General features: G+C 41.2%; 48 protein-coding genes, 1 tRNA gene and 2 pseudogenes (2 of these 51 running past the window's edge). 26 read left to right on the top strand and 25 right to left on the bottom strand.

Annotation, left to right across the window (positions count from 1 at the left end):
- The 3 genes from ACR5KR_RS32985 to ACR5KR_RS32975 all read right to left on the bottom strand — a co-directional run.
- Window positions 1-274: the 5' end (the start) of a hypothetical protein gene (locus ACR5KR_RS32985; RefSeq protein ID WP_445629383.1), read on the bottom strand. It extends 449 nt beyond the left edge of the window; only the first 274 of its 723 coding nucleotides appear in the window; it begins with the start codon at window positions 272-274; its stop codon lies beyond the left edge, outside the window.
- A 433-nt stretch (window positions 275-707) separates the two neighbouring features.
- Window positions 708-1,046: a hypothetical protein gene (locus ACR5KR_RS32980; RefSeq protein ID WP_445629382.1), complete on the bottom strand. Its 339-nt coding sequence runs from the start codon at window positions 1,044-1,046 to the stop codon at window positions 708-710.
- A 601-nt stretch (window positions 1,047-1,647) separates the two neighbouring features.
- Window positions 1,648-1,809, bottom strand: a complete 162-nt coding sequence (locus ACR5KR_RS32975; RefSeq protein WP_448269521.1) for a hypothetical protein — start codon at window positions 1,807-1,809, stop codon at window positions 1,648-1,650.
- Between the two features lie 57 nt (window positions 1,810-1,866).
- On the opposite strand from ACR5KR_RS32975, the gene ACR5KR_RS32970 reads away from it, so the two are divergent.
- Window positions 1,867-2,130, top strand: a complete 264-nt coding sequence (locus ACR5KR_RS32970; RefSeq protein ID WP_448269520.1) for a hypothetical protein — start codon at window positions 1,867-1,869, stop codon at window positions 2,128-2,130.
- A gap of 151 nt (window positions 2,131-2,281) precedes the next feature.
- On the opposite strand, the gene ACR5KR_RS32965 is transcribed toward ACR5KR_RS32970, so the two are convergent.
- Window positions 2,282-2,647: a Lin0512 family protein gene (locus tag ACR5KR_RS32965; protein WP_099101269.1), complete on the bottom strand. Its 366-nt coding sequence runs from the start codon at window positions 2,645-2,647 to the stop codon at window positions 2,282-2,284.
- 104 nt (window positions 2,648-2,751) lie between these two features.
- Entirely contained in the window at window positions 2,752-3,120 is a 369-nt protein-coding gene (locus ACR5KR_RS32960; RefSeq protein WP_445629380.1) for a Crp/Fnr family transcriptional regulator, read from the bottom strand.
- A 317-nt stretch (window positions 3,121-3,437) separates the two neighbouring features.
- On the opposite strand from ACR5KR_RS32960, the gene ileS reads away from it, so the two are divergent.
- Together ileS and ACR5KR_RS32950 are read left to right on the top strand one after the other, a co-directional pair.
- Complete coding sequence (ileS, locus tag ACR5KR_RS32955) at window positions 3,438-6,320, top strand: isoleucine--tRNA ligase (protein WP_448269518.1); 2,883 nt, start codon at window positions 3,438-3,440, stop codon at window positions 6,318-6,320.
- 615 nt (window positions 6,321-6,935) lie between these two features.
- Window positions 6,936-8,087: a histidine decarboxylase gene (locus ACR5KR_RS32950; protein WP_448269516.1), complete on the top strand. Its 1,152-nt coding sequence runs from the start codon at window positions 6,936-6,938 to the stop codon at window positions 8,085-8,087.
- A gap of 182 nt (window positions 8,088-8,269) precedes the next feature.
- Here the strand turns inward: ACR5KR_RS32950 and ACR5KR_RS32945 are convergent, their stop codons facing one another.
- Together ACR5KR_RS32945 and ACR5KR_RS32940 are read right to left on the bottom strand one after the other, a co-directional pair.
- The gene (locus ACR5KR_RS32945; protein WP_448269515.1) at window positions 8,270-11,545 is read right to left on the bottom strand and encodes an amino acid permease; all 3,276 of its coding nucleotides are present in this window, start codon (window positions 11,543-11,545) and stop codon (window positions 8,270-8,272) included.
- A 422-nt stretch (window positions 11,546-11,967) separates the two neighbouring features.
- On the bottom strand, window positions 11,968-12,852 hold the full coding sequence (locus ACR5KR_RS32940; protein ID WP_448269513.1) for a ParA family protein: 885 nt from the start codon (window positions 12,850-12,852) through the stop codon (window positions 11,968-11,970).
- A gap of 538 nt (window positions 12,853-13,390) precedes the next feature.
- Between ACR5KR_RS32940 and ACR5KR_RS32935 the strand changes: the two genes are divergently transcribed.
- The 3 genes from ACR5KR_RS32935 (at window position 13,391) to ACR5KR_RS32925 (ending at window position 15,023) form a co-directional block, all read left to right on the top strand.
- Complete coding sequence (locus ACR5KR_RS32935) at window positions 13,391-13,801, top strand: 2TM domain-containing protein (RefSeq protein ID WP_445629375.1); 411 nt, start codon at window positions 13,391-13,393, stop codon at window positions 13,799-13,801.
- 298 nt (window positions 13,802-14,099) lie between these two features.
- On the top strand, window positions 14,100-14,423 hold the full coding sequence (locus ACR5KR_RS32930; protein WP_094352173.1) for a phasin family protein: 324 nt from the start codon (window positions 14,100-14,102) through the stop codon (window positions 14,421-14,423).
- A 78-nt stretch (window positions 14,424-14,501) separates the two neighbouring features.
- Complete coding sequence (locus ACR5KR_RS32925) at window positions 14,502-15,023, top strand: FKBP-type peptidyl-prolyl cis-trans isomerase (protein ID WP_445629374.1); 522 nt, start codon at window positions 14,502-14,504, stop codon at window positions 15,021-15,023.
- Window positions 15,024-15,107: 84 nt separating this feature from the next.
- On the opposite strand, the gene dnaB is transcribed toward ACR5KR_RS32925, so the two are convergent.
- The 3 genes from dnaB to gloB all read right to left on the bottom strand — a co-directional run bounded on the left by dnaB (window position 15,108) and on the right by gloB (window position 19,608).
- Entirely contained in the window at window positions 15,108-17,723 is a 2,616-nt protein-coding gene (gene dnaB, locus ACR5KR_RS32920) for a replicative DNA helicase (protein ID WP_448269510.1), read from the bottom strand.
- A 242-nt stretch (window positions 17,724-17,965) separates the two neighbouring features.
- Window positions 17,966-18,424 carry a 50S ribosomal protein L9 gene (gene rplI, locus ACR5KR_RS32915; protein ID WP_322694429.1) on the bottom strand — a complete coding sequence of 153 codons (459 nt, stop codon included), beginning with the start codon at window positions 18,422-18,424 and terminating at the stop codon, window positions 17,966-17,968.
- A gap of 410 nt (window positions 18,425-18,834) precedes the next feature.
- Window positions 18,835-19,608, bottom strand: a complete 774-nt coding sequence (gene gloB / locus ACR5KR_RS32910; RefSeq protein WP_448269509.1) for a hydroxyacylglutathione hydrolase — start codon at window positions 19,606-19,608, stop codon at window positions 18,835-18,837.
- Window positions 19,609-20,027: 419 nt separating this feature from the next.
- Here gloB and ACR5KR_RS32905 point away from each other — a divergent pair, with 419 nt between their 5' ends.
- From ACR5KR_RS32905 to ACR5KR_RS32865, 9 genes and pseudogenes are all read left to right on the top strand, one after another.
- Entirely contained in the window at window positions 20,028-21,392 is a 1,365-nt protein-coding gene (locus tag ACR5KR_RS32905) for a glycosyltransferase (protein WP_448269507.1), read from the top strand.
- A 120-nt stretch (window positions 21,393-21,512) separates the two neighbouring features.
- Complete coding sequence (locus tag ACR5KR_RS32900) at window positions 21,513-22,676, top strand: glycosyltransferase family 4 protein (protein WP_448269505.1); 1,164 nt, start codon at window positions 21,513-21,515, stop codon at window positions 22,674-22,676.
- 41 nt (window positions 22,677-22,717) lie between these two features.
- Window positions 22,718-24,959 (top strand): annotated as a pseudogene (locus ACR5KR_RS32895) (ATP-binding cassette domain-containing protein).
- Window positions 24,960-25,026: 67 nt separating this feature from the next.
- Window positions 25,027-26,241 (top strand): glycosyltransferase family 4 protein, encoded by a 1,215-nt coding sequence (locus ACR5KR_RS32890; protein WP_448269503.1) that lies wholly within the window; start codon window positions 25,027-25,029, stop codon window positions 26,239-26,241.
- A 43-nt stretch (window positions 26,242-26,284) separates the two neighbouring features.
- A complete protein-coding gene (locus ACR5KR_RS32885) occupies window positions 26,285-27,247 on the top strand; it encodes a glycosyltransferase family 10 domain-containing protein (RefSeq protein WP_448269501.1) in 963 nt (320 codons plus the stop codon).
- Between the two features lie 3 nt (window positions 27,248-27,250).
- On the top strand, window positions 27,251-28,231 hold the full coding sequence (locus ACR5KR_RS32880; RefSeq protein WP_448269500.1) for an Npun_R2821/Npun_R2822 family protein: 981 nt from the start codon (window positions 27,251-27,253) through the stop codon (window positions 28,229-28,231).
- A gap of 3 nt (window positions 28,232-28,234) precedes the next feature.
- A complete protein-coding gene (locus ACR5KR_RS32875; protein ID WP_322714355.1) occupies window positions 28,235-29,125 on the top strand; it encodes an Npun_R2821/Npun_R2822 family protein in 891 nt (296 codons plus the stop codon).
- A 15-nt stretch (window positions 29,126-29,140) separates the two neighbouring features.
- Window positions 29,141-30,175: an Npun_R2821/Npun_R2822 family protein gene (locus ACR5KR_RS32870; RefSeq protein WP_448269499.1), complete on the top strand. Its 1,035-nt coding sequence runs from the start codon at window positions 29,141-29,143 to the stop codon at window positions 30,173-30,175.
- Window positions 30,176-30,342: 167 nt separating this feature from the next.
- The gene (locus ACR5KR_RS32865; protein ID WP_445629364.1) at window positions 30,343-30,513 is read left to right on the top strand and encodes a hypothetical protein; all 171 of its coding nucleotides are present in this window, start codon (window positions 30,343-30,345) and stop codon (window positions 30,511-30,513) included.
- Here the strand turns inward: ACR5KR_RS32865 and ACR5KR_RS32860 are convergent.
- The 4 genes from ACR5KR_RS32860 to ACR5KR_RS32845 form a co-directional block, all read right to left on the bottom strand.
- Entirely contained in the window at window positions 30,510-30,884 is a 375-nt protein-coding gene (locus ACR5KR_RS32860; protein WP_448269497.1) for a hypothetical protein, read from the bottom strand. The genes ACR5KR_RS32865 and ACR5KR_RS32860 overlap by 4 nt on opposite strands.
- Window positions 30,885-30,913: 29 nt before the next feature.
- Window positions 30,914-32,638 carry an ABC1 kinase family protein gene (locus ACR5KR_RS32855; protein ID WP_448269495.1) on the bottom strand — a complete coding sequence of 575 codons (1,725 nt, stop codon included), beginning with the start codon at window positions 32,636-32,638 and terminating at the stop codon, window positions 30,914-30,916.
- Between the two features lie 477 nt (window positions 32,639-33,115).
- A complete protein-coding gene (locus ACR5KR_RS32850; protein WP_448269493.1) occupies window positions 33,116-35,758 on the bottom strand; it encodes a M1 family aminopeptidase in 2,643 nt (880 codons plus the stop codon).
- Between the two features lie 466 nt (window positions 35,759-36,224).
- Window positions 36,225-36,449: a hypothetical protein gene (locus ACR5KR_RS32845; protein WP_448269492.1), complete on the bottom strand. Its 225-nt coding sequence runs from the start codon at window positions 36,447-36,449 to the stop codon at window positions 36,225-36,227.
- 411 nt (window positions 36,450-36,860) lie between these two features.
- On the opposite strand from ACR5KR_RS32845, the gene ACR5KR_RS32840 reads away from it, so the two are divergent.
- Window positions 36,861-38,537, top strand: coding sequence for a DUF3352 domain-containing protein (locus ACR5KR_RS32840; RefSeq protein ID WP_448269490.1), 1,677 nt, complete (start codon window positions 36,861-36,863; stop codon window positions 38,535-38,537).
- Window positions 38,538-38,724: 187 nt separating this feature from the next.
- Here ACR5KR_RS32840 and mscL read toward each other — a convergent pair whose 3' ends face one another.
- A complete protein-coding gene (gene mscL, locus ACR5KR_RS32835; RefSeq protein WP_448269488.1) occupies window positions 38,725-39,156 on the bottom strand; it encodes a large conductance mechanosensitive channel protein MscL in 432 nt (143 codons plus the stop codon).
- A 434-nt stretch (window positions 39,157-39,590) separates the two neighbouring features.
- Here mscL and ACR5KR_RS32830 point away from each other — a divergent pair, with 434 nt between their 5' ends.
- From ACR5KR_RS32830 to ACR5KR_RS32820, 3 genes are read left to right on the top strand one after another with little or no spacing between them, the layout of a single operon-like run.
- Window positions 39,591-40,511 carry a class I SAM-dependent methyltransferase gene (locus ACR5KR_RS32830; protein ID WP_448269486.1) on the top strand — a complete coding sequence of 307 codons (921 nt, stop codon included), beginning with the start codon at window positions 39,591-39,593 and terminating at the stop codon, window positions 40,509-40,511.
- Window positions 40,504-41,472 (top strand): PrsW family intramembrane metalloprotease, encoded by a 969-nt coding sequence (locus tag ACR5KR_RS32825; protein ID WP_448269484.1) that lies wholly within the window; start codon window positions 40,504-40,506, stop codon window positions 41,470-41,472. Before ACR5KR_RS32830 ends, ACR5KR_RS32825 begins: the two co-directional genes overlap by 8 nt.
- Window positions 41,473-41,505: 33 nt before the next feature.
- The gene (locus tag ACR5KR_RS32820; protein ID WP_448269482.1) at window positions 41,506-42,063 is read left to right on the top strand and encodes a Uma2 family endonuclease; all 558 of its coding nucleotides are present in this window, start codon (window positions 41,506-41,508) and stop codon (window positions 42,061-42,063) included.
- A 60-nt stretch (window positions 42,064-42,123) separates the two neighbouring features.
- Here ACR5KR_RS32820 and ACR5KR_RS32815 read toward each other — a convergent pair whose 3' ends face one another.
- From ACR5KR_RS32815 to psbD, 7 genes are all read right to left on the bottom strand, one after another.
- Window positions 42,124-42,996 carry a 6-carboxytetrahydropterin synthase gene (locus ACR5KR_RS32815; protein ID WP_448269480.1) on the bottom strand — a complete coding sequence of 291 codons (873 nt, stop codon included), beginning with the start codon at window positions 42,994-42,996 and terminating at the stop codon, window positions 42,124-42,126.
- 316 nt (window positions 42,997-43,312) lie between these two features.
- Entirely contained in the window at window positions 43,313-44,014 is a 702-nt protein-coding gene (locus ACR5KR_RS32810; protein ID WP_448269479.1) for a J domain-containing protein, read from the bottom strand.
- A 15-nt stretch (window positions 44,015-44,029) separates the two neighbouring features.
- Window positions 44,030-44,992, bottom strand: a complete 963-nt coding sequence (gene cysK, locus ACR5KR_RS32805) for a cysteine synthase A (RefSeq protein WP_445629353.1) — start codon at window positions 44,990-44,992, stop codon at window positions 44,030-44,032.
- 175 nt (window positions 44,993-45,167) lie between these two features.
- Window positions 45,168-45,605: an RrF2 family transcriptional regulator gene (locus ACR5KR_RS32800; protein ID WP_448269477.1), complete on the bottom strand. Its 438-nt coding sequence runs from the start codon at window positions 45,603-45,605 to the stop codon at window positions 45,168-45,170.
- A gap of 373 nt (window positions 45,606-45,978) precedes the next feature.
- Complete coding sequence (locus tag ACR5KR_RS32795; protein WP_448269475.1) at window positions 45,979-47,709, bottom strand: iron uptake porin; 1,731 nt, start codon at window positions 47,707-47,709, stop codon at window positions 45,979-45,981.
- Window positions 47,710-48,197: 488 nt separating this feature from the next.
- Entirely contained in the window at window positions 48,198-48,479 is a 282-nt protein-coding gene (locus ACR5KR_RS32790; protein WP_445629350.1) for a 4a-hydroxytetrahydrobiopterin dehydratase, read from the bottom strand.
- A 789-nt stretch (window positions 48,480-49,268) separates the two neighbouring features.
- Complete coding sequence (psbD, locus tag ACR5KR_RS32785; protein WP_322694081.1) at window positions 49,269-50,324, bottom strand: photosystem II D2 protein (photosystem q(a) protein); 1,056 nt, start codon at window positions 50,322-50,324, stop codon at window positions 49,269-49,271.
- 458 nt (window positions 50,325-50,782) lie between these two features.
- On the opposite strand from psbD, the gene ACR5KR_RS32780 reads away from it, so the two are divergent.
- From ACR5KR_RS32780 to ACR5KR_RS32755, 6 genes and pseudogenes are all read left to right on the top strand, one after another.
- On the top strand, window positions 50,783-51,055 hold the full coding sequence (locus tag ACR5KR_RS32780; protein WP_012410874.1) for a hypothetical protein: 273 nt from the start codon (window positions 50,783-50,785) through the stop codon (window positions 51,053-51,055).
- Between the two features lie 13 nt (window positions 51,056-51,068).
- Complete coding sequence (locus tag ACR5KR_RS32775; RefSeq protein WP_289798692.1) at window positions 51,069-51,746, top strand: ABC transporter ATP-binding protein; 678 nt, start codon at window positions 51,069-51,071, stop codon at window positions 51,744-51,746.
- Between the two features lie 262 nt (window positions 51,747-52,008).
- Window positions 52,009-52,557, top strand: coding sequence for an NYN domain-containing protein (locus ACR5KR_RS32770; protein WP_448269472.1), 549 nt, complete (start codon window positions 52,009-52,011; stop codon window positions 52,555-52,557).
- 147 nt (window positions 52,558-52,704) lie between these two features.
- Window positions 52,705-52,776: transfer RNA gene (locus ACR5KR_RS32765), tRNA-Asn, on the top strand.
- A gap of 24 nt (window positions 52,777-52,800) precedes the next feature.
- Window positions 52,801-52,923: pseudogene (locus ACR5KR_RS32760) on the top strand (aminotransferase class V-fold PLP-dependent enzyme); the annotation flags it as partial.
- Window positions 52,924-53,155: 232 nt separating this feature from the next.
- Window positions 53,156-54,484, top strand: coding sequence for an AAA family ATPase (locus ACR5KR_RS32755; protein WP_448269470.1), 1,329 nt, complete (start codon window positions 53,156-53,158; stop codon window positions 54,482-54,484).
- A gap of 535 nt (window positions 54,485-55,019) precedes the next feature.
- On the opposite strand, the gene ACR5KR_RS32750 is transcribed toward ACR5KR_RS32755, so the two are convergent.
- Together ACR5KR_RS32750 and ACR5KR_RS32745 are read right to left on the bottom strand one after the other, a co-directional pair.
- Window positions 55,020-55,859 carry a M56 family metallopeptidase gene (locus ACR5KR_RS32750; protein WP_448270410.1) on the bottom strand — a complete coding sequence of 280 codons (840 nt, stop codon included), beginning with the start codon at window positions 55,857-55,859 and terminating at the stop codon, window positions 55,020-55,022.
- On the bottom strand, window positions 55,859-56,278 hold the full coding sequence (locus ACR5KR_RS32745; RefSeq protein ID WP_292721488.1) for a BlaI/MecI/CopY family transcriptional regulator: 420 nt from the start codon (window positions 56,276-56,278) through the stop codon (window positions 55,859-55,861). Before ACR5KR_RS32745 ends, ACR5KR_RS32750 begins: the two co-directional genes overlap by 1 nt.
- A gap of 320 nt (window positions 56,279-56,598) precedes the next feature.
- Between ACR5KR_RS32745 and ACR5KR_RS32740 the strand changes: the two genes are divergently transcribed.
- The gene (locus ACR5KR_RS32740; RefSeq protein ID WP_448269468.1) at window positions 56,599-57,333 is read left to right on the top strand and encodes a 2-phosphosulfolactate phosphatase family protein; all 735 of its coding nucleotides are present in this window, start codon (window positions 56,599-56,601) and stop codon (window positions 57,331-57,333) included.
- Window positions 57,334-57,531: 198 nt separating this feature from the next.
- Here the strand turns inward: ACR5KR_RS32740 and rfbD are convergent, their stop codons facing one another.
- Window positions 57,532-57,671 carry the 3' end of a dTDP-4-dehydrorhamnose reductase gene (gene rfbD / locus ACR5KR_RS32735; protein WP_448269466.1) on the bottom strand. The gene runs 778 nt beyond the window's last position, so only the last 140 of its 918 coding nucleotides appear in the window; its start codon lies off the right edge, out of view; the stop codon is at window positions 57,532-57,534.

Raw genomic sequence — 57,671 nt, 5'->3', positions numbered from 1 at the left:
TGTTAATCTCAACTGTACCCAAACGTTTTCCTTTGGAGGAGACACACAACAAAGGTGCATTTCCTTCACAGGGAGCAACTTGCCAGTTAGTTGGAGCAGCAGCACTTCCCAGAATTTTCTGCCAAATATTTCCTTGATTAGAGTTGGGAAGTTTGGCAACGGTAGGAGGTTTTACTACTTTGGGTGAAGAAAATTGCGGTAAAAAAAATTTGGCTCCCACCGGTATTGACACCAGCAAAATAGAACCTAGTAATAAATGATAAAGTCGTAACATTTTTTTAAAATCCAGAGCCAGGGATTGCAGACTAACGATATCTACAATACTTTATGGATCGATACGGTTTACCAAGCTGATGAGCGATATAAAATTTTGGAACTATACACCAATGGCACTAAGAAAATATGAAGCCTTTGCCAGGACAAGGTGTTGGGTGTAGTAAAAAATTAATAAAAGTAGAAAATAGAAACAAGTACTGACTAAGCCCCGTTGGGGTGGGTTGTAGGGTGTGGGGTGTAGTACAAGTCTCTACCAATGCCGTCTTCCCTACCCCTACCCCCTACACCCTGTTTTTGACAATGATGTATCTCTAAGAACATCAATCAAGTTGTTCTTAAATTACATCTTATGGTTTATTGCCTAAATTGACATATTAAGCAATGCTGTTACTCCTAGAAATAATTTGTATTGCTTTCAATGATTCAGGCGTTTAATCTTCGTCAAGGGCTGGGAAAGCTTCTTCAAGCTGCCACAACCGATCTTTATTTTCAACGAACCAAATACGAGTTTCTGGAGTTAATTTACTCCAAATGTCTTCAATCGGGATGTGAGGAGATGCATACTGATAATGCTGACCAAGTGATTTGAGATTGTCCGCTACATCACGGGGAATTCCAAATTGTTCCCAGTCAACTATTATATGTTTTCCCGAAACTCCGGCTGTGGGGTCAAAAACCAATTGTGCCGATCTGATTAAATCAGCAAAGTGTTTCGGTTTGAGTTTGGTGATCTCCTGAATTTGGAGTGATTCGTTATGCTCTTGAGACATGATCGCCGCAGTAGTAAAGATTAGTGATTCAGTTGAATTTACTGCCAGAGATTTTTATCCCAATATTTTTACTTTAGCGCAGAGCCACTAACTCGATCGCGACTTAACCACACAAAGGGTTTAAGCAAATCGTTTCGGGTGAGCAAATTTACCACACATCTATCAGTACAATATCTCAGATAGTAATGAAAAGTTTGTAGTAAGCACTTTAGGGACTTCCAAAGAAAAAAACATTCAATTTTTCTTGTGGAGTGGGCGTCTCGCCATTGGTGTCAACTTAACGTGAAACCGAACGTCCGCCAGTCAGGGATTAAAATCTCTGTCTCATAGCAAAAGTCCTCTAAAAGAGGACTGAAGATTACAGTCCATTTTAATGGACTTGGGTTATTAGACCGCCGTTTTAACGGTGGGCGGACGCACAACACCCAACGAGTACGCTATTTCTGGCTGAAGTTGACACCACTGGCGTCTCGCCCGCCCAATGGTTAGGGCGGACAAGATGTCCACCCCACAAGATTGAATAATTTATTTCTTGGTAATCCTTTAGTGCTTAGAAAATAAGGACTAAAGTCCTTACTACGAACTGTTCCTAGTACCTATTTTAGTGACGAGTGTAGGAATGCTCAAAGTCAGTTTTGAGTGTATGAGCCATAAGAGCAATTTCTGCTTGTTGTCTTGCAATCAGCGGCAAATCCTGCTCCAATATTTTATTCGTATTCAAGTGAGCGAGCCAGCGCCGCCTCAACTTGACTCCCCAAGTCATGAAACAAACAGGGGTTTGAATAAGTCAAAGGTGATTTTGCTTGCGGAAAACACCCAAATGAGAAAGCATTCAAGCATTTTGAGTAAGTCAAAGGTGATTTTGCTTGCTGAAAATACCGAAATGAGAAAGCATTTAAGCATTTTGAGTAAGTCAAAGGTGATTTTGCTTGCTGAAAATACCGAAATGAGAAAGCATTTAAGCATTTTGAGTAAGTCAAAGGTGATTTTGCTTGCTGAAAATACCGAAATGAGAAAGCATTCAAGCATTTTGAGTAAGTCAAATGCCATTTTGAGAAAGCATTTAAGTATTTTGAGCAAGTAAACAGGTCTTTTTATAAAGAAATAAGGCTTTTTGAGCGAGTAACCAGCAAATATACTTAACGATTAAAAATCGCGTTTGCACAAATGAATTCGGCAATCAAATAATTTAATAACTTTTCTATAAGTTTCTCTTTCTAGAAGGATTGCCTCAGCTACTCATCTTCGATTAGAACTGTAACAGCAGCGATCGCAATCAACATTTCGTCATTTTTATCGTTGAGTTCGGGAATCGCCCGCCCTTGAACGATCATCCCTCCAGATTCTACGGTGAGGGTTTTTCGCCCAAATGGTAATACAGCGAGTACTTCTTCTTCTCTAACTTGTTCGGGGTATGGCACTGCCACCTGAACCTCTATAATCATTTGATTGGGGTGACTTAAACCTGCGACTTCCCAAACACCAGGTAAGGCATTGTGAGCGATCGCATTCCGTACTGCCCTAGATGCTGCTACTGTTGGTTCTTGTCCGTGTTGATCGATTCCCATCCCCATTTCGATAATCAAGCGTTTACGCGCCATTGCTAACTCCGATAAATCTTGCATCTTGACAATAAAAAAGGCAGAAGTTAGAGAAGCTACTTGGCAAAAGACCTTGCTACTTACTGCATCCTCCTGCCTCTGCCTCACACCATACGTTGTAAGCGACTCAGACGCTCTGAGTAACTTTTCATTACCTGTAGAGCAAACACAGGTGTTTCTTGAACGGCAAAGAGAAACCCTTGCTCATCAAGGAAACCCAGCTTGGTATCCACCTTGGCAATAGCTGCGTAAGTTCTACTTTTTACTCCTACAAGTACCCCTGCACCAAAAACTTCGCCTGTTTCAATGGTTTCTACAATTTTGCCATTGACTAATATATCTACCTCTCCTTCGATAATTCCATACATTTCATCACCAGATTGTCCTTCTTCAAAGATGACTTGACCTGCTGAAAATACTTTAGGGTCGGGTTGTTTTTGAAATATACTGACTGTGACTACAGGATTTAGCATTAGAGCAACCCCAAAATTCTTAGTTTTTAGACGAAATCTTTAGATAGCTTTGGGCGAACCCAGAAAAGTATACTACTTTCTGTTGGTTAACTCTTAATCTCCCCAAAATTCCTGATTAGTTGCCTGGTTGACTTTTATTAGGATCGGACAAGGGAACATGAAAACCAACCTTGGTAGAGAATGGCGTAAATCAACATACCATTTCAAATACTGCTTCCTAACTCCTGCCTTTTTGGTAAATAAAATAGTGAATTTTGGATTTCAGGCTATCTTCTATAATTAATAAAACCTGCACACCTAATTCTAGGCATGAGACTGTGACCGAATCAGGAAGTTACAAAGATACTGTAAACCTACCCAAGACTAATTTTGATATGCGGGCAAACGCCATCAAGCGTGAGCCTGAAATCCAAAAATTTTGGGAAGAAAATAAGATTTACGATCGCCTCTTTGAAAATAACCCCGGCGAATTATTTATACTGCACGATGGGCCTCCCTACGCTAATGGCTCACTCCATATTGGTCATGCCTTAAATAAAATTCTCAAAGATATTATTAACCGCTACCAAATGTTACGAGGGCGTAAAGTTCGCTACGTTCCTGGTTGGGATTGTCACGGATTGCCGATTGAGTTAAAAGTTTTGCAGAATATGAAGTCAGCAGAACGGCAAAACTTAACATCTTTACAACTGCGGCAAAAAGCGAAAGAATTTGCTCTAACTACGGTAAACGACCAGCGCCAAAATTTTCAACGCTACGGTATTTGGGGTGATTGGAACCACCCTTATCTAACTCTCAAGCCGGCTTATGAAGCGGCTCAAATTGGCGTGTTTGGTCAGATGTTCTTAAAAGGCTATATCTATCGCGGTTTAAAGCCGGTTCACTGGAGTCCTAGTTCTCATACCGCTTTGGCTGAAGCTGAGTTGGAATATCCTGAAGGTCACGTTTCTCGTAGTATCTATGCAGCTTTTCCAGTTATAAGTTTGGCGGAAACTGTAAAACCACTGTTGGCTCAATATCAGTCAGATTTAGGTGTGGCTATCTGGACGACTACACCTTGGACAATTCCGGGGAATTTGGCTGTGGCGGTGAATGCAGATTTAAATTATGCAGTGGTGGAAGTTTCCCACCCAGAGAAAGAAGCGCAGAGTAATTTCAAATACCTCATCGTTGCTGCTGATTTAGTGGAACGTTTATCTTCAACCTTGGGAGTTGAGTTAACTGTAAAAGCCACCTTCAAGGGGAATAATTTAGAACATACTACTTATCGTCATCCTCTATATGACCGCGAAAGTCCGATTATCGTCGGCGGTGATTACATCACTACTGAATCGGGTACTGGGTTGGTACATACTGCTCCCGGTCATGGTCAAGAAGACTACATTGTTGGTCAACGCTACGGTTTGCCCATCCTTGCACCAGTAGATGACAATGGCAATTTTACCGAAGAAGCGGGAGAATTTGCGGGGTTGAATGTGTTGGGTGATGGGAATCAAGCGGTAATTGATGCAATGGCTGCGGCTGGTTCTTTGTTGAAAGAAGAACCATATCCCCACAAGTACCCTTATGATTGGCGGACGAAGAAGCCGACAATTTTCCGCGCCACTGAACAATGGTTTGCTTCTGTGGAAGGATTTCGAGAAGAAGCGCTAGAGGCGATCGCCACGGTAGAATGGATTCCAGCCCAAGGTAAAAATCGCATCACACCAATGGTAGCGGAACGTTCTGATTGGTGTATCTCTCGTCAACGCGTTTGGGGTGTACCCATTCCCGTTTTCTACGATGAAGCCACGGGAGAACCACTGCTGAATGAGGAAATTATCAACCACGTCCAAGGAATCATCGCAGAAAAAGGTTCCGATGCTTGGTGGGAACTTTCAGTTGAGGAGTTATTACCCGAATCCTATCGCCAAAATGGCAAGTCTTACCGCCGGGGTACAGACACAATGGATGTATGGTTTGATTCTGGCTCATCTTGGGCGGCTGTCGTCCAACAGCGTCCAGAGTTACACTATCCTGCTGATATATATTTAGAAGGTTCTGACCAACATCGCGGTTGGTTTCAATCCAGCTTGCTTACCAGCGTAGCGGTAAATGACATTGCGCCTTACAAAACTGTACTAACTCACGGCTTCACTTTGGACGAACAAGGCCGAAAGATGAGTAAGTCAGAAGGAAATACGATCGATCCAAATACAATCATTGAAGGCGGGAAAAATCAAAAAGTAGAACCGCCTTACGGTGCAGATGTATTGCGATTGTGGGTATCGTCGGTTGACTACTCCGGCGATGTCCGCATTGGCAAAAACATCATTAAGCAAATGAATGATGTCAGGGGGAAAATTCGCAATACCGCGCGGTTTTTGTTGGGTAGTTTGGATGATTTTGACCCAGAAAAAGATGCAGTCCCCTTCGAGGAATTGCCAGAACTTGACCGTTATATGCTGCACCGCATCACCGAAGTATTTGAGGAAGTCACTCAAGCCTTTGAGAGTTTCCAATTCTTCCGCTTTTTCCAAACAGTGCAGAATTTCTGCGTGGTGGATTTATCCAACTTTTATTTAGATGTGGCCAAAGATAGATTGTACATCAGTGCAAAAGATGCTTTCCGCCGTCGCAGTTGTCAAACGGTGCTGAAAATAGCTTTAGATAATTTAGCACGAGCGATCGCACCAGTGTTATCTCACACTGCCGAAGATATCTGGCAATATCTCCCTTACAAAACACCTTACAAATCGGTGTTTGAAGCCGGTTGGGTGCAGGTTGAGGAAAAATGGCGTAATCCAGAGTTAGCACAATTTTGGGAAACACTGCGACAACTCCGCACCGATGTTAATAAGGTGTTGGAACAAGCCAGGATAGAAAAACTCATTGGTTCTTCTCTGGAGGCGAAAGCTTTGATTCACATACCTGACAAACAATTAGGTGATGCTATCAAAGCCTTTAACCCGATTAAGGGTAACGGGATTGACGAACTGCGGTATTTATTACTGACTTCCCAAGTGGAATTATTAGATTCTGCTCAAGGGTTGCAAGGATTGAAATACACAGCGCAGACGGAAGATTGGGGAATTGGGGTAACGAATGCAGACGGGCAAAAATGCGATCGCTGTTGGAACTACTCTATTCATGTGGGAGAATCAGCAGAACACCCTTTAATTTGCGAACGGTGTGTTGCAGCCTTAGCTGGAGAGTTTTAAAAGCAAAAATTCTACGGCACTAGCAAACTACAAATGGCTAAATGCACTGACAGCAATTTTCTTTAAGATGAAGTACAAAACTACAAGATTTGAGGCAAAAGACAGAAACAAGGAAGTAGAAACTCTTGATGTTTGATGCATTAGTCCTGCATTTTGTACCTCATTTACTGGAAGCTGCAAGAATATAGAGACGAGCAGTGCTAAGTCTCTATTAGGGTTGTGTATAACCGATATTTAATTTCTGGAAATCTCTTTTTAGCATGATGAAGTCCGCATAAGCGGACTTTGTTGTATAGCCTAGTCATTCCTAGAAATTACGCAACTGGCACAAAGTTAAATATGTGATTAAATCAGGTTGCAGTCAGCGACTAAAAAAATATTTTATGTAATACGCATTCTGGTTATTTCGTATTATGCAGAAGTCTAAGTATAATGTACTTTGGCAAAAACCAATTGGGTATTATTACTGAATATTTATACGTATTTTCACTGTATTATCTTCTATTAAAGAGCTAAATGGAGTCATTCTTAAAAAAACATAAAGGTATGGATTAATACGTGTAATTTCGTTTAAAACATCCAATAACTCAATCAAAATTTAAGAGATAGAGAGATATGTCAAATAAAGTTGCTAAGGAATTGGCTGATTTTCTGGTGCAAATAGAACAGCGATCGCAGCTTCATGCAGGCTATCCATATAATTTAAGTTGTGATTACAGTGCGATCGGCAAATTTTTCAATTTTCTATTAAATAATGCTGGAGATCCATATATTGAACCAGATTTTGGTCTCCATTCTCGTAAGTTTGAGCAAGAAGTATTATCTTTTTTTGCCCAACTTTATAAAATTCCAGAAAATCAGTTTTGGGGTTATGTTACTGCTGGCGGAACTGAAGGTAATTTCTATGGAATGTTCTTAGCAAGAGAAATCTATCCTAATGGCATTCTTTACTCATCACAAGACTCTCATTACTCCATACCAAAAGCGGCAAAATTATTACGCATTCAACACAATGTTGTTAACTCACAAATTAATGGAGAGATGAATTATGAGCATTTTGAACAACTTATTAAAGAAAATCGCAATTATCCAGCGCTCATAAATTTGAATATTGGGACTACTGTCAAAGGCGCAATTGATAACTTAGACAAAGTTCTCGAAATTTTAGAGCGCAATCAAATTAAAGATTACTACATTCATTGTGATGCTGCCCTTTCAGGATTAATATTACCCTTTTTAGATGGCGCTCCCCAAGTTAACTTTCAAAAACCCATAGATAGTATAGCTATTTCTGCTAAATTCATTGGTTCGCCCTTGCCTTGCGGTGTAGTTTTAACCAAGAAAAAATGGGTAGAAAAAGTTGAAACAGCAATTGAATATATTGGTTCATCAGATACAACCATTCTAGGTTCTAGGAACGGTCATACACCTCTGATTCTCTGGTATGCAATGAAAACAAGAGGTTATGATGGATTAGCCAAAGAAGCAAAAACTTGTATAGATAATGCTCAATATCTTTTCCAACAACTTAAAATCAGAGAATATCCATGTATGCTCAATAAATTTTCCAACACCGTAGTGTTTCAAAAACCTTCTCAAAAATTAATTAAAAAGTGGCAGCTAGCGATTTATGAAAATTGGGTACACATTATAGTCATGCAAAATATCGATCGGCACAAAATAGATACTTTTGTTAACGAACTTTTGTTAGAAGAAGGGTTAGTCGATCAAATAGAGAATTTCCAACGACAATCAGCGCTACACTAAAAATAGATTGTCAAGTGAAATTGAACGCCCAGTTTGAGAAGATAGTTTTCTAAAAAGAATTTGCTCTCAAGATTTCATCTTTTTAAAAAGTTTTTTCCGCACAAATTAGCAGCAAGGAGTATTTCTACTTCTGCCCGTTCCATAGGTGGTAAGAAAAAATACCCTTGCCCATAATCACATTCTCAAGCCTTCAATTGTGCTAATTGGTCTACAGTTTCTATGCCTTCTGCTGTTACAGACATATTTAAATTATGGGCTAATGTCACAATCGCTCGAATAATTTCTAAATTTTCTCCTCGACTACCTATACTGCTGACAAAAGAGCGGTCAATCTTAATGGTTTTGATTGGTAGGCGATGTAGATAACTCAAGGATGAATAGCCAGTTCCAAAATCATCCATGTGCATTTCAACATTCAGTGCTGTTAATTGAGAAAGCACAGTGGTTGCTAATTCAAAATTATCCATCAACAAGCTTTCAGTAATTTCTAATTTTAAATAGCATGGCTCCAGTCCAGTTTGCTGCAAAATATGTTTAACTTGTTTAAACACATCAGGTTGTGTGATTTGTTTACCAGAAAAATTTACGCTCATCGTCAAAGATTGTGAAGTAGGAAATTGTTTATGCCATTTGTGCATTTGGTGACAGGCTTCATAAAGCACCCATTGCCCGATACTCACAATCATTCCAGTTTCCTCAGCCAAGGGAATAAAATCTTGAGGGGAAATAAGTCCTCGTTCTGGATGATACCAACGTATTAGCGCCTCAAATCCAATAATTTTGCCAGTTGTCAGTGAAACAATTGGCTGGTAATTAAGGCGAAATTCTTCTTGCTTGAGCAGCGCATTTCGCAGAGCAGTTTCTAACTCTAAGAGTAAAGCTGCACCCTCGTGCATCTTTGGATCAAAAACCTCATAACGTGCCTTACCAAGCGATTTGGCACAATACATTGCCACATCGGCATCGCGTAAAATCTGCGCTGCTTGCTCATAATCTGCTCTGCTCAAAGCAATGCCAATACTAACATTAGTAAATACCCGATGCTCATTTAATTGAAATGGCAAAGCTAGCACCTTTTTAATTCGCTCGGCGACTTGTATCGCTGTATTGATATCCTCGATTTCCTCAATTAAGATTGTGAACTCATCTCCGCCGAAACGAGCTACTATGTCTTCGCCTCGTAGAACTGACTTGAGCCGATGAGAAATTGCAATCAAAAGTTGATTTCCTAGTAGATGTCCAAGGCTGTCATTAACAACTTTAAAGCGATCTAGGTCTAAGAAGAGTACGGCAAATAAATAATTACTTTGCTGTTTAGACTGTTCTATTGCTTGCTGCACCCGCTCCATAAATAACCGTTGATTAGGTAATCCAGTTAGCCCATCATGAAGACTATTGTGCAGTAATTGTTCTTGTGCTTCTTGACGTTTAACAATGTCTTGTTGAAGTTGTTGATTAACCCTAATAAGTTCAATGGTGCGTTCTAGCACCAACTGCTCAAGTTGATAACGATACTGGACTAATTCTTCTTCTGCTAGCTTCCGCTTAGTGATGTCACGGACAATAACAATATACTCACGTAGCAGAGAATTAAATGGCTGGGAAATCGTTGATTCAACAATTCGCAAACCTTGGTTAATTTTCAAGCTTTGCTCACTTCTAGTAGACCATTGCTCTGGTTTGCCACGATAGCATATTAGAAGTTGATTCAAGTTTTGCCCAAGTAACTGCTGAATACTTGTTTGAAATAATTCTTCAGCAGCAGCATTTGTCTGAGAAATTGTCCCCTCTTCATCTAATACTAAAACAGTATCTGGAACAGTATCGAGAGTAGTGATAAATAGGTTTCTTGCTTGTTTGCGTGCTTCATCAATAGCAATGATTTGTGGTAAGGTTGTCCAACAAGCGATCGCAACCCCTGTAAAAGAAAGCGTCACTAATAAAATCGCTAGAAATGAATTTTGAGGATGATTAGAAAATCTATCTAAAAAATCGCGAATAATCCAACTGATTGTGGCAGTAATACAAATCAATGATACTAAAACAATCACTTGTAATACTACAAAATCTGGATTATTTCTACTAGGCTTAGTATCGTAACGCTGTGTCCACCAATTTGGGTGTAATGGCGCAAATCTTAACCGCCTTAGAACTAAATCTCCAATTGTCAAAATAATGGGTAATAATAATCCCACTAAGAAATCTCTCCAGTTCCAAGCTAAACCTCCCACTATTAGAACTATCGCTTCGACCAAGAAAAAACCAAGTGACCACCAAGGCCATAACACGTGTGGTTTGCCACGACACATCCATAACCCCAGATGTAGACCCATAATAGACATGAGATAACAAGTGCCTGCTACTGTGACAAGTTGAGATATATTTCCCAAATTTAGACACAGCAAACTGAGTAGAAAGGTAACTAAAATAGCAGGAACAAGGACACCTTGACGGGAAACTAATGCAAATATAGGAGAAAGCTGTCTGTCTAAGGCAAGCTGGTATAATATCCGAGGAGAGTTAGAAACTGCTGTAGCAGAACTTAGAAGGCAAGATATAGTAATCAAAAGTGTTACTAGAAAGGGCGCAGATTCACCCCAAAAAGGCTTAGAAGCCGCTACCAGATTTAAGAATGCATCCTCACCTATTGTTGAATTTGGAGCAGTACACATTAATACCCAAGAACCACCTAGAAACACCGGAGGAATTAACCAAGCAGCTACAGTTAAAAACTTTAAAGTTTTATATGGGTGGCGGCTATCAGCAACAAAAGAAGAAGTGGTTTCACAAGCATAAATTGAATAGCTAGCTAGAAAAAACCATTTTGCCCATTCTTGAAAGCTCAGGCTATGCGTGCTAGTTGAGAGAAAATTAAAATTAGCAGATGAGAAGGCTAACCATAATACGCCTTGAACACAAAACAATAACAGTAATAAAATCGCTGGGAATACAAAAAATAAATGTAGAAGCGCCAAAGCACGGGTGCCACTGAACGCTAAAATAAATGGAATCGCTGTAAATAAAACTTTTAACAAAGTTTCTGGACAAGAAATACCTAATGTTTCAAAATTGACTTTAATTAGGTTGGTGAGAATAATTGCATACAGTGCAGGTGCTGCTGCCCAGCTAAAAAAGTATCCTAATGCTACGTAACGGCCTAAGCCAGGAAACTTCTTTAATAGTCTTGTGGTATAGTTTGGTGTTCCTCCGGCAATATCTGACCAATGCCTACCTAGACTTTGTACCTGCAAGTTAAGCAAAAAGGAGATAATCGTGCCAAAAAACCAAACTAAGATAGCTTTCGGCCCTAACGCTGCATGAATAATAGGGGCAGTACCAATCCATCCAACATGACCAGTTAACCCAAAGCCCCAGGTTTCGAGATAACTTAGAGTCCGTGGTAGGCGCATTAGCAAGTGCTGATTGTTCCCCGCCTGTGCAGAATCGTTACTAACCATTGTTTCTTAGTGAGATTTACTGACCTTTTCACTCAATAGCTGAATCTCACCAATTATAGCTTCCGTATAACTGCTGAACTTTCAGAAAGGATAACTTATTTGTTACTCAATTGGGGATTTTGGATTTTAGATTAACCTCATGCCTAAAGAGTTTTCTTGAATAGAGAATTTTAAATTGGTTATTTGAGATTTATTCCATATAGCTTGTTTCTCACTGAGTAAGTATAAATTCTCTTTCTTTAGATTGTTATAAAAATTGAAAGGTTCAGATTTGTGACCTACTTAATAGACATAGACATCTCCAAAAATAAATTATTCATTGCCTGAAACCCTTGTAAAGACGTAGTAATGCTACGTCTTTACATTGATATCTCTAATTTAATCAATCGGAAATCGTGTTGTTCATCAATAATTAACTAGAGCTATAGCTTTTGCAACAACTCCTGGGTTAATTGCAAGAAAGCTTTTGAACCTGCTGATTGGGGAGCAATTAAAACAGCTGGCATAAAACTATCAACAGCCTTGGCAACATTGACATCAACAGGTATTTGTACCTTACAAATTTTTTCGACACCAAAATCTTCGACAACGCGATGCATTACTTGTTTATAGTATCTGCCAGTGAGCAGGTTAGCACTGGACATACTAAATACAATTCCCAACATTTTTATATCTATCTTGGTTTCATGTCCGTGACTATCTTTTAATTGGGCAATCCGTCTTTCTAAGAGTTGAATACCCACTACAGATAATGGTTCTGGTTTTGCAGGAAGTATGTAGAAATCACTGGCAGCTAAAGCACTACGAGTCAAGAGATTATAGCCAGGGGCACAATCGAGAAGAATAAAATCATATTCTTGATGTACTGGTTTTAAGATATTATTAATTAAGACCCTTTCAAAGCGATTCCAAATCGTTTCAAAGTCCTGTTCGCCCAAAGCAGTTGCTTGCTGATGCAGCATTTCTGAAACAACAAATTCATCATATAAATCAATGTCTCCCGGCAATAAATCTAGTCCGGGAAGATTACAAACCTGGGATTGAATTATATCCTGAATTTTAAATTTTGCTTGGGGGTCTGGATTGATAACTTCGTCTATCAGATACCTAAATGTCTTACTTTGTTTACGAAGCTTGGCAAAATCTAAAGGCGACATCAAACTGAGTGTGGCACTAATTTGGCTGTCTAAATCAAGAACCAGCACCCGCTTGCCATGATTTTTAGCTAAACAGGTAGCTAAGTTGACGGTGAGGGTGGTTTTACCAACACCACCTTTCATATTGGCAGTAGCAATTACATATCCCATTGATTGAATCCTCTATTGACGCATTCCCACAGTGGTCTGTCCCATTAAATATTATGGGTTTGTAGTAAGCACAAAGCGTGCTTAAAAATCTAGGACTAAAGTCCTTACTACGAACTTATTCACCCCTCGTAACTAATGGGACAGACTACTAGGTAGCGTACACCTCTGCTGATATTTTAAATCCTCCATTAAACTTAATATTTTCGGAAATTCAAAAGAGTGATTTCAGCGATTTTTACTCATTAAGGCAGTAACATGTAGTTGGCTCTTTACCTGGAATCGAGCTACCAGCCTACTTTACTCCATAATGACAATAGTTTGGCTTAATCCCATAACAGCTTGCTTTCACAAAGCAATTATAGAGGTATTGACAAATACAGTAGCCCTAAATCAATTGTGAGAAAATAATAGTGTTGTGAATATCACTAAGTATTGGGTGCAAAATGTGGATGCATTTGCTAATTGAATTGAACGAAGCCAATCGATAATTTCGTGAAATCAAAGGCGCATTTACACACAAACTTATAAGGTAATTAAAATGACTTACGATTCCAAAGATGTAGAACAAATCCTGCAAAAAGCACTCACTCGTAAACAGGAAGGTGAATTTTCACGAGAACAGCTTTTAGAAATGGCATCTGAGTTAGGTATTTCTTCTAATATTTTGGCAGCAACAGAACAAAAGTGGTTGGCTCAACAAGAAGAGGAACGTTCGCGACACACATTTAATACTTTCCGACGCAGAGCCTTTTGGACACACTTTGTTTCTTTCCTAGCGGTGAATTTATTCCTCATTCTTTTAAATTTAATCACTAGTCCTAGTTATTTTTGGGCTATTTTCCCAGTATTAGGATGGGGGTTAGGATTATTTTTTCATTGGTGGAGTGTTTATCAGAGTAAATCAGAGGATGACGAGATCGCTTTTCAGAAATGGCGTACACAAGTTTAACTTTCAATCTCAGATATTCAGCATTGTCTAAATAAAATTTTCCCATGAAATACTCACACTCACTCTTTGCGATGAGTGTGAGTATTGTAATTTATAGGTAAATCTCCTCTAACATCGCAAAAATAGGTAAATTTGAGCAATCTTAAACTTGAGGAGTTATATAATCACCTCCTTTGATCTTTGTGCTTGCCAATTTGCCAAAATAGAGCTGTAGGCTAGAATAACTACGCTTTAAGAAGCTTGATTGCCTACACTCAGCAGCAAGGGTCGGTTGGTTAATAAGTAAGAGGAAGGGAGTATGGACAACAACAACTGGTTGCAACAGCTAATGATGGTCGGTCTTGGCACAACGTCTATAGTCGCAGAAAAATTGCGGCAAGTCAGCGATGATTTAGTCAAAGACGGTAAGCTCAATCCCGAACAAGCCAAGGCGGTAATAGATGATATTGCCCAGCAGTTAAAGTCGGAGCAGGGAAACTTCGATGTCCAAATGCAACGGCAAATGCGAAATATGATGCAGGATTTGGGGGTGGCTCGCCAGTCAGAAGTGGACGAGCTGAGGGGTAGAATTGACCGTTTAGAGCGTCAATTACGCGATTTAGAAAATAAGCTTTGGCGTTAGAATGTCCTTTGTGATTTAAACTAATTGTGTCCTATTGGTAATCTTTTAGCCAGGATACCTAAGTAAGGAGAACTGATTTTGAAACCAATTTTCCTCAGCGTGGCGTTCATGCTGGTGTGTGTTGTGCTTTTGGTTGTGGGGCAAATAAGCAGTAAACAAAATACTGCCATTGCTGCCGAGTTAACCCAAACGCCGCCAGCTGCCACAACTGTAACTGAAAACAATATCTTAATTGCGAGTAATACTATGTCTGATGCTAATGCCGTAACCACTCCCTCTGGATTAAAGTATGTGGAGTTAAAAGAGGGGACTGGGGCGACTCCTAAACCTGGACAAACGGTTGAAGTTCACTATGTCGGCACTCTAGAAGATGGTACTCAGTTTGATAGTTCGCGCGATCGCGGCCAACCCTTCAGCTTTAAAATTGGTGCTGGACAGGTAATCAAAGGTTGGGATGAAGGACTTAGCACTATGAAAGTAGGCGGTAAACGTCGGTTAATCATCCCCTCTGAGTTAGGTTATGGCGCTCGTGGTGCTGGTGGCGTGATTCCACCCAATGCAACTCTGATTTTTGAAGTGGAATTGCTGGGAGTTAAGTAGAAAGTAGGGCATTGGGCATTGGGATAAGTAAAGAATTTAACTTTTAATCTTCTACTCCCCAGTTCCCAGTCCCCAATTCAATAGCTAAATTTTTAAATTTTGAAACTTGGTAAATTGTGGATTAAACAAAAGTTTCGCAGTACCTGTAGGCCCGTTGCGATGTTTAGCTATAATTACTTCTGCAATGCCGCGATCGGGAGTATCTGGAGAGTAATATTCATCGCGATACAACATGATTACTAAATCCGCATCTTGTTCAATACTTCCACTTTCTCTCAAATCAGATAACATTGGACGCTTGTTAGTACGCGCTTCCACCCCTCGACTCAACTGAGATAAAGCAATTACTGGTACAGATAATTCCCGCGCTAAACCTTTGAGTTGTCGCGTAATTTTTGATAATTCTTGTACGCGATTATCACCTGCTCCTTCCATCAATTGCAGGTAATCTATTACAATTAATCCTAATTCTGTGCCAACTTCTGCTTGCAGTCTTCTTGATTGACTACGCATTTGTGTAACTGTAATATTCGGCGTGTCGTCAATATAAATTGGCATCTCAGAAAGGATACCAATAGCACGGCTTAAAGGTTCCCACTGTGTTTGACTCAGGCGACCAGTTCGCAGATAACTACTTTCAATTTGCGCTTCACTAGCTAATAAACGTTGCGTAAGTTGCTCTTTAGACATTTCCAAGCTGAAAAAAGCAACTGGTAATTTATAAGAAGCGGCGATATTATGAGCAAGGTTTAAGCAAAATGCTGTATTGTGTACACAGATATCATTAGCAACAAAATTGTGTGTTTCTGGGATTGTTAAGTCATAAACTTGTTTGCATCCCATCGATTCAATGGAAACTATTTCATCCCAGTACACATCACTCGCTGCTAACTGTTGAAGTGGCAAATTTTCTAAAGTACTTGCTAATATCCAAAGCCTTTCTCGTGTTAAAGCACGTTTACCAACATGGATATTTGAATACCCTTGAATTCCGGCACGTTGAGCTAAAAGAGTCCAAGGTTCATTACCTTTAGCTGTTGTTATCTGTTCCCAAATTTCTATTGGAATGAGGTCACGATTTGTTTGATATCTCTTTTTAGCTATTGCATCTGCGACCTTAGTTAATGCCTCTTCTTTGCCAAAAATACCAATTTCTGAGATAAAATTTTTGATGCTCTGGGCATCAGTAATATCTAATTGCCAAGCTGGTCTGCGAGTGTCTTTATATTTCACAGAGCGTTTTTTTAGACTGGCAATAATTCCAAATCGCAATAACAAATGTTGTATTTGTCTAGCTAATTTTTCGCTGACAGTACAGTAGCCTAACTGCGATTGACCGCTTGTAAGTAATGTAGCCCATCCATCGGTTGCAAACAAACGATTGAGGAATAAGGAAACTTGCGATCGCTCCAATTTAAAAATAACTTGCGGAATGATTTTGGCATCAGCTTTTTTGCCCCATAGCCCTATGTTTTCCAACCATGTTGTTAAAGGATTCTTTTGCCCTTGAGACATAGTTGCATAGAGTATTGGGGTGCGTTCACTCCTAATTTCTATCCTAACTTTCAACTTGGGTGAAAAGCTGGTAACAGCGTATGTGAAATCATTTTGGATGCAAGAGTTAATATTAGTAAATTCTGGTGTTGAGTCTGTTAAGCACCCATCACCTATGAAATATGCCAATAATTTAACTTCACACTCGCGGATAGTTTCTGTACCAAATACATTAAGTTTACGAGCTACAGCAATTTTATCCCCTACTCTTAATTCTGAAAGTTGTCGCCATCCATTGAGGGTTAAATAAGGATGGGTGATAGTACTTTCAATATATCGTCCTAAGCGAGTAGTAACACTAAAAACTGGTTTAATGCCGTCATTAACAAAGGCTGAAGCTTGAGTTAGATGAAACTTCCAATCATTTCCTAAAGTTATTAACTCAGCTTGCCGACGATGGTATATTTCTTTAATAGTTGAGATACTCCCGTCACTCAAAAGTATTTCCGCATTTTCATGCAAGCATTTCCCCATTGATGGGCGACCCGCGACAATAATCAAATCAGAGCGCTGAAAGCCACTGGTCATGGCATCTAAATCGTAAAATCCGCAGGGAATCCCAGGTAAAGCAATGCCTTGATTTCTATCTTCAATATCCTGGAAATTATTAATTAGAGTATCAGAAATGTGAACTAAACCCGATTGGGGACGTTCTTGAGTAACGCCGAATACTTTCTGTTCTGCCTGATCTAAAACAGTTGGTAACTCGGTTTCTGTTTCATAACCAAGATGTACAATTTCATTGCCAGCTTTAATTAACTGTCGCCGCAGATATTTTTCCATGACTAACCCTGCGAGGGCATCGATGTTAACTGCTGAAACTGTACGGTCTACCAGAGTTGCAAGTTTATTTCTGCCGCCTATGCGAGTAAGCAAATCATGGTCAGTCAGCCAACTTGTGACTGAGAGCAAATCTGTGGGTTTACCTTGGGTGTGGAGCCTCACAGCTGCTTGATAAATATCTTTATGGGCGCTAATGTAAAAAGCTTCGGGAAGGAGGCGATCGCTAACTCGACTAATCGCTTCTGGATCTAGCAAAATACCCCCCAAAATCGCTTCTTCCGCCTCAATATTTTGTGGTGGAAGGCGTAGTTGACCACCGTAGGCATCGCTAACATCGCCTTGAAAACTCAATTCTTCAGCCATAAACGATTTTAGTTTTGAGATTTTGCTAGAGACGCGATTAATCGCGTCTGTGTAGGATTAGAGACGCGATTAATCGCGTCTGTACAAGAGTTAGGAGTTAAGAGTTAAGAGTTAAGGTTTTGTTTATCTCCTTGTCCCCCTGTCTCCCTTGCCTCCCTTGTCTCCCATGTCTCCCCTGCTCCCCTGCTCCTCTGCCTCCCCTGCCCTCTCATCCCCCTTATCCCTTTGTCCCTCTTTTGAGATTAACTAGCTACTACTTGAATATCGACTTGCGCCGCTACTTCCGAATGCAGCTTGATTTCGGCTTGATAAGTACCAAGGTGGTTAATATCGGGGATGGTAATTCCACGCCGATCGATTTCTTGACCGGTGGCTGCCTTAATTGCATCTACAACATCTTGGGTGGTGATAGTACCGAAAATTGCTTCGTTTTCACCAACTTGTTTAGCAATTGTCAAGCTGCCAATTTTTTCTAAAGATTCTTTTTGTTCAAGAGCTTGTTGTCTGAGTTCTAATTGCCGTTGACGCTCTTGCTCGCGACGGCGTTCTACTTGCTTGAGAATACCAGGAGTGGCATTGGTTGCCAATTTCTGGGGAATCAGATAGTTACGAGCGTAGCCAGGAGCTACTTCCACTAAGTCGCCAGATTTTCCCAGCTTGCTGATATCCTGATTTAAAACTAACTGCACGCGTTTCGCCATCGTTTTTCGTTTTTCCGGTAAAATATGATTAATTTGGGTGGGTTTGAGCAGCATAGCTCACTAAAACAGTGCTGTTAGCTGTAGCAGGGCCTTGAGCCAGTGCTGAGTAAACAGTCCTAAATAACGAGTGTTTTTTCAGAACTTAGAACTCCTGAAATGAGTATATTGTCCCAAGTAGCTTTGCCCATACCCTAAAGCTTACAGATCCTAGCGAAAGGAAGGGTGCGATCGCAACTATTAGCGCTAGAAAGTTGGAGGAATGGGGGTTGGGGAGCAGAGGAGCAGGGGAGCAGGGGAGCAGAAGGCAGGGAGCAGGGGGCAGGGAGCAGGGGGCAGGGGAAGAAAAACTATTGATTATTAGCCCATTCCCAATGCCCAATGCCCAATGCCCAATGCCCAATGCCCAATATCTAAAAGTTATTTTTCATTTCCCTTATCCGCGCAAAGGTTTGCACTCCATCACTACCTTTAACGGTTGATTGTAATGATGGTTGATCCCAACGTAAAAAGGGATTGGTTCGCTTCTCCATTCCCAGCAGCGAGGGTATGGTAGCTTCTCCTCGACTACGGTAAGTTTTCACTTCATTGAAGCGTTTTTGCAAGTCGGCATTGTCGCCATCCACAGTTAGGGCAAATTGCAAATTTCCTAAAGTGTATTCGTGGGCACACCAGATACGCGTATCATCTGGTAAAGAGCGCAGTTTGCTTAAAGAGTCTACCATTTGGGTTGGTGTTCCTTCAAACAAGCGACCGCAACCGCCAGAAAATAAGGTATCGCCGCAAAATAAATCGCCTGTCTCACCAGATTTTTCGGGGGGAAAGTAGTAAGCGATGTGAGCGCGGGTATGTCCGGGAACAAAAATAACTTCAGCTGTGCGATCTGCAAACTGGACGCGATCGCCTTGTTGCAAAAATACCTGCTGTCCCGGAATTCGCCCGCGATCTTCGACGCCACCGTAGACTGTTACTTGCGGGAAGTGTTGTATTAATTGCTGATTGCCACCTACATGGTCATTGTGGTGGTGTGTGTTGAAAATCGCTACCAACTCAGCTTTTAACTGTGCAAGTTGCTTTAGCACTGGTTCAGCCTCTGCGGGATCGACAACCGCAGCAATTTGTTTCTGGCGATCCACCAGCAAAAATATGTAGTTATCCGAGAGTGCCTCAAGCCTGATTACTTGCATTACTTAATATCTCCCTTTGAAGTAAATACTTTGGAATTTATCAGCAATCTTAAATATCTCAGTGAGAAAAGGTTGAGAAAGCTCATGAATACTATGATAGTATACACCCGTAATAATACTTAAAATACACTAAGTAACTATAAATTACGATCTGACCATATCAGTAAAATTTCTCTGGGAGGAAGTGTAAAAGCTAAGTTAGATTTATTCTGTTCTTTTTGTCCTAAATTGTCTTTTTTACTCAAAAACACAAAATCAGCTATCAATTTTTTTTATTTGTACATACTAATTATTAATACGGAATCTTATAGATTCACTTTGGATTCTTTATAAGAGATAGATGTTAATAACGACAACTATAGCAATCAATCATGGTAAAAAAAGATGAGCTTTCCAATTTTTTCTTTGCAGGTTCATAAATGAAGCTAATCCATACAACTAGCTGGTATTTTCCTGATACATCAGCCGGTGCTGAAGTATACTTAGATTCACTACTGCATGGCTTACAAGTACATGGACTAGAAAGTATTGTTGCTGCTCCTAAACAAGGTACAGAAGAAGATACCTACGAATACAATGGCATCTGTGTTTATCGTTATCCTGTTTTTCCCAACCCCAGCAAGATAGAGGTACACAAGCAGCTACCCCACGGCGGCTTTAAAAATTTTGCTAATTGGTTAGAAAACAATCGAGCCGATGTCTACCATCAACATTCATGGCGATTTGACTGCGGCTTACATCATCTTGCTCTCGCCCGCCAGTTAGGGATGGCTACTGTAGTCACTGTCCACATACCTGAGCCTATATGTCTGCGTGGTACGATGATGCGCTGGGGTGAAGAACCTTGCAATGGGGTGATTGACTCTGTTAATTGTAGTCAATGTTTGGGCGTAGCAAAGCAAGCACCACCTTGGATGCTCAAGGCTTTTAGTCAAGTTCCCTTGGATGTTGGCATCGCAGCAGAAACAAAATTACTTACCTCTAAAAATTTCAAGCTACGCCTGCTTGGTAAAACTTTTGGTATTCCTACTCTTGTGTCTCAACATAGACGCAATTTGATGCAACTAGCAAAACTAGCCGATCGCATTGTTGTAACGAGTAATTGGCAATACAATGCTTTTGTTGCAAACAACGTTCCTCCCGAAAAACTTACTGTCTCTCGGCAAGGTGTTGCTAACACTTTTAAACGTGAAGTAACACCAAACAAACCACAAAACTCCACATTAAAAATCGGCTTTTTGGGTCGCTGGCAAGAAACTAAAGGGGTACAAGTTTTAGTAGAAGCAGTACATAGTCTACCGAATGATGTACCCGTAGAGTTAATTCTTCATGCTACTCATCCGGGAAAATACGGTGCTACCAATCGTGAAAAAGTTATGGCGATCGCATCTCGCGATCGCCGAATTCGGATTGCGGAACCACTTTCACGCGAAGCAGTACCAGAGGCATTAGCAGGTTTCGATATACTAGCAATACCGTCGCAGTGGTTAGAAACTGGCCCCATAGTTGCTTTAGAAGCCCAAGCTATGGGCGTTCCCGTACTAGGCTCAAATTTAGGAGGGATTGCTGAGTTAGTCCGTCACGGCATTGATGGTTGGTTAGTTCCAGCCAAAGATGTCCAAGCATGGGCAGAAGCGATCGCAACTTTAGCCAAAGACGGCGATTTACTAGCTAAATTACGTCAAGGTATTCAGCCAGTACGTACAATGGATACTGTTGCCTCAGAGATGTTGGAACTTTATCATGAAATATTAAAAATTCCTCAGAAAAATTTTGTATCTTGATGGATTGACAACTAATTTCTTTAGTTGCTCCGATTCCTACAAAACAAATTAAATTAATCTTTGCAGATTTAGCAATATCTGACAAATACTGGAAAAATTAAATAAAAAAGTATAAAAATAGTGAGAAAATTTTCTAAAATATCCTTGTTGGTTTCAGATTTATCAAGTGCAGCGATTCTGCGTGCATACTTGATAGGAAAAGCTCTCAATCAGTTAGGATACGAAGTTGAAATTATGGGGTTTTTATTTGGAAATAACTTCTATTTAAAATTACCATCAGAATTCAACGTTTATAACTTACCAGGCAAAGACTTTCCAGAGTTTTTTGGAGAAATCCAAAAATTTTTACCAAAAATCAATGGCGATATAATTTATGCTATCAAACCCCAAATAGCAAGTTTTGGAGTTGGACTATTAAGGAAAATATTCACTAGAAAGCCATTAATTTTAGACATAGATGATTGGGAACTCAGTTGGCATGGCGGTGATAACTGGCATTATCATCCTACACCCAAAGAATTAGCTAGGGACTTATTGAAACCACAAGGCGCACTCAAAAATCCTCATCATACTTTATATGTGAAATGGATGGAAGGTTTGGTAAGTCACGCTGACGCTGTGACAGTGCATACTAAATTTTTGCAGCAGCGTTTTGGTGGTACATTTGTTCCGAATGGTAAAGATATTTCCTTATTCGATCCCACTCAATACGATCCTGAATCCAGTAGGGATCGTTATGGTTTATCTGAATATCGGATTTTAATGTTTCCCGGTGCGCCAAGACCTTATAAAGGTTTAGAAGATGTTCTCATCGCGCTCGATAAACTTAATCAATCAGACTTGAGACTAGTAATTGTAGGTGGTAGTCCTTATGATGATTATGATAAACAACTTCAACAAAAGTGGGGACGTTGGATTATCAAATTACCCAAGTATCCAGCCGACGTTATGCCTGACTTGGTAGCAGCTGCTCACATTGTAGTTGTTCCCCAGCGAGATACTCCAGAAACTCGCGCTCAATTTCCCTTGAAGTTGACAGATGGGATGGCAATGGCTAAACCTGTATTATCAACGCGTGTTGGAGATATTCCTCAACTTTTAGGTGATACTGGTTATTTAGTCGAGCCTGGTTGTCCTGAGCAAATTGCTGAACAAATTCAATTGATTTTTCAGAATTTAGAGTCAGCAAACCAGAAAGGGATCGAGGCAAGAGAAAGATGTGTGGAACACTATAGCATAGAGGCTATGGCTTCTACGCTCAAGTCAGTAATTGCTCAGTTGTGAATAATATTAATAATTAAGTTAAATTGGCATAAAAATACCCAATGTCTACCAGAAAACTAATACTAAGATTCGCCAAACCCTATCCAGGTTTAATTATCCTAACAATGCTGTTGGGATTTTCTGGTGCTTTATTTAATGGTGTCGGTGTAACTTTGATTGTGCCAGTAATTTTGAGAATTGTCGGACAACCAGTAGATTTAACTGGTTTTCCTCCGATTCTGAAAGCTGTGATGTTCCCATTTGATAATCTTCCCGAAAATTATCGCAATTTGGGAATGGCTGGAACAATTATATTTATAATTTTATTAAAAAACTTATCTAGTTATTTTAGTATTTTAACATCGAGTGTTTTCACTCGGAGATTAAATGCCGATATTCGCGAAGCTAGCTTAGAGTTATTGCTAGATATTGATATAGACTATTATTCAAAAACGAAAGTAGGCGATATTATTAATCGCCTTGGTTCGGAAACTGCCCGTACTTCTAGCGCTATCGGGAGTATTATCAATTTAATTATTTTAATAATTACGATTTTGGTTTTTGTTTGCTTATTATTAGCAATTTCTTGGCAGCTTACAATCGCAGCCACAATTTTGTTGGGTTTTATAACATTAATCAATCAATACACAATTAGTAGAGCGAAAAAATTTGGTCAACAACTATCAGAAATGTCTACATCTTATTCCATCAGTGTTTTAGAAACATTGAATGGAATTCGTTTGGTAAAGTCAACTGCTAATGAAGACAGAGAATATCAAAAGATTACCAAATTAATCCGCGATCGCGAGAAAGCAGATTTTCAATCTCAGATAAACTCACAAGCGATCGGGCCGATAAGTGAGGTAATGGGAGTAGTAGCTTTACTTCTAATTGTATTCTTAAGTAAGACTTTTTTTGCCAACCAGGTTTCTTTCATTTCAACAGTACTACTGACGTATTTATTAGTATTACTGCGACTGCTGCCTTTAGTCTCTCAGTTAAATAGTCTTCGTAGTAGCTTTGCCAATAGTGCTACTAGCGTAGAAATAGTGAGTGAGTTTTTAAATCGCGATCGCAAGCCGTTTATGAAAAACGGTAATGTAATATACACAGAATTAAAAGAAGGAATACGTTTTAATTCACTTTCCTTTGCCTACCCTAGTCATGAAAAGTTAGTACTCAAAGATGTAAATTTATTTTTACCCCGTGCTACAACTCTCGCTTTGGTAGGTGGTTCTGGTGCTGGTAAGTCAACCTTAGCTGACCTCTTACCCAGATTTTACGATCCGACATCTGGCAGTATCTCTATTGATGGCACAGACCTGCGTGATTTTGATATCAAATCTCTCAGAACACACATGGGAATCGTCAGTCAAGATACATTTCTCTTTAATGACTCGGTGCGAAATAACATTGCTTATGGAAGACCTGAAGCTAGTGAAGATGAAATTATCTCAGCAGCCAAACGAGCAAATGCTTATGAATTTATTGATAAATTACCTCAAGGATTAGACAGCCAAATTGGCGATCGCGGCGTCATGTTATCTGGTGGACAAAGGCAAAGATTAGCGATCGCTCGGGCCCTGCTGCAAAATCCAGAAATTTTGATTTTAGATGAAGCCACCAGCGCTTTAGATACCGTTTCCGAACGTTTAGTACAAGCTGCACTCGACGACTTAAGTCGCGAATCGGACAACCCTGGTAATTGCTCACCGCCTTTCCACAGTCCAAAAAGCCGATCAAATTGCCGTATTAGATCGAGGACAGGTGGTAGAAGTGGGAACCCATGAAGCACTTTTACAAAAAGGGGGTTACTACTCACGCTTATATTCAATGCAATTTGCCGATCGGGCTGAAATTTCCACCAAAACTAATCCCAGCTTTAATCGCATTTCTCACGAACTGCGTACAAGGCTTAACTCAATGATTGGTTTCCTCGGACTATTAGTTGACGATCTAGTAGACAATTCTCAAGAACGCCAGGAATTAATTGACCATTCATACAACTCAGCCTTAAGAGTTCTCAACGCCATCGATCTCTTCAGCGATGTAGTTAACCTGAAAATTAACTGGCAGTCATCGTCAGATATAGACCAAAATCAAGATGAACATAACCAGTATCAAAATTTTAGTCATATCTCGGATGAGTTTCGCAAGTGTCTCTATCCTATCATTAGCTCTCTGCGCTTGCTAGCCGATAAATTAGAATCCGAACCCCAAAAACAAAATCTATTAATTACAGAATCTTATCAATCTGCTATTTACCTATTAGATGTATTAAAACTTTTTGAAAATCAAATTTAATTTTAGTTAATGTCAGGAACAAAACTACTTATACCCCAATCTTAAAAAACCTATAATACCCAAAAATATGATAAATTCTTCCAAGAAAAATCAATATATTTTTTACACAGGAGAGCTATCCTTAAAGCCGGACACAGCACACGAAATTCATGATGTTCTTTGTGCCAACGCCGCAGCTAACTTAGGCTACTCCTCAGTTTTAATTTATCCAGATAAAAAATCTTCTGTTAATCTACTATCGTTAATTTATCCTTATCAACCCAAAAGACCCGGAAAAGAATTTATAGAATTTTACGATGTGCAAGAAAAACTCAAAATTGCAGCATTGCCAATGCCTTGGCCTATCGATCGAATCGGTGGTAAATTTACTAACTCTAGTACAGTAGTAACTAAATATTATTTACCAGTTCATATTCTACCTTATACAAAAGTTGTCCATACGCGAGATTGGAACTTTGTCAAAGCCGCAGTCAAAAATAAAGTTCCGACAATTTATGAACGTCACTACTTTCAAGACCGAAAATTTGAGCAAGAAATTGTCCACAGTCCCTATTTTAAAATAGCTATAACTCAGTCAGAACCCATCCGACAAAGCTTAATAGAAAATGGAATGCCACCGGAAAAAGTAGTTTGGCTACATAACGGATTCAATCAATCATTTTCAATCAGACAGCCCGAATCAGCCGAAAGGTGGCGGCAAGAATTGCTTAGAAATGGACGGAAGCATTTAGTTGTCTATTCAGGTGCTTTGTATCCTTTCAAAGGAGTCGATCTCTTAATTGATTCTGCTAAAGAGTTGCCAGAAATTCAGTTTATCATCACAGGAGGAACAGAAGCACAAGTACAAGCATATCAACAAATAGCTAGAGATAAAAATGTCGAAAACGTTAAATTATTAGGCTGGATACTTCCACGAGAACGATTAGTCAGCTTGTTTCAAGCAGCTGATATTTTGGTTCATCCTCACTGTGCTGGAAAATCAGCAGATTTCACGAATCCAGTTAAGTTTTTTCAGTACATGGCTGCTGGCACTCCTATCGTTGCAACTGAGATTCCACCTTTAATGGAATTCAAAACATCACCTTTGATTGCCAGTTGGTGTACGCCAGATAACCCGCATAAACTTGCCCAATCTATTCAACATACTTTAGAAACTTATCCCAGAAAAATAGAGGGTTATGCAGCTAGTATAAATTTTGCCCAACAATTTTCTTGGGAGAATAGAATTACCAAAATATTAAGCTACGTAGAAGAAGAGCAACGTCCAACAATTTTAGGGTAACGGTACAAAAATTAACTGCAAAATAACCGAATAAATACGATTTATGACTATCAAAACTGTTGGCATGATTAGCAGCTATTCAGGTCTGGCTAAAAACAAAGATTGGTTATGGCAACAAACTCCACACTACTTTGGTGTTTGGAAGAATATGCAAATGTTGAAAATGGCGCCAAAGCCGGATTTTATGTTGCTATATCAATTTGATTTTCCCCAAGCATCGCCGCCACAAAAATCTTGGTTAGATAATTTTCGCAAACAGCAGCAAAAACCAGTAGTAAATGTTGAATCTCTACTGCGTGGTGTTAACAAAGAGCGGATTATTTATTTGCTCAGAGAACCGCCTTTAGATGAGGTTCTAAAAATAACTAATCATAATTATCAAGAAGCCCAGAAGTATTGTGGCTACGTTTCTGGCCCCGATGATTTTGCTCCCATTCCTGACTATATGCCTGCTATTTGGTATCACTCAAATTCATTTCAAGATTTAAATGAAATGCCACCTCCTCCAAAAGTTGCCCCATGTAGTTGGATTACTTCGGGAATTAGCCGTACAGCCAACCATCGCCAGCGTTTAGATTTTTTACAATCTTTGCAATCTAGTGGCATGAAATTTGATTTGTATGGGCGTAACTTACCAGAATGGGCAAACAGTTCGGGAGAACTTGGCAATAAATGGTATGGCATGGCACCATATTATTACAATCTGGCCATTGAAAACTATGCTGATAATAATTGGTATGTGAGTGAGAAACTTTGGGATAGTTTACTTGCTTGGTGTTTACCAATTTACTATGGTGGCCCGGCTGCTGATAAATTATTGCCACCGGGTAGTTTTTTGCGGTTGCCAAGTTTAGATGAAAAAGGCATTGCGTACATCCAAGAAGTGACATCTACACCTGATGCTTGGTATGCTGCCAAAGATGCGATCGCAGAAGCACGTCAAATCATTTTACACAAATTAAACCTGCTTAACTGGTTATCAAACTTTGTCGATCAACACTCATAAATTATGAATGGTATTTGTACCCTTGGCAATGATTATGTTTTCGATCAACTGGTGGCTTTGCTCAACAGTATTGATGTTATCTTAGGCCCAGAAACTCCTGTTTGTATCTATCCTTTTGACGACCGGACACAACGAATTGCTGATGAAATAGCGAAACGCCCAAATGTATTTCTTTACGATGACCAAGAATCGATCGAGCGCTGGGATCAATTTATGCTCGCAGCAGCCCCAGAACGATTGAATCGGAGTAAATCCCGTCTTTATGGCGCTCATCGTCGTTTCTGCGCTTTTGATGGCCCATTTGAGAAGTTTATCTATTTAGATGCAGACACCTTGGTAATGAAGTCACTTGCAGCAGTGTTTGAAAAGCTAGATAGTTATGATTTTGTAGTCTACGATTTTCAATTTACAGATGTTAGTAAAATATATAATGTTAATTCTCCCAAATTACTAAAAGTTTTTGAGCAAAAACGCATTGATTCCGAAATATTTTGCTCAGGCTTTTATGGCGCAAAACAAGGGCTATTTGACTCAGAAAAAAGAGATTGGCTAATATCACATTTACAAAATGGCGAGTCAGAAATTTTGTATGGTGGTGCTGGCGAACAACCATTAATCAACTACATGGTAATGAGGTCTAATCTTTCTATTTATAACTTTGCTCGCCAATTGCCAGATAATGAAAAAACAGGATGCTCTGCTAGTTCTAAACACTTCGAGGAACGAGAACATATTCTTTACGATCGCGGTAATCAACTAACTTATCTCCATTACATTGGGATTCCTCCTAATATCAATCAAGCAGTTTGTGCGGGAGAAAATATTGAGTTTCCCTATCGAGAGTTATTTCTCTATTATCGTTACTTACACGAACCAGAAAAGCGTCCAGTATTTACCAGTCCTCCTAAAAATTATAATGACACTCAAGCACCAAATTTACTTACCAGAGCTTTGCAAAAATTGAAGTTAATTAAACAAGGATAATTTATGAGTAGGGGTATTTATATAGTTGCCAATGACCGCGTTATCGATAATGCTATTGCTCTACTCAATAGCATTCGTTACTATGACCCAGAAGTTACCATTTATCTCATACCTTTTAATGAAAATTATCACAAGGTCGCAGAACAGCTTGCTACCTTACACAACGTCCAAATTTTCCCAGATTTAGAACTTATTGATAGCTTTACCAAACGCATCGGCGAAATTTTTGACCGAGATTTCCTTGCCTTACCCAACAAAATGCGTAAATTGGTGGCGTGGTTTGGCCCTTTAGATGAATTTATTTATATTGATACGGATATTGTCGTTTTTGAAAAAATTGCCGACAATTTAGACAAACTTTCAGAAGTCGATTTCTTCTGCTGTGATTACCATCATGCTAATGAAAAGCTGCGAAATATTTTTTCCCCATTTGTGAAAGAGCAGCAAATTTTTTCCGATGCCCAACTTCAAGATGTTTTCAATAGCGGTTTTTGGGCTTCGAGAAAAGGAGCTATTACCGAACAACAAATGGATGAAGCTTTGCGCGAGTGTGCAGCGCATCGTGAATATTTCGATTTTTCTCAAGGAGTTACAGACCAACCAATTCTAAATTATCTTGTTCTCAAACTAATTTCTAAACGTGGAAATCTCGTTAAAATTCCTGGGGGAGGACCTGGTAGTTGGGCCGGTTCGCGAAATTTCCAACAGCAAGATTACGCCTTGTATGACCGAGGACAACGACTCAAATATCTCCACTGGGCTGGTACGCGGATGAAAACTGGTAGTCCCTATTGGCAATTGTGGGAACACTATCGTTATCTGCATGAGGGTAAATTTGCCTTTATTCCCAAACTGACTCGCCGTTTATTTCCCTTTGTTTCTGCGCGTACTTAATATTAGGAGTATCCAATGATTGATGGTATTTATATCCTAGCCAATGATGTTGTCTATGACCAATTAGTGGCGTTGCTCAACAGTATAGAGGCTAATGCTGGTAGAGAAATTCCTATTTGTATAATTCCATATAATGAGCAGTTAGACCAAGTAAAGGCAGAGATTGCATCTAGAGATAATGTTACTTTATTTGATAATTCTGATTCCATAGCCTACTGGGATAACTTTGCAACCCAGGTCTGGCAAAATCACTCAAGGGCACAAAAAACTTGGCGAAAATGGGGGCTTCCAGAACTTTATCGTCTACCGATGCATCGTAAGCTTTGTGGTTTAGATGGTTCCTTTGATAAATTTATTTATTTTGATGCAGATACGCTCCTTATGGGGCCTATAGACTATATATATGAAAAATTAGATAAATATGATTGGGTAACAAATGATTTTCAATATAAATCTGAATTGAAATATATTTTTGATGGTCCACCAGAACTTATACAGCAAGTTTTTGACCAAGAAAAATTGCATTCTCATATATTTTGTGCCGGTTGGTTTGCCACTAAAAAAGATATTTTTTCTAAAGCTACGTTAGCAAACCTACTCGACAAATTACAGGTTAGTGAAGCTGATGTCATGGCTCTTGGAGGTCCTGACCAATCTTTATTTAACTACATGGTATTGAAAAGTGGAATTTCCTATTATAACTTTGCTTTTCATGACTGCGAACAGGCAACTGGCAACCATTGGCGTTCTCAATTTGATGTGGTAGATAACATCCTTTACGACCAAGGACGGCGGCTGACATATCTGCACTATATGAGTATAACTTCACCACACTTTACTCAACTTTGCGCTGGTGAAGATGTCGATATTCCATATCGAGATATATTTTTGCATTATAGATATTTAAACTCGCCAGAACAAAGACCCAAAAGCTTTAGGCGTCAGAGTCCGCTAATGCGTCTGCAAAAGACTACTACAAGTTTTTTCAATCGAAAAGTCAACAATATTAAGCTTAACTATCGTAATTTCAAGGATAAAATGACTAAGTAATTAAGTAAAATTAGACTAAAATGTTGTTTAATTTATAGCTTATCTATTGCCCGTTTATCAGTAATAAAAGTAATTTGAACGCGATTAAATATTGGAATGATTAAATTTCAGCAAAAAATAATTATTCACCACTAAATAACGATCTCATTTTTAATAGAGCATCATTGTTGGCGGTGAGTATTTACGGTAATTTAGATATTTGTGAGGCTTCTTACTATTTAACCCTCTTTCAAGAAACAAGGCAGGAGGCAGAAGGCAGAAGGCAGAAGGGAAGAGGATTTGACTTGTTTCTTCCATTCATAGCGGGTGGCGATCGCCGCCAGTGGGTCTGCTTCTAAGAAAAAGAATCTAAATCTAAAGATTGCATACCTTCACGTTGTATGAAGGTCATCATACTTCCTAACTGCAACCAAACTAGCAAACAAGTAAATAGACTAATTGGTAGACCGACTCCTAAAGCCAAGGATGAGGGAAAGCCAAATATCTCTAAGCCTGAAGACATAAATAGACAAGTACCGCCTGTTATGCCGATAAATGGTACAAGTAATTGTTTCAGTGAGGAACGTGGCTGAGTATTTTCTGCTCGTTCGCTTGACCAGTTCTGCACAATTACTTTCAAAGTGCCAGATAATGCCAAACCAGATGTTAATGCTATCAAAAAGCCAACAACTAAGAGAAAGTAAGGCGGTTGCTCAGGAAAATAATACATGAAAACTCCTAATTTATATTAAAGATTTTTTACTTTTTATTTGTTGACTGGTTCTCAGCAAAAGACCCAAGTAATGTCGCTTTTGGCAGAATAGCGGCTGCACCTTCTCTGGATAATTCTGTTAAAATCCCGATCGCTACATTTAATAAACGATCCGGTTTTAAGTCATCTTTAACCAGATTCCACAGGCGTTGGACATCTTCGGTGTGCAAGCGGTCATCTTCGGTGAGAGCAAGCACCAACTGTCTCCTGAGAAACTTGCCTTCTGCCGACATTAAGTATTGGAACCCCATCTGCGCTGTGGGCAATACATCAAAGTTGTTATCGGTACGAGCGATCGCAATCAAATTCTCTAACCGCTGCCACTGAAATTTACCATCTTTGAACAACACATTCAATAATCGTCGTCTTAATTCCGGCGATTCCCCTGTTAGCAACCGCCGCGCTATATACGGATAACCCACTTCCACAATTTTGAAATCGGGGTTAAGGCTAAGGGCAATACCTTCTTGAGTAACTAGGGAACGAATAATCAAGGCAAACTTTGCCGGAACTCGGAAAGGATATTCGTACATCAGTTCCGAAAATTCATCGGTAATAGTTTTGAAGTTAAAATCCTTGACATTTTTACCAATAGCGTTTCCTAGCACCGCTTCCAATGCTGGCACTATCGGGCAAATATTCGTGTCTGGAGTCAGAAACCCTAATTTTACAAAGTCTTCGGCTAAGTCGGTATAGTCTTTATTCACCAAATGCACTAGTGCATCGACCAGCGTTTCTTTGGTGCTTTCTTCCAACTGATCCATCATGCCGAAGTCAATATAAGCCATACGACCATCGGGTACAGCAAATAAATTGCCAGGATGAGGGTCAGCATGGAAGAAGCCATATTCTAAAAGCTGTTGCAATCCTGATGTCACGCCAATTTGGATGATCGCTTCTGGGTCTAAACCTGCTTCGCGGATGTGTTGAGTATCCGTTAGCTTGAAGCCGTTAATCCATTCCAAGGTTAAAACGTGGGTATTGGTATAACGCCAATAAATTCCTGGAACTTTTACTTGTGGGTCATTGTGGAAGTTGCTAGCAAATTTTTCGGCGTTGCGGCCTTCATTAATATAGTCAATTTCCTCAAATAATTTCGTGCCAAACTCATCCACAATTAAAGTTAGGTCATGACCGAGATTTAAAGGCAACCAAGGAGCTAGCCAACCTGCTGCCCAACGCATTAGATATAAGTCGCGTGTAATTACCGGGTGTAAGTTGGGGCGTTGCACCTTCACGGCGACTTCTTCGCCGCTAACCAGACGACCTCGGTATACTTGACCCAAGCTAGCAGCAGCTATTGGGTTAGGTGACAGTTCGCTAAAACTTTCGTGAATTGGACGACCTAGTTCTGTTTCGATAATCTGGTAAGCGATCGCATTATCGAAAGGTGGTAACTGGTCTTGTAACTTGATCAGTTCTTCTAAGAAATCTTTGCGTATCAGGTCAGGTCTAGTGGAGAGGGCTTGACCAACTTTAATAAAAGTCGGACCGAGGCGGGTGAGCAGTTGTCGCAACTGGATAGCTCGTTTACCCTTGTTATGCTCAACTTTATCTTGCCACTCGTCCCACTTCAGACCGAATATAAATCCTGCAAAAGAGGAGATAATTCTCAGCAGTCGCCCCCAAGCTAACCAGGGACGGTAACTATAGTAGCGAGCGATCGCATCTGGATTATAGAGTTTTAGTTGAGCAGGTTGATACTGACCCACGCCTTTTTTTGCCTCTTCAACTGAAAAATTTACAATTATTCTTTTTCTCCTGACTTACAAGTTAGTTGTAAGTTGCAGGATAGCGGTAGTCTTCTGTCTAAAATAACTAGAACTCTACCCTTTGGGGTAGCGATCGAGGCGATTTTAGCGTCTGTTACTGCCTAGATTTGTTTATCTTTTTCTTAATTATACTTTATATAACTACAACTACTTATCCAACTTTTAGATGATTTTATCTTTTCTTAACTTTAATTTATATAAATATAAATATGTATCTATATATGCAAATTGAAACTCAGTAACCGTTTACAACATAAAGATCCCCGACTTCTAACATAAGTTGGGGATCTTGGTAGTATGTTTATTTATCCCTGTGATTGAAGTGGAAAATAAAATTACAGCATCAAATAAAACCTTGGTAATTGGTAATAGTTTTGCCACGATTACCAATTACCGACTTTTAATTATTATGTAATGCTATTTAGATTTGGCCTCCAAGTTTTCTAAACGGCTTCTCAATTCCTGATTTTGTTGTTTGAGTTGGTCGAAATCTTCACGCAGTTGACGCAGGGTTTTTTCTGAACCAATGTTCTTTTGCACCTTGGAAATTTCTTCCTCAGCAGAGCGACGTACACGCCCGTCAGCTGTTTGTTCGGCTAGCGATCGCAAAATCCCCACGGCTTTAGGTGTTTCCATTTGTCCTAATGCTGCTGCTACCGACACTTGTGTTAAAAAGAAGCTTTCTTTAGCGAGTTCTGTTAATTTGTCTAAAATCCGTTCCAAATTAGCCGGACTTTGACCTACAGAAATCTTTCCTAAAGCGCGAATTGTAGCTAAACGTAAGGGTTGTGGCACACCGAGTTTGGTGTATTCTAGCAGCAGATTTAAAGCTGCTTCCGAAGTTTTGAATTCAGCTAAACCGGCGATCGCACCACTTCGCACGACTTCATTCCAACCTGCCTTTTCTTCTAAAACGGATTTCAGCAGCTTTAATACCTTGTCTTCCTTGGGTTTTTCTTCCAAGTTTGATGAGCCGATCGCCCCGATTACACGAGAAGCTGCTGCTTCCACGTAGTAGCTGGGATCGCCTTTTTGCAACAGCCCTCTGACAACTTTATAGCTTTCAGCAGTTTTGAATTGAGTAAGTGCTTCCACTACAGCCCGTCGCACATAAGCATTTTTATCTTTTAACCCAGGAATTAAGCCATCAAAGGCTTGATCTAAATTGATTTGGGCTAGTTGTTTTGCCACTTCCACACGCACACCCCACAATGGATCATTTTTTAGCGATGCAGACAGTGCAACGATCGCTTCTAACCCGCCTTTTTTCGCCAAAGCTGCTGCTGCATAACTACGCGAAATCGGGTCGGGATCGAATTCTAACTGTGCTTTTAACTCTGTGATTGGATATTCTAAAACTACTGTTTTTAGGTAATTATTTCCAACATCAAAGCTAATAAATTGGGGCTTATTTTCTAGGGGAAAGTAGAAGCTTTGTTCGCGTTCATTCACCCGGACAGTAAAAATTTTGAGTTGTGAGTTAGGAGTTATGAGTTTGGAATTATTTTTAACTCCTAACTCTTTACTCCTCACTTCTTCTTGTTGCGTATAGCCAAAACCAATAGGTATTTTTAAATCAAACAAATCCTTACTGCCACTTTTACCTTCATCAGCTTGGGTTTGAGTGACTGTAATTTTTGCTAAATGAGCATCTCCATCCCAAGAGTAAGCTACTTTAAAATCGGGATGACCACCACGATAAACGTATTGGTCAAACAGGAACAAAAGATTACGTCCGGTTGCCTTTTCAATCGCCCTGAGTAAGTCTACTGTTTCTACGGTTTTGTGGGCATTATCTCGGACAAATGTTTGAATTGCTTGCCAAAACAACTCATCTCCCAATTGGGCCCGAATCATGTGATATACACAAGATCCTTTTTCGTAGATGTGGCGATCGTAAAGTTCAATAGCTTCTCGGTAAACGTGCGTTACCATTGGACGGCGATAACGACTGCTATCTTCGCTTAGGTAACGACGAGCTTCCAATAAACGATAGTAAGCTGCTTCTTCTAAACTATATTCTTGTTCTGTCCACATCACCTCAGAGTAAGAAGCCATCCCTTCTTTAATCCAAGCATGAGACCAATGCTTAATCACCACCAAATCACCAAACCACTGGTGCGCGAGTTCGTGGACAACTAAACTTTCAGTGTTGCGGTTATCTAAGGCGGCGCGTTCATCCAGCAAACATCTGTCTGTTAACAGTGTTGTGGAAGTGTTTTCCATGCCGCCAAAGATAAAGTCATCAACGCAAACTTGGGCGTATTTCGGAAAAGGATATGGATAACCATACTTTTGGCTCAAAAATTCGATCATTCGGGGAGTTTTTTCCATGCTGCGTTTAGCATCTTCCTCCCGTCCTTTTTCTACATAGTAGGTGACAGCTTTACCGTTCCACTCATCTCGAATTTCAGCAAAATCACCTACTGCTAAAGTCATCAAGTAGGTAGGATGAACTTGTTGCTGTAACCAATGATAGACTTTGTAATCACCATCTTCTGTGGTGTCAATTAATTCGCCATTGGAAATCGCCACGAGAGGGTTGGGAACGCGAACGCGAATTTCCGAAGTAGACAGTTGTCCTGGATAGTCAAAGCAGGGGAACCAAAAGCGAGAGTCTTCGTCTTCACCTTGAGTCCAGACTTGAGTAGGCTTGTTTGGGTAGTGCTTATCTGGTTGAATAAAATAAATACCGCGTTGCGGTTTTGCCACTGAGTAAGCGATCGCAATCAGCAAGCGTTTACCAATCTGGGTTACCTGAGAAAGTTGAATAGAAAGCTGTTCCCCGTCATAGTCAAAATTTTGTGGCACTTCGTCCACCTGCACAGACTCGATATTTAGATTGACAGCATCCAAAGTCAAACGATCGATCCCATTACGGATTGGCAAGAGGCGAATGCTACAACTGCCCTGATAGCAAAGCTTTGGAATATCCAAGCTGAGATCGAGAAAAATATGCTCTACCTGTCCGGGGCGATCGGGGTTGTAGTGTGGTCTTGCTCCCGGTAACTCAAAAGGTTTGTGTCCGTTATTATCTGTATCAAAATAAGACTGCGACATTGATGCTTACTGACCTTGTAATCCTGAAAAGTCTGGCTTGGTTGGATGTAGTTAAGTAAAATAGCGGTATCTGATGTATTTCCCTCAACAGAGCATTATGAAGGTGACTTCTCACCTTGGGATTGGGAGATTGAAATTAATCTCACCCGAACTTCCAAAGATCGGCTACCGATCCTGGGATTTTTTCTATATCCCTGCTGTATTTACTTTTGCTGATGTTCTGCACTTTTTGGGTATTGAGTCTAGAGTCTTTTGTGCCTCTATAGATTTTCATTAAGTACAAATACTCCTAATTATTTTTATAACTTAGGATAGCTTGCTGCTGAACACGCTACTTTGTTTAAAATGAACAGCATATCATTTGCAAATTCGCTCCTCATCTGATTGAAGTATTTTTGAGAGTAATTTTAGACCGCTAATTTATAGGATTACTAATTTTATCAGTAAATACCAACTGGAGTTGAAACTAAATGCAGGGTACTAGTTGTGTAAGAGTAAAATAATCGATTTCTGTCTCCGTAAAAACTCCCATACTGGCGAGTACCTGTAAAAGTCGCTCAGAGGGAACGCTTGTAGATTGATTTTGCGCTTCCCAAATCTTCTTAACCTCTTTAGCAAATCGGCGTAGGCGTAGCCCATCGTAAACATCGCTAGCTTGTTTGCTGCATAGAAGATGGACTATGAGATCCAAGTGCTATCGCAATCTGAAATCATTCGTAAACAATTGAGATTCTCAACTTCATAAGAGTTGTCGGGAATCTAACCCTTGCAATTTTTACAAATCAGATAGGATTGCTATGTATTTAATTTGCAAAAACCCATTTGTAGTGAAAAATCACTTTGAAGTTGGATGTTTGCTGATTGAGACGTCACGTTTAACTGAGAATCTTTATAATTAATATCCGATTAATAATGGATGTCAAAAGCAATAATTGTCTGCAAGTAGGAGGTAGATGTGCAGCTTGTCAATCAGCGTGCTGCTGAATCCTTTTGTCATGGGTTAGTCTAGCGATGGATTAGCGGAAATTATTATAAATCCGAAAACTCTACAGTGACACTTGTATAAATCTCGGTGACAATCTGAGCAAAAGAGGATAACAAAATGCCTGAAAGTAAATCAAAATTTCTCATTCCTGCTGTTGGTGCTGCCGTCGTTGTCGTCGGAAGTATAGCGGCTTATACGTACTTTAAAGGCTCACCAGTAGGTACATCAGACGCTCTAGGCAGTGCAAAAGTAGTACCTTCAACAGCACTGATGGCAACTTATATTACTACTGACTCTGGAGCCTGGGCAAAATTACAGCAGTTTGGCACTCCAGAAGCACAAAAGTTAGTGGCAAAAAGTCTGGAAGATTTCAATCAGCAAATATTCCGTGACAGTAACGTTTCTTATGAACAAGACATAAAGCCTTGGGCTGGTGGTGTGATGATTGCTGTATTGCCACCAAATCCCGTCAAACCAGCACAGTTAAAGGTACCCTCAGGGGCACCTAATGTACCAACAAATTTACAGCAGGAATCAAATATCCTGATAGTGGTGGGAATCAAGGACAAACTCAGCGCCTTGAATTTTGCTAACAAATTGAAGTCACAAAAAGGAGTGAAATTACAGGAATCTGACTATCAAGGTCAAAAAATTGTCGAAACTACACAAAATGGCAAACCGACGTATAGCGTAGTTTTAAATGATAGTCAGTTGGTATTAGCCCCTGAAAAGCAAGCTGTAGAAAAAGCAATTGATACGTTTAAGGGGCAGTCTTCTTTTGCCAGTAAAGAAGGTGCTAGCAGCATTCTTAAAGGAGTGGATGTTAAAAACAGCCTCGCCCAAATTTATGTCCCAGACTATGCCGAGATGATACAGCAATTAACTGCTGGAAATCCGCAGACAAAGCAGTTACCGCCACAAACCCTGACGCAATTGAAGCAGATAAAATCTGTGGTAGCGGGTGTTGGTGTTGATGATGCGGGAGTGCGGTTAAAAGCGATCGCTAATTTAGATCCGCAATTAAATAAATTTCAGTATCAATCAAGTCCTGGGAATATAGTCGGGCAATTTCCTGCCGATACCTTTGCTTTGATTAGCGGAAATGGTATCAGCCGTGGTTGGGAAGCGCTAGTAGAGCAATCAAAAGATTATCCAGAAATGAAGCAAGCTTTAGAACAAGCACGAGGACAACTGAAAATTGCCAATCTAGACCTAGATAAGGATATTTTTGGCTGGATGAATGGAGAATTTGCCTTTGGTGCGATTCCATCAAATCAAGGAGTATTGGCGAGTGTTGGTTTTGGAGGTGCTTTAGTATTTGATACTAGCGATCGCAAAACTGCCGAAGCCACCTTAACAAAATTGGATACCCTTGCCAAAACTCAACAAATCAACGTCGCCAACAGAAATATTGGTGGTAAAGACGTAACTGAATGGCAAATTCCCCGACAAGGAGCTTTATTGGCACATGGTTGGCTAGACCAAGATACTGTATTTGTAGCTCTTGGTGGCCCAATTGCTGAGGTTGTTAGCGATCGCAAAAATCCATCTCTCGACACTAGCGACGCTTTCAAAGCCGTGACTGGTTCTTTGCAAAAGCCCAACGGTGGCTATTTCTACCTAGATATGGATAAAACGAAAACTGTACCCTTGATCAATAGTTTTGTATCATCTAACGCCGATACCCTCACCATTTTGAATTCCATTCGTGGTGTTGGTTTTACCGCTATTAGCCCTGATAAATCGACCAGTGAATTAGAGATGTTATTAGCTCTCAAGCCTACTGCAAAGTAGGGTATTGGGCATTGGGAAAGAGGAGGCAGGAGGCTCAGTTGGCAGAAGGCAGAAGTTCTAAAATGTTTGAATTTTGAATACTTCGGCTCCCTTCGACTTCGCTCAGGGCAAGACGCTCAGTACAAGTTTTGAATTTTGAATTGATTTCTCCTCTGCTCCCCTGCTCCTTCATCCCCTTACTCTCCATTTACAAAACTTGATTATTCCGAGTTTCCAAGGTTTGGTTGAGTCTATCCAACGCGCCAGTCAATCTTTCTTGGGCTACAAGGTTAGGATCTGGCAAGGGTTCATCGATTACTTCTTCTTGTCTCTTAAATTTTTGTAAGACTCGAATTGCCACAAATAAAACTAAGGCAATGATTACAAAGTCAACTATTGCGCCAAGAAAGTGACCAATCTTAATTCCCGGGCCAATGGCGATTGTTCTCCAGTCTTTGCCAGCAAAACTAACCAAGGGATTAATCAATGGCATGATCGCATCTTCAACAAGAGAAGTGACAATCTTACCAAAAGCACCACCAATGATGACAGCGATCGCCAAGTCAACTACATTGCCTTTAAGGGCAAACTCTTGAAAATCTTTTAAAAAGCCACTTGCTCTTCTTCTTGCTCTGGCCATACTTGACTCTCAATAAGCTTAACTTACTGTAATTTTCTTTAGAAAAGGCACTCAGCTTTTTGCCATCCCTGTTGAGATAGATATTGCTAAGTATCAAAATTTTACCAGTCTTGAATAAAATTCTCTGATAAAGAAATATAAATTGGAAACCAGCATAATTCACATTTTCTCAGAACTTTGCTGTTCTCCAAATATCAACCTTCTATAATATTTGTTGCTTAGAGCAAGCCAAAGGAGGCAGACTGCCGTTATACAATTCGATTCATTTCATTTCTATAGCAGTCCTAAATGAGTTGCTTTCCACATCTATTCCCTATTCCCCATTCCCTATTCCTTGTCTCCACGAGTAGTTTGTAAATCAAATAGGATTGCTATAGACTGCCGTCCAGCAAGTATGTCATAAGTAGAAAAGGCTGTTAAATGCAAACTGATTTATGACCGCTGCTGTAAACAATAATCCTGGTTTAGCTTCCCGTTTGGTAAATGGCATACTGGCAATCCAGCCTTTAGCTAACCTAGCCAAGCATCAAGCTAGACAAATGATGATTAAACGTGCCCAGAGAATTGGTGTGCCTTGGACGCAAGAAGTCGAAACACTACAGGCGCGTGATTGGAAGGCTGATCTAGCTCAAGTAGAAAATCCTCAGCTTTCCTACCCAGAATACTATTTGCGGCCATTCCATGCCTACGAAGGTGGAGACCTCAGTTGGAAAGCGGCTTGGGAGCTAGAAGTTGCTGCTCATACTGTCCATGCCGGAATTTGGCCAGATGCTGGAGCAGAAGGAGATGCTAAACTGCGCCAAAGTTACCACGATATCCTCAAAGTGCAAATCCCCAATCAACCCCAAGACATCCTAGATTTGGCCTGTGGTGTCGGTTTGAGTACATTTACCATACAAGAAATTTATCCCTATGCCAAAATTACAGGCTTGGACTTATCTCCCTACTTCTTAGCCGTAGCTAATTACCGTGCCCAACAACGCCAAGCTAAAATTAACTGGCTTCATGCCCAAGCTGAATCTACCGGGCTACCTGATGCCTCTTTTGATTTAGTTTCTATTTTCCTGATGTGCCACGAATTACCCCAATCAGCAACCCGACAAATTTTAGCTGAAATGCGGCGAGTGTTGCGTCCGGGTGGCTACTTGGCAATCATGGATATGAATCCCAAATCTGAAGTTTACAAGAAAATGCCAGCCTACATTTTGACTTTGCTCAAAAGTACTGAACCATATTTAGATGAATATTTTGCTTTAGACATTGAGCAAGCTATTGTTGAGGCGGGTTTCCAAACTCCCACTATTACCAACAATACCCACCGTCACCGTACAGTAATTGCTCAGGTGAGTGGTTGATTTATCTCTACTGTTGTGGGCAGTAATACCACCCTTGCTGCTGCTTGGCTACTACTACTGTCGAGTGCCATTTGCCCCACCTTTGTTAAAGTTACTGATGTTCTTTATCATTGGGGCAATATCTGGTATCCTAGCCCTTAGCCTGGAATGGGTTTTTGAAACTGTAGCGAACTATTTTGTAGACTGGCAACAGCTCAAACGTTGGCTTCCTGGTATAGCCTTGCGGCAGCTTGTGGAAGTAGGCACAATTGAAGAAGGCTGCAAGTTAGCTGCGGTTTTTATCCCAACCTACTATCTGCAACGCAAATATCGATTACTTCACTCGACGGTTTTCCTCTTCACCATCGCCGTTGCCCTTGGATTTACTGCCGAAGAAAACTGGATTTACCTTTTCTACGATACCGCATCAATTCTTGACCGGACTATTGGCACACCAGTCCACGCTATGTTTTCTGCTCCTTGGGGATATGCTTTAGGAATTTATATTTCCTCCAATACTCGGTTAAATCGAGACAAGAAGTTTATTTTTAGGGCTTGGCTAAATTCTGTAATCTGCCATGCTCTAATTAATGTCCTATCTAGTGCTTGGCGTTACTCACTACCCCTACGTTTCCTGAGTTATGGTTTATTTCCGTTTCTGTTGTGGATGTTTTGGCGACTAGAACAATTACTGCGAAAAGTGCAAGGTAAACCTGTAATTACCCTAATTTCAGACCGTATACGCCAGCGTCGTTACTGGCAGAGGAGTTTAGTGCTGTTTGCCCTCGTACTGGGTGGAAATGCTATTTTTGGGCTGTTTCTCTTAGTCAGGAAAATTAGTCCTTTGAGTCCGTCGAAGCTTTTTGACATTTATATTTTGTGGTTTATATTTAGTCGCTTTTTACTAAATCTCTTTTTTGGAGTTTTAGCGTGGGGCATTTATCGCTATTTGCGACATTCTGCCCGCCGTCGGTATTTTTAAAATATGATTTAGGAAAAGGCTAGGGGGTTTCTCATGCAAACAACTCCAGTGCGTTGGACGACTGCTGACCTAGAGCTATTTGCTAGCGATCGCAGAAATCGCTATGAGATTATTGATGGAGAACTATTTGTGACTAAAGCGCCTAATTGGGATCATCAGACAAGCTGCGTCAATATTGCTACAGCTCTTAAGATTTGGTCAGATGAAACTGGTCTGGGTAAAGCTGCGATCGCACCTGGAATTATTTTCTCAGATTCTGACAATGTGATCCCTGATGTGGTATGGGCAAGTCATGAACGTTTAAAAAATTTACTAGATGAAGCTGGACATCTCACGGGCGCACCGGAGTTAGTTGTAGAGGTTTTATCACCCGGCGAAAAAAACGAGAAACGCGACAAAGAAACAAAGCTAAAACTGTACTCGGTGCAAGGAGTTCAAGAATATTGGATTTGCGATTCTATACAGAAGAAAGTTGAGGTTTATCGACGCGAACAGGCTGTATTAAAGTTAGCAGCTACTTTATTTAGTCAAGATGAATTGACAAGTCCTTTGCTACCTGGTTTTAACTGCTTAGTAAGTAAACTTTTTTAGCTGGGCATGGGCATGGGGACGATCTAAATTCCCTATGTCCTATGCCTAATTTGCAATTAGCTAAACTTGTGCTAATACTGGTTGATTCACGGATGCGTTGACTGAATTTGATTCAGACTCAGTGCAGTAGATTTCACAGGAGTTATTCGGACTTTCAATCAGTTTTACTTTGTAAAGTTTAGCTCCCAATTCTTGAATAGGCGATCGCAGTAAATTACTAATGTAAAGCGCGATATTTTCAGCAGTCGGCACAACTTCGGCAAAGTAGGGAATATCTTTGTTTAAAAAGGTGTGATCGAATGGCTCCACCACATAATCTTCTACCACTTTATTCAGGGCACCTAAATCAACAATCATGCCAGTGCGTGGGTCAATTTCCCCTTTCACGGTAACTTCTAGATGATAATTGTGTCCGTGGCCGTTCGGACGAGCGCATTTCCCATAAATTTCAGTGTTTTCTTCATTACTGAGTTTAGGATGAGCTAGCCGATGGGCGGCGCTAAAGTGAGTACTGATGGTGAGGTAGGCTTCCATTGCGTTTCCCATATAATCTGCCCAAAGTTCAGGATGTTCAAATAACTGCACGCGGACTAGAGGTAAGTGCGGTGCTAGCCGTTGCCAGATAATCCGTGCAATATTCTCAGTGGTAGGCAGAGTTTGTTGAAATTCTGCCCACACATCATTGAGATAAGAGAAGTCCAATTGACTGGTAACTTCCCGTTTAATTACGTGTTTTACATCAGACAAGTTCAGCACCATACCATATTCATCCAATTCTCCCGCTAGAGAGATGAATAAGACATAGTTATGTCCGTGTCCCGGAAATCTAGTACCAACACCAAATTTCTCAATATTCTCGGCTTCACTCAGTTCTGGCAACCAATAACGATGACTTGCAGAAAACTGGGCGCGGCGATTAACAATGCATTGCATGAGTACACTATAAGCAGAATTTAAAATTTCTTAATCTTTTTCTGCTTCCAGCATAAACTAATTCCTAAGTTATGTGTCATTTGTCATTTGTCACTTGTACTGAGCGAAGTCGTTGGCGTGGTCACTGAGCGTAGTCGAAGTGCAGCCTCTCTAAGAGTTGTATTTGTCATTTGTCCAAGAGAAGCCACGCCCACTCTTTAAAGTGGTTTGAATTAATTCGATGAAAGATAAAGTTTTTCCGCCCACCATAAAAGTAAGCTTAGGTTATCACAAGAGACGGGGTATGTACCAATGACCAATGACCAATGACCAATGATTATGTAACAGAAGCTTGTGCTTCACAGTGCAATCTCGAAGCTATGCGGAATAGTTCATGACCTGTGTGTAAATAACGCTCATCGTAGTTCAAAGGAAAATAACCTAATTCATCGAGTCCATCTGCTACTTGATCGAGGCTGTAGTAAAGGTGAGCCGCCGTTCTTGCGAGACTAGGGGGATTTGGCAGGGAGCGAAAAGTAGTTTGTGCCTGCTTGAGGTCATCTCGACAGGTTTTTAAGTATTCCTGAAATTCATCTAACAACTCATCATCAAAGGGATCGGCAGCTAATTGATCCATTTGTTCTTCTAAGGAATAAAGAATGGTACAAAGCAAGCGATTTACTGGTTGGTAAACTTGGCGTAGCCATTCTTCAACTTGCTCGTCAACATCACGTCCGGTTTTTCGTGTGGTCTGGTAATGCTGTTGGGCTGATGCTGTACGCTGTTGGCGATCGCTATTTAATTTTTGGGAGTCATCTTGCAGTTCTTGGTCATAATTGCGGCGATTTTGGTTGTCGCCTAAGACCTCATAAGCTGCATTGATGCGGATAATTTGCTCGCGATCGGCTGTTTCCTGATTACTGTCAGGATGAAACAACTTAACCAAGCGGCGATAAGCTTGCTTAATCTCCGCAAGGCTAGCACTTGGACTAACTTTGAGAGTTTCGTAATGGTTAGAAACGTGCTTAGAATTGACCATTAATTCAATGTATCGTTAACTGACGCTAGTGGCTAACCTTGCCTCCAGGTCTTGGAACAACGGTGTACTCAAATACCTCTCACCAAAGCTAGGCTGAATCATCACAATTAAACGTCCCTGATTTTCTTGACGTTGGGCAACGCGAATTGCTGCACATAAAGCTGCCCCACTGGAAATACCAGATAGTAGCCCTTCTTCTTTTGCCAAACGCCGACTATAAGCGATCGCATCTTCATCGGTGACGGTAATAACTTCATCAATTAATTTTATCTTGAGTACTTGGGGAATAAACCCAGCACCTATTCCCTGAATTTTGTGAGGGCCTGGTCGTCCTCCAGATAAAACTGGGCTATTGGCTGGTTCAACTGCGATCGCCTTGGAATTAGGCTTGCGTGCTTTAATCACTTCTGCTACACCAGTGATCGTACCACCTGTACCCACTCCCGCCACAATGATATCAACTTGTCCATCGGTATCTTCCCAGATTTCAAGCGCCGTAGTTTCCCGATGCACTTTTGCATTGGCTGGATTGCGGAACTGCTGCAACATATAGGTATTTGGTGTAGTATTAACTATTTGCTGCGCTCGTTGAATTGCCCCACTCATGCCTTCCATTCCTGGTGTTAGTTCGAGTTCTGCTCCATAAGCTCGCAACATTGCCCGACGCTCTCCACTCATCGTCTCTGGCATTGTCAAAATTAATCGATAACCCTTTGCTGCTGCTGCCATTGCTAGGGCAATACCAGTGTTTCCAGAAGTAGGTTCTACCAATACTGTCTTCCCAGGAGTAATTAGCCCCTCCTCTTGGGCAGCGTTAATCATGCTTACCCCAATCCGGTCTTTAACTGATGCCGATGGGTTCATACTTTCCAGTTTCACCACAATTTCTGCAACACATCCTTCTGTTTGAGGAATGTGGTTCAACTGGACTAGGGGTGTACGACCGACAAGTTCTGTAATGTTACGAGCTATTCGCATAAATTAATCCTTAATTATTAATTATTTGTTATTGGTCATTAATCATCAACAAATGACAAATACAACTCTTAGAGAGGCTGCACTTCGACTACGCTCAGTGACCACGCCAACGACTTCGCGGTAGTTGAGCGCAGTCGAAACTCAGTACAAGTGACTAATGACAAATGACTCTTGACTAAATGTAGTACATGATATCTAATTGCCGCCGCGAATCTCGTTTTTCACAAAGATCGTGGAGCGTGTATTTTTGGAAGACGGAATTTGCCGCGCGACTTGCTTCTTGCCAAATTTCTTCTATAACTGAACTGTCTATGCTTTTGGAATTAACGTTTTCTTCACCAGCCCGCGCCTCTAAGCCTTCTAAACATTCCAAAATTTCAAAAAGGATGATTTTTCGGGGTTCTCGCGTTAACAGATAGCCTCCTTTTGACCCACGTTGACTTTTAACTATACCGCCACGCCTCAAGGTTGCTAGTAGCTGTTCCAAATAGCGATCGGGTATGTTTTGTTGTGCTGCAATTTGTCGAATTTGCAGCGGTTCGCCGCTTTCGTAATGAGCGGCCATCTCTAATAAGGCGAGAATTGCGTATTCTGATTTACAGGATAGTTCCACAAGCAGCAATAAGTTAGGGGTAAAAATTAGAAGTTAGAAGTTAGGAGTTAGGAGTCATTTAATTTGGACTTTAGATTTTTCCTTAAATCTAAAATCCAAAATTCAAAATCTAAAATTGCCAGTGTTGAGATATTATGCATTCTCAATTGTATGGAATACAGACCACTCGTAAGGGCACAGCATGTATTACATCTAAACGATAACTGTCAAATTCATATAAAACCCGCCATAACTTTTAACTCACAACTCCTAACTTTTCTAGTATACTCCGGTTAACTACTGGGGTTTATCCATTATTATTACCGAAAACAAAAAACCCCGCCTAATGGCGGGGATAAATAGAGTTCAAATTTGTCAGCAGATAATCAACACTCTAGAAGGTGAAAGTAGTTCTGAGCGTACCGATAATAGCATCATCGTTAGCGCTGTTTTGACCAGGAGAGGTCAACCAGATTACACCAGGGGTTACAGAGATGTTATCCGATACACGATACTTGTAGAAGCCTTCAAAGTGGTAGGGTACATCATTGTTGCCACCAAAACCTGGGCGGTTAAAGGAATAGGGTTCTGCACCAGCAAAAATACCTAAAACGTTACCTTTTTTACCGAAATCAGGTAAGGCTACCCCTAAACCATAGCTCCAAGCTTGATAATCATCATTTGCACCTGCCCCTGTAACATCATGGTAAGAGACGAATCCACTAACGGACAGTTTGTCGCTAGGTCTAAACGCAGCCGACACACCGTAGGAGTTGCTGCTAGATCGGGTTATACCCGCTGCATTACCTAAAAAGTTAGCTTGTCCAGTACCTACATCAAAAGCTCCAGTTACTCCGTCTGTACCAGAGTCGAATAAAGCACCACTGGCACTATATCCGTGGACGTAGGTAGCAGCTAAAGCCAAGCGATCGCCAACACTAAAGTTCAACTGTCCAAGAGCTGCATAATCACCGTTGGTCAAACCTGTACTAAGACCAGGATTATTAGCTTGGGATGCCAAGTAACCCGCAGTGATTGAGCTATTTCCTAGGATACCGCCACCTTTACCAAGGGGTACATTGAGTGCTATACCAGCACCGCCACCAATCCGATAGATGGGACTTTCAGAAGCAAAGGTAGATAAAGCGCCGTTACCACCGTCGTCAGTGTTGTCAAAAAAGTAAGGATTGTTGACAGCAGCATACTGGCTATGCCGTCCGCCACTAGCTGCGAGGTAAACTTGGGCTGGACCTATGGGAGCTTCATAAGTCAAGCGGTCTACTCTGACACTGTTGTTACCATTGCCGATACCAACTTGATATGTTTGTGTACCTTCAGCAGTACCGATCGCAGCACCAGCGTTATCCACTAGTGCAAAGGGATTTGAATTACCCGCTGCTAGGCGTGTGTGTAAAACGTCTCTACCAGTGAAGCTAGTTTGCAAGTCTAAACGTACTCTATCTTGGAAGACGGTATTGTTAGCGTCCCCAGTGTTACCACCAAATGCATCACTGACGGCAAAAACAGCTTCACCAACCAGTTTTGTGGTTGTGGAGAACTGATTAGCTTCTAATTCAGCAGTCCGCGCTTCTAAGGAATCTACGCGACCGCGTAGGGTTGCCAATTCTGCGGAAAATTCTTCTTGTAACCGTTGTAAGGTAGCTAAATCTTGTTTAGTTACCAAGTCCGCTGTTGCTGTGGCAATCAATTCGTTAACCCGATCCAAACAGGCATTCAAACCAGCGGCAAATTCATAACGGGTCAAAGCACGATTACCGCGATATGTCGAATTCGGATAACCTGCAATACAACCATAGCGCTCAACCAAGGACTGCAATGCTTGGAATGCCCAGTCAGTAGGTTGTACATCGGAAAATTGAGAAACCGATGTTACTTGAGACTGAGAATTACCTTGGTTGCCTTCGTTGCTGTAGCGATTAACTTGATCTATGGTTGTTTGAGCCAGTATTTCTGGCTGTTGGGCAACTTGAGTTACACCTAGTTGTTTGGCTGGTGATACTTCAGTGGTTGTGCTTGGGGCCGCCATTGCTGTTGCCGAAACTAACAATGTTGCTCCCAAAACTGCTGGGCTAACCACTAAGGATTTCCATAAGAGATTAGACATTTTTCCTTTACTCCTCACACCTTGTTTAGATATTGGTTTCCTTACACCTAAGTCTCGAAAATGCGACATCTCATTGAAACCTATGGATGAGGCATAGTTGTCTCTACTACAATTCTAGTTTTTGCAAAGCTAATAAACGATTAACTTTGGGTTAAAAACTGATGTGATTAACTTATGCAAAAACATATCTTTATATCATAACATTATAAAACATCCGATCTAGATGGCAATATTGGAGCGATCGCCTTAATAACTGTCACACATACTTATCTAAATATCTAAGCTGGGAGTAGAGTTTGGGTCATTCGCTCTCTACACAGGCTAAATTACTGAGGCTTTAGACACTTAGGTTTGCCATCAAAAATCGCTTCTTTCACTTAACCCTAGTATAAATCTCACGCCAGTTAGAAGACATTGGCTCGGGGATATAAACCCTATATCGTAGTGAGTTCCTATAATTTGGTGCAAGAGATTTTCAAAGAAATCACTTACTCAATCTGGGAAATCACCCGTGCTACATCAAAATCTGGCTGCGTCAATCCGCCTGCATCATATGTTGTAAGTGTAATCTTCACTTTATTATAGGAAATCTCTATATCTGGATGATGTCCGGCTGACTCAGCCGGTTCAACCAGCTTATTGACAAACTCAATTGCTTCAATAAAATCTTTGAATGTGCGGGTAATTTGCAACTTGGAATCTTGAATAGTCCAATCTGACAGAACCTTTGCCTGTTCTTGAATTTCCGCTTCGGTGAGTAGTTGTGCCATATCAAGAAACTGCTACTTCTATAGTTAATATATTTATTTATTACATTTTGTATCTGACAAAGGCAAACCCCTTTTATTCTCCACACAGAAAGCATGGGAGGATAAATTCAGCCACAATGTATATGTCTAGATTTAAATCAGACTTGGCAGATAGACGCTATTTCTCATATTTGGTCAAACTCCAAGGTTTAACGCAAGATAATTATGCTTTTTAAGATAACTTAGATAGGTTGGCTTTGTTCGTGGCAGCCATCGCTATCTCTCTTTTAAAAGTAAGCATTGATAAAACAAAAATCATTTATAAAAAACTATCCGCCCTGATTTAGATCGGATGATCTAAGTCAGAGCGGTCTAGCGGGTCTTCAGGTTGCAACCAGACTGCCGGAAGGAACTCCGAGCTTGCCTAGCTAATTGAGCTAACTTAGTATCTCAAAGATAACTAAGGCTAACTTTTAGAGAACAGCCCCGGCGCGCAGCCGGCTAACTGCAACCTGATGACCCATGCATTTACTACTTTCTATCATGGGCATCACCTCCTTGTTGCCTAAGCGGTCTTAGTTTCAAAAGGGCAGAGGATTTACTCTGGGTTCTTAACCTTCATCTAACATAACACATAAATTTAGAGATATTAACGAATATATAAAAAATCTCCCACCTTTTAGATGGGAGATTACTTCAGATAGTGAAAAATGACACTTTATCGGCTGATTACAGGGAGATTATTTTATCTGGGTGTGTCAATTTTCGCCAACCACAACCCTAATTCAAGTCATGGTCAAATTTGAATTCTTAGAGAGCGTTACCGCGAGGTAGAACTTCTTCAGGGAATACAAATTGTTCGTGGGGTTGATCTTGAGGAGCCATCCAAGCGCGGATACCCTCGTTGAGCAAAATGTTTTTGGTATAGAAGGTTTCAAACTCCGGGTCTTCCGCCGCCCGTAATTCTTGGGAGACGAAATCATAAGCCCGCAGGTTGAGTGCTAAACCGACGATGCCGACGGCACTCATCCACAAGCCTGTGACTGGCACGAACAACATAAAGAAGTGCAACCAGCGCTTGTTAGAGAAAGCAATCCCGAAAATCTGCGACCAGAAACGGTTTGCTGTCACCATTGAGTAGGTTTCTTCCGACTGGGTGGGATTGAAGGCGCGGAAGGTGTTAGCACCATCACCATCTTCAAACAAGGTATTTTCGACTGTGGCACCGTGAATCGCGCACAGTAGCGCACCACCCAATACACCCGCAACACCCATCATGTGGAAGGGGTTGAGTGTCCAGTTGTGGAACCCTTGCAGGAATAATAGGAACCGGAAGATAGCCGCGACGCCAAAGCTGGGTGCAAAGAACCAGCTTGATTGTCCCAAGGGGTACATCAGGAATACGCTGACGAATACCGCAATCGGAGCTGAGAAGGCGAGAGCGTTGTAAGGGCGGATACCTACTAGACGAGCAATTTCAAATTGCCGTAACATGAAGCCAATCAAACCGAAGGCTCCGTGTAGGGCAACGAATGGCCACAAGCCACCCAGTTGGAACCAACGGGTGAGGTCCCCTTGGGCTTCTGGTCCCCACAACAGCAATAGGGAGTGTCCCATACTGTCGGCGGGGGTTGATACTGCCACTGTCAGGAAGTTACAGCCTTCTAGGTAGGAAGAGGCTAATCCGTGGGTGTACCAAGAGGTGACGAAGGTGGTGCCGGTCAGCCAACCGCCTAGTGCTAGGAAGGCGCAGGGGAATAATAGTATCCCTGACCAACCTACGAATACGAAGCGATCGCGCTTGAGCCAGTCGTCGAGAACGTCAAACCACCCTCTACTGGGGGCGCGTCCAACTGCGATGGTCATTAGAGCAAATCTCCAAATTTTATAAGTACAGGTTGTATCTGTATTATAGACGGCTATAAATAAAGCCTTCTACAAGCAGAAAATTTACCGGGTTGTTAACCTAGTTTACAATTTTTTACACACCTTTAATTATATTAGGTGTAAATTGCTAATTTTTCTAGGGGTTTTCTCATAAAATTTATTTTTTGATTTAGATGAGGTGATAAATAAGGAGTAGGGAATAGGGAATCAGGAGCAGAGGAGCAGGGGAGCAGGGGAGCAGGGGAGGCAGGGGAGCAGAAGAACTGAGAGATGAGGGAGATAAGGGGACAAGGGGACAAGGGGTTAAACAAAACTCCTAACTCCTAACTCAGCACTCAGCACTCTTAACGCCCAATGCCCCATGCCCAATCCTCATTTCCCTAGAATCACTCAGCTGACGCTAAAATGAGTCCACAGTTAAATTTGATTATTGCTAAATGTTTACCATCGATTTAAGCATCAGAAACACTGCTTTCCCGATCTCCGTACAACGTAAGTCAGCAGAGGATGCTGAGGCTGTCTATCAGCTAATTTTGGCAGCAATCCGTTCTGGGAACCCTGACATTGTAGAACTCAAGTGCGAGGGCAAGACAGAGAAAAAAATTGCTGTCCGCGCTAGTGAAATTTCTGGGGTGCAGATTGTTCAGAAAGATGGTACAACCCCTGGTGGCGGCAGACCACCTGGCTTTTTCGCTGTAGCTGCTGAGTAACCAAGGTTGACAAATGGCTCAAGTGGGCATTGAGGTCAAAGATTTAAATTTCAGTTGGCCAAATGGAGAGAAAGTTATCAAATCTTGCTCTTTAGAAGTACCCAAGGGTGAGTTTTGGATGCTCTTGGGTACAAATGGCAGCGGAAAATCTACTTTACTGAGACTGCTAGCGGGGTTGTTAGCTCCTGAATCTGGCGAAATTCGGGTTTTGCAACCCGTTGGCTTTGTCTTCCAAAATCCAGATCATCAACTGGTGATGCCAACTGTTGGTGCTGATGTGGCTTTTGGATTGGTGGAAGAAAAGTTGCCACCTGCTGCTACCAGAGCAAGAGTTGAGGAGGCGCTTGGGGCAGTGAATTTGCTTACGTTGCAACGACGCCCTATTTATGCACTTTCTGGGGGACAAAAACAGCGAGTCGCGATCGCAGGTGCGATCGCCCGTCGCTGTGAAGTCTTATTATTAGATGAACCCACTGCTTTACTAGATCCAGATAGCCAGTTGGATTTAGTTGCTGGTGTCCGTCGCCTTGTCAAAAGTCGAGGTATTACAGCTCTTTGGGTAACACATCGATTAGACGAGTTAAATTACTGTGACGGCGCTTTCTTGCTAGAAAAAGGCTCTCTGGTAGATAGTGGTGAAGCCCAACGCCTCAAACAACGTCTGATGGAGGTACACAGCGAAGCCTCTTAATTAAGTACTGAGTACCGAGTACTGAGTGCTGAGTGCTGAGTACAATTAATTGCATTTAGCACTCCTGAATAATACTAACAAGAACTGTAACGCGCCTTTTAAATAAAGGCGCGTTTTAAGTTGGTGCGTCTATCTGAAGTTTGAGTTTTGTGAGGCTGCCGTATTTTTTATTCTGTGTAACATAGTGTTACAGACTATGCATCAATTATTATAAAACTTATGAATGAATTTTGTTAACTCTAGAAAATTGTGATTAAAAACCATGCCCCGTTCCTTACTCCAAGCCGTTTTGTTAGTGGACGGCTACAATATAATAGGCGCTTGGCCTTGCCTTAAAAAAACGCGTGATAGCGTTGGATTAGAGGCAGCACGGGGCGAACTTGTGGAAGCAATGACTGGTTATAGTGCGTTTCAAGGTTACACAACTCAGATAGTTTTTGATGCCCAATATCAAAACACCTCTAGTAATAAAGAAATTATTACTGAGCTTTTATCTGTTTATTACACTGATTTTGGGCAAACCGCAGATACTTATATTGAAAAATTCTGCGCTTCTTTTCGCCACCAAATAGCCCAATCTTTGATTTCTCGTGTGATTGTTGCTACATCAGATCGGGCACAGCAGTTGATGGTACAAGGGTATGGGGCTGAATGGTTGTCAGCACAACAACTCTGTGGGGAAGTGGAAGCTACTGTCTGCCGGATGCGACAGAAGTATCATACGCGCAAACAATCTAAGAGTCGGTTTTTAGCTAATGGCATTGATGCTAAGGCGCGGCAGCGTCTGGCTGAATTACGAATGGGATTATAGTAGATATTTAGTATCTAAGAGTCTCTGCTTAAATTCTTGAATAGATTTTGGCTGCAAAATTTCTATAAATTAACTATCTAAAAAAAATATTGGCGAAAGTACTTGCCAAATACTATTTTTAGCCCTAAGATTATAAATCGTGAACGATCCTCAGTAGCTCAGTGGTAGAGCGATCGACTGTTAATCGATTGGTCGCTGGTTCGAATCCAGCCTGGGGAGTTTATCAATTTTAGATTTTAAATTTTGGATTCTAGATTATCCCTCAGAGACTTGTGGTCGCTTGACTCGGCTGTGACGTTTCTGAATCATGGGTCTTTTGGTGCTTGTCCTAAACAAGTGCTGGAGTTTCAACAAAGACTGCGATCGCATCAAGGGTTTGTTCTGCACTTGTAGCAGTAAACATTGGCCCATTTGCCAAAATATTTTTCTCAAATACCATGTTTAAGGCAGGAGACGCGATGAATCGCCGTCTCTACAAATCGGTCTTTGGTAGAGACGGCGATTTATCGCGTCTTTGCGATCGCAAAGAGATTATGGGGCTAGTGTTATTCTTTTAGGTGATTGCACTTAAATTGCTAAAACTAGGATAACGCTTTACATGACTTCAGGAGCGCTGCCTGCCAATCCTTTTGTGGCTGCGGGGATGATTGAAGATCCCAGGCTGTTTGTCGGTCGTAAAGATGAATTACACGCGATCGCATCTCGGATGAAGGGCGATCAGCCTACAAGTATCAATATAGTTGGTGACAAGCACATTGGTAAATCTTCGTTGCTGCATTATTTTGTTCTGACTTGGCAGCAGCGAGTATTAAACAACAGTAATTATGTGGTAATTTACCTACCGTTACGGGGTGTAGATTGCCAAACTGAAACGGGTTTCTATGAGGCTGTAGCCGAAGGTTTACTGAGTCACGTTCAGGGATGGCAACAACGCAGTCTGCAAAATTGTTGGAGGAGTAAACCGCTTAATCGTCAAGCTTTTTCAGATGCGGTTAAGCAATGGAAACAGCAAGGAAAGCTACCCGTTCTCTGTTTGGATGATTTTGAAAGCCTTTTGAAATATCCTGATAAATTCGATAATGGATTTTATGACAATTTGCGATCGCTGATGGATAGCAATGCCTTGATGCTAGTGGTGGCTTCCCGTAAACAACTGGATGTTTATGCTAACGAGCATCGGTTTGTCTCTAGTTTTTTCAATATTGGTCACACGATTTTTTTGAATGAACTAACTACAGATGAGGCGATTGAACTGTCGCGCTTACCAACTCGCTCTACAAATGGTGCTGCTTTGAGTGTAGACGAACAGAATCATGCCCAGCAATGGGGCGATCGTCATCCTTGCAAGTTGCAATTGGCTGGTTACTATTTGTGGGAAGCACGTCAACAAGGCAAGGCAATCAAGTGGGCGAAACAGCAGTTTGAACAACAGCTTACTAAAGCTAAATCCCCATCCAACGGACAGCAATGGCAATTATGGCTGCGTTGGTTAGTTTGGGATTTACCAGTGCGTCTAGGTAAGATACCCCAATTCATTGGTGTATCTGTAGATGAAATTATCCAACTTACTCGTTGTCAACCTTATCTCGTTCAGTTGATGTGTTATGAGGTGGTGGAGTTGCTAAACCGCGATATCAGAAGAAACAGGCGAGAAGCAGATACAGCAAAAGCTACCGCACAGGATGTTCAAAAAGTTATACCTGTTGTGCTGGAGCGAGGCGATCAGTATTTTCGGGAATTATGGAGGAGTTTAACAGATAGCGATCGCTCTCTCCTGCGCCGGATAATCCACGGGGAAACTCCCACACCACAAGACAAAGGCGTTGTCCGCAAACTAACGCGAAAAGAGATTTTGACTCAAGAAGGCAATGCTTTCCAAGTGCCTTTGGTGCAAAAATATATAGAACAGTTGCTAGAAGAAGAGTAATATAACAACCCTATAGTGGTTCTCGCTTGGGTGCAGTAAAGTTTTGACCTCTCTCCTAAAAGGAGAGAGGCTTTGAATCTTACTCCCCTTCCCTTGAAGGGAAGGGGCTGGGGGTTAGGTCTGTATTCCATGCAATTGGGAACCGCTATATTCAAAATTTTCATCGTGATGTGGCAACCGACATCGCTACAGACATGACGTAAGTTGCTACAGCTTGCGCAAAACACGGAAACGTCAAAGCAGAAGTTGCTACAGCTTGCGCAAAACACGGAAACGTCAAAGCGGAAGTTGCTACAGCTTGCGCAAAACACGGAAACGTCAAAGCGGAAGTTGCTACAGCTTGCGCAAAACACGGAAACGTTAAAACGGAAGTTGCTACAGACACAACCGATGTCGCTACCGTTGCAGCTTTAGGCTGTAGTAGCTTTTTATAGCAGTTGAAATATAGTTTAGAAAATAAACTGATCGTAAAACGCCGACATCAAGACACTTGCAAGCCTATTGCCTATTGCCTGTTCTCTGCTATAAATTCAACTTAACTATGAAATATCACAGTCAGTAGAGGCAGAAACGCCAACAAAAAGCCATGCCAGGATTGTAATTGAGCTTCTGGGGTTGGTTCTGGTGGTGCTAATAGAGCTTCTACTCTTTGTTCTAAGCGATCTGCACCAGAGGAACCTAATGCAGCACAGCAAATTTCCGATAAGACGGGGCCGCTACTAACCACTAATAAAAGTGATTCTGCTAACACCAGAGGGTCTACCTGCAATGCTGCATAACCGTCAGCACGAAGTTCGCGCAAAGCTAACAATTCTTCCCACAAAGACTCTGTATTCGGCAACCATGCAGTGCAAGAACGCACCCAACCCAACCAAAAAAACCAGAATGTATCCCTGTAATAGTGATGCCCTTGCTCATGGGCTAAGACGCTTTCTAAATGAGCCGGTGAGAGAGTTTGCACTAATCCTTGGCTGACTACTAATTCTGGTTGCCAAAAACCAATTTGACCTGCAAACAACGCGCCCGTTTGCAACAGTCTGGCTCGTCTATCGCCAACATTCACTAAGGGGCAGTTACGGGCAGATTCTACAGATTGCCAACCTTGGAAAGCAAGTTTAATGCATGAAATGGCAAAAAATGCCAAATAAATTAATGCTAGTAAATAGCTAACTGAGCCTGTATACATTCCGCCCATTTGTCCTTGAGGCCCCATGAATAGCACAGCGATCGCAGTCATGAAAATTAGCAAGGGGGGGAAGAGAAACAAAAATAGCGATCGCTGCCACCGCAGACTCCAGTTACCTTGGCGTTGATTCCAAGCGGATCTTAACCACCAGGCAACTGCCAAAGCATTCAAAATCATTATCAGATGCATCATTGTTCCTCCCTGGCTTGGCGTGCAGATTGAATACGTTTAGCGATCGCTGCTATTTGTTCGCTAGCTGCTTCATCTAAGCTATCAGCAAAGGCAGCAACAACATCGGGGTTCCCCACTGCGAGAAATCGCTGTAACTGCTCGTGAGCTTTGATCACTTCTGATTGTTGCTTACTCAGCATTGGCCGCCAATAGAATGCCCGCTCCTTTTTGTCGCAGGCCAGCCAACCTTTATCAGTAAGGCGGCGTAAAACGGTGGTGACAGAAGTATACGCTAATTCGCGGTTGGGATCGGCGAGGATGCGATCGTGTACATCCTTGACTGTGGCTGAACCAAGCTCCCAAATGATATTTAAAATTTCCGCTTCCAACGGGCCTAAAGATAGTTGTTTAGGGCGGTAGTCGGGTAAAGGTGCCATAGCGATTTTCGATTTGGGATGAGCAAAGTGGAGGGAAAAATTCTAGTTTCTATTTGGCAAGTTTAGTCAGGATGTGTAGTGGTGCTAACTTGAAATACCAAATACAGCTTGAGAAAACCTGTTCTTGTTTTAGATTACAGGATAGTGCAGCAAATCTGAAAGTCTAAAAGGGCTTTTTAAGTATTTTTGTATTGAATAGGTTACATCATGCATATTTGATGCTAAAAAATTATTTGCGAATAATTGTGACTATAGCTAGTGACACCAACTAGGTAGAATGTTATTTTCGGCAGTAGTATTAAAACAGGTGTATCCAGCCCGTGAAGTTATTCGTATACCACACTCCTGAATTGACTCCAACGGATAAAGCGCCAGAATGTGCGATCGCAGTCGATGTCTTGCGAGCCACTAGCACAATTGCGACTGTCTTGGCATCTGGAGGCGAAGCTGTACAAGTATTCAGCGATTTAGATCAATTAATTGAAGTTAGCGAAAAATGGCCCCCTGAAAAACGTCTGCGGGCTGGAGAACGCGGCGGTGCGAAAGTAGCTGGTTTTGAGTTGGGTAACTCTCCCCTCGACTGCACACCAGAATTAGTACAAGGGCGGCGTTTGTTTATCAGCACTACAAATGGCACTCGTGCTTTACAACGGGTACAAGACTCCCCAAATGTATTAGCAGCAGCCTTGATTAACCGGGCGGCGGTGGTGCAATTTCTTTTAGATAAGGAACCAGAGACAGTGTGGATTGTCGGTTCCGGTTGGGAAGGTAGTTTTTCTTTAGAGGATACAGTTTGTGCGGGTGCGATCGCTCATAGTATTTTGCAACAAACCAAGCTCTCACCTGAAGAACTCGCTGGTAACGATGAAGTAATTAGTGCGATCGCTCTTTACTCTCAATGGCAAGATAACTTATTAGGATTACTTCACCAAGCTAGTCACGGCCAACGATTGTTGCGTCTTGACTGTCACGAAGATTTAAAATATTGTTCCCAAACTGATATTTTAGATGTCTTGCCCATACAACATGAAACGGGAGTATTAAAGAGGGGATAGGGACTGGGGACTGGGGATTGGGGACTGGGGATTGGGGATTGGGGAGCAGGGAGCAGGGAGCAGGGAGCAGGGAGCAGGGAGCAGGGAGCAGGGAGCATACTTCGACTGCGCTCAGTAACCGGGGGAGCAGGGAGCATACTTCGACTGCGCTCAGTAACCGGGGGAGCAGGGAGCAGGGGGAGAATTACTCATTACTCATTACTCAACACTGTTTTGCCCAATGCCCAATGCCCCATGCCCAATTTTCAAATCTGCAAGCATTTGCCGAAGTCTTTGTCGCCAATGGGAAGGATAAGTCCTTAGAATTGCGGAAATTTTTCCACAAGCAAGGACGGAAT

This window comes from Nostoc sp. DSM 114159, assembly GCF_053470285.1.
This window is presented reverse-complemented; position numbering and strand designations above follow the sequence as displayed.

Coding starts and splice junctions, on each gene's coding strand:
- ACR5KR_RS32980 (WP_445629382.1), bottom strand. CDS start 1,046: ATGTCTCAAGAGCATAACGAATCACTCCAAATTCAGGAGATCACCAAA.
- ACR5KR_RS32975 (WP_448269521.1), bottom strand. CDS start 1,809: ATGACTTGGGGAGTCAAGTTGAGGCGGCGCTGGCTCGCTCACTTGAAT.
- ACR5KR_RS32970 (WP_448269520.1), top strand. CDS start 1,867: ATGAGAAAGCATTCAAGCATTTTGAGTAAGTCAAAGGTGATTTTGCTT.
- ACR5KR_RS32965 (WP_099101269.1), bottom strand. CDS start 2,647: ATGGCGCGTAAACGCTTGATTATCGAAATGGGGATGGGAATCGATCAA.
- ACR5KR_RS32960 (WP_445629380.1), bottom strand. CDS start 3,120: ATGCTAAATCCTGTAGTCACAGTCAGTATATTTCAAAAACAACCCGAC.
- ACR5KR_RS32950 (WP_448269516.1), top strand. CDS start 6,936: ATGTCAAATAAAGTTGCTAAGGAATTGGCTGATTTTCTGGTGCAAATA.
- ACR5KR_RS32945 (WP_448269515.1), bottom strand. CDS start 11,545: ATGGTTAGTAACGATTCTGCACAGGCGGGGAACAATCAGCACTTGCTA.
- ACR5KR_RS32940 (WP_448269513.1), bottom strand. CDS start 12,852: ATGGGATATGTAATTGCTACTGCCAATATGAAAGGTGGTGTTGGTAAA.
- ACR5KR_RS32935 (WP_445629375.1), top strand. CDS start 13,391: ATGACTTACGATTCCAAAGATGTAGAACAAATCCTGCAAAAAGCACTC.
- ACR5KR_RS32930 (WP_094352173.1), top strand. CDS start 14,100: ATGGACAACAACAACTGGTTGCAACAGCTAATGATGGTCGGTCTTGGC.
- dnaB (WP_448269510.1), bottom strand. CDS start 17,723: ATGGCTGAAGAATTGAGTTTTCAAGGCGATGTTAGCGATGCCTACGGT.
- rplI (WP_322694429.1), bottom strand. CDS start 18,424: ATGGCGAAACGCGTGCAGTTAGTTTTAAATCAGGATATCAGCAAGCTG.
- gloB (WP_448269509.1), bottom strand. CDS start 19,608: ATGCAAGTAATCAGGCTTGAGGCACTCTCGGATAACTACATATTTTTG.
- ACR5KR_RS32905 (WP_448269507.1), top strand. CDS start 20,028: ATGAAGCTAATCCATACAACTAGCTGGTATTTTCCTGATACATCAGCC.
- ACR5KR_RS32890 (WP_448269503.1), top strand. CDS start 25,027: ATGATAAATTCTTCCAAGAAAAATCAATATATTTTTTACACAGGAGAG.
- ACR5KR_RS32885 (WP_448269501.1), top strand. CDS start 26,285: ATGACTATCAAAACTGTTGGCATGATTAGCAGCTATTCAGGTCTGGCT.
- ACR5KR_RS32880 (WP_448269500.1), top strand. CDS start 27,251: ATGAATGGTATTTGTACCCTTGGCAATGATTATGTTTTCGATCAACTG.
- ACR5KR_RS32875 (WP_322714355.1), top strand. CDS start 28,235: ATGAGTAGGGGTATTTATATAGTTGCCAATGACCGCGTTATCGATAAT.
- ACR5KR_RS32870 (WP_448269499.1), top strand. CDS start 29,141: ATGATTGATGGTATTTATATCCTAGCCAATGATGTTGTCTATGACCAA.
- ACR5KR_RS32860 (WP_448269497.1), bottom strand. CDS start 30,884: ATGTATTATTTTCCTGAGCAACCGCCTTACTTTCTCTTAGTTGTTGGC.
- ACR5KR_RS32850 (WP_448269493.1), bottom strand. CDS start 35,758: ATGTCGCAGTCTTATTTTGATACAGATAATAACGGACACAAACCTTTT.
- ACR5KR_RS32840 (WP_448269490.1), top strand. CDS start 36,861: ATGCCTGAAAGTAAATCAAAATTTCTCATTCCTGCTGTTGGTGCTGCC.
- mscL (WP_448269488.1), bottom strand. CDS start 39,156: ATGGCCAGAGCAAGAAGAAGAGCAAGTGGCTTTTTAAAAGATTTTCAA.
- ACR5KR_RS32830 (WP_448269486.1), top strand. CDS start 39,591: ATGACCGCTGCTGTAAACAATAATCCTGGTTTAGCTTCCCGTTTGGTA.
- ACR5KR_RS32820 (WP_448269482.1), top strand. CDS start 41,506: ATGCAAACAACTCCAGTGCGTTGGACGACTGCTGACCTAGAGCTATTT.
- ACR5KR_RS32815 (WP_448269480.1), bottom strand. CDS start 42,996: ATGCAATGCATTGTTAATCGCCGCGCCCAGTTTTCTGCAAGTCATCGT.
- ACR5KR_RS32810 (WP_448269479.1), bottom strand. CDS start 44,014: ATGGTCAATTCTAAGCACGTTTCTAACCATTACGAAACTCTCAAAGTT.
- cysK (WP_445629353.1), bottom strand. CDS start 44,992: ATGCGAATAGCTCGTAACATTACAGAACTTGTCGGTCGTACACCCCTA.
- ACR5KR_RS32795 (WP_448269475.1), bottom strand. CDS start 47,709: ATGTCTAATCTCTTATGGAAATCCTTAGTGGTTAGCCCAGCAGTTTTG.
- ACR5KR_RS32790 (WP_445629350.1), bottom strand. CDS start 48,479: ATGGCACAACTACTCACCGAAGCGGAAATTCAAGAACAGGCAAAGGTT.
- psbD (WP_322694081.1), bottom strand. CDS start 50,324: ATGACCATCGCAGTTGGACGCGCCCCCAGTAGAGGGTGGTTTGACGTT.
- ACR5KR_RS32780 (WP_012410874.1), top strand. CDS start 50,783: ATGTTTACCATCGATTTAAGCATCAGAAACACTGCTTTCCCGATCTCC.
- ACR5KR_RS32775 (WP_289798692.1), top strand. CDS start 51,069: ATGGCTCAAGTGGGCATTGAGGTCAAAGATTTAAATTTCAGTTGGCCA.
- ACR5KR_RS32770 (WP_448269472.1), top strand. CDS start 52,009: ATGCCCCGTTCCTTACTCCAAGCCGTTTTGTTAGTGGACGGCTACAAT.
- ACR5KR_RS32755 (WP_448269470.1), top strand. CDS start 53,156: ATGACTTCAGGAGCGCTGCCTGCCAATCCTTTTGTGGCTGCGGGGATG.
- ACR5KR_RS32750 (WP_448270410.1), bottom strand. CDS start 55,859: ATGCATCTGATAATGATTTTGAATGCTTTGGCAGTTGCCTGGTGGTTA.
- ACR5KR_RS32745 (WP_292721488.1), bottom strand. CDS start 56,278: ATGGCACCTTTACCCGACTACCGCCCTAAACAACTATCTTTAGGCCCG.